This window comes from Rhizobium sp. NFACC06-2 (assembly GCF_900101425.1).
GTDB classification, from domain to species: domain Bacteria; phylum Pseudomonadota; class Alphaproteobacteria; order Rhizobiales; family Rhizobiaceae; genus Agrobacterium; species Agrobacterium leguminum.
Genome location: NZ_FMVA01000001.1, coordinates 111,065 through 167,071, shown reverse-complemented (window position 1 = coordinate 167,071; position 56,007 = coordinate 111,065). Strand labels below are relative to the sequence as shown.

54 protein-coding genes and 1 riboswitch (2 of these 55 only partly in view) are annotated in these 56,007 nt (G+C 60.8%); of the genes, 31 read left to right on the top strand and 23 right to left on the bottom strand.

Annotated features, from left to right (window positions below; genetic code table 11):
• Positions 1-253 carry the start of a protein-methionine-sulfoxide reductase catalytic subunit MsrP gene (gene msrP / locus F3H58_RS00900; RefSeq protein ID WP_149740922.1) on the bottom strand. Its footprint begins 689 nt before the window's first position, so 253 of the gene's 942 nt are visible here — the first part of the coding sequence; its start codon is at positions 251-253; its stop codon lies beyond the left edge, outside the window.
• Between the two features lie 311 nt (positions 254-564).
• Here msrP and ilvD point away from each other — a divergent pair, with 311 nt between their 5' ends.
• Positions 565-2,400 (top strand): dihydroxy-acid dehydratase, encoded by a 1,836-nt coding sequence (gene ilvD, locus F3H58_RS00895; protein WP_003521018.1) that lies wholly within the window; start codon positions 565-567, stop codon positions 2,398-2,400.
• Between the two features lie 60 nt (positions 2,401-2,460).
• Here the strand turns inward: ilvD and F3H58_RS00890 are convergent, their stop codons facing one another.
• Positions 2,461-2,943, bottom strand: coding sequence for a GNAT family N-acetyltransferase (locus tag F3H58_RS00890; RefSeq protein ID WP_149740921.1), 483 nt, complete (start codon positions 2,941-2,943; stop codon positions 2,461-2,463).
• A 229-nt stretch (positions 2,944-3,172) separates the two neighbouring features.
• On the opposite strand from F3H58_RS00890, the gene F3H58_RS00885 reads away from it, so the two are divergent.
• Positions 3,173-4,174, top strand: a complete 1,002-nt coding sequence (locus tag F3H58_RS00885; protein WP_149740920.1) for a serine hydrolase domain-containing protein — start codon at positions 3,173-3,175, stop codon at positions 4,172-4,174.
• A 5-nt stretch (positions 4,175-4,179) separates the two neighbouring features.
• On the opposite strand, the gene F3H58_RS00880 is transcribed toward F3H58_RS00885, so the two are convergent.
• Entirely contained in the window at positions 4,180-4,530 is a 351-nt protein-coding gene (locus F3H58_RS00880) for a lysozyme inhibitor LprI family protein (protein WP_137410631.1), read from the bottom strand.
• Between the two features lie 174 nt (positions 4,531-4,704).
• Here F3H58_RS00880 and F3H58_RS00875 point away from each other — a divergent pair, with 174 nt between their 5' ends.
• On the top strand, positions 4,705-6,111 hold the full coding sequence (locus F3H58_RS00875) for a DegQ family serine endoprotease (protein WP_149740919.1): 1,407 nt from the start codon (positions 4,705-4,707) through the stop codon (positions 6,109-6,111).
• The gene (locus tag F3H58_RS00870; protein ID WP_149740918.1) at positions 6,108-7,424 is read left to right on the top strand and encodes a replication-associated recombination protein A; all 1,317 of its coding nucleotides are present in this window, start codon (positions 6,108-6,110) and stop codon (positions 7,422-7,424) included. Before F3H58_RS00875 ends, F3H58_RS00870 begins: the two co-directional genes overlap by 4 nt.
• Before the next feature lie 113 nt (positions 7,425-7,537).
• Here the strand turns inward: F3H58_RS00870 and F3H58_RS00865 are convergent, their stop codons facing one another.
• Complete coding sequence (locus tag F3H58_RS00865; RefSeq protein WP_149740917.1) at positions 7,538-7,852, bottom strand: DUF1883 domain-containing protein; 315 nt, start codon at positions 7,850-7,852, stop codon at positions 7,538-7,540.
• Between the two features lie 242 nt (positions 7,853-8,094).
• Here F3H58_RS00865 and F3H58_RS00860 point away from each other — a divergent pair, with 242 nt between their 5' ends.
• The 5 genes from F3H58_RS00860 (at position 8,095) to F3H58_RS00835 (ending at position 14,533) form a co-directional block, all read left to right on the top strand.
• Positions 8,095-9,909: a methyl-accepting chemotaxis protein gene (locus tag F3H58_RS00860; RefSeq protein WP_149740916.1), complete on the top strand. Its 1,815-nt coding sequence runs from the start codon at positions 8,095-8,097 to the stop codon at positions 9,907-9,909.
• Between the two features lie 237 nt (positions 9,910-10,146).
• Complete coding sequence (locus F3H58_RS00855; RefSeq protein WP_149740915.1) at positions 10,147-11,445, top strand: extensin-like domain-containing protein; 1,299 nt, start codon at positions 10,147-10,149, stop codon at positions 11,443-11,445.
• Between the two features lie 477 nt (positions 11,446-11,922).
• Positions 11,923-12,744 carry a sulfite exporter TauE/SafE family protein gene (locus F3H58_RS00845; RefSeq protein ID WP_065655906.1) on the top strand — a complete coding sequence of 274 codons (822 nt, stop codon included), beginning with the start codon at positions 11,923-11,925 and terminating at the stop codon, positions 12,742-12,744.
• 104 nt (positions 12,745-12,848) lie between these two features.
• Positions 12,849-13,775: an ABC transporter ATP-binding protein gene (locus tag F3H58_RS00840; protein WP_078052751.1), complete on the top strand. Its 927-nt coding sequence runs from the start codon at positions 12,849-12,851 to the stop codon at positions 13,773-13,775.
• The gene (locus F3H58_RS00835; RefSeq protein ID WP_149740914.1) at positions 13,772-14,533 is read left to right on the top strand and encodes an ABC transporter permease; all 762 of its coding nucleotides are present in this window, start codon (positions 13,772-13,774) and stop codon (positions 14,531-14,533) included. The genes F3H58_RS00840 and F3H58_RS00835 overlap by 4 nt, the downstream gene beginning before the upstream one ends.
• 156 nt (positions 14,534-14,689) lie before the next feature.
• On the opposite strand, the gene F3H58_RS00830 is transcribed toward F3H58_RS00835, so the two are convergent.
• The 5 genes from F3H58_RS00830 to F3H58_RS00810 all read right to left on the bottom strand — a co-directional run bounded on the left by F3H58_RS00830 (position 14,690) and on the right by F3H58_RS00810 (position 19,836).
• On the bottom strand, positions 14,690-15,475 hold the full coding sequence (locus F3H58_RS00830) for an SDR family oxidoreductase (protein ID WP_149740913.1): 786 nt from the start codon (positions 15,473-15,475) through the stop codon (positions 14,690-14,692).
• Positions 15,476-15,499: 24 nt separating this feature from the next.
• Complete coding sequence (locus tag F3H58_RS00825; RefSeq protein WP_063947625.1) at positions 15,500-16,459, bottom strand: sugar-binding transcriptional regulator; 960 nt, start codon at positions 16,457-16,459, stop codon at positions 15,500-15,502.
• Between the two features lie 20 nt (positions 16,460-16,479).
• Positions 16,480-17,949, bottom strand: coding sequence for an FGGY family carbohydrate kinase (locus F3H58_RS00820; protein WP_149740912.1), 1,470 nt, complete (start codon positions 17,947-17,949; stop codon positions 16,480-16,482).
• Between the two features lie 121 nt (positions 17,950-18,070).
• Positions 18,071-19,027, bottom strand: a complete 957-nt coding sequence (locus tag F3H58_RS00815; RefSeq protein WP_149740911.1) for a transketolase family protein — start codon at positions 19,025-19,027, stop codon at positions 18,071-18,073.
• A complete protein-coding gene (locus F3H58_RS00810) occupies positions 19,027-19,836 on the bottom strand; it encodes a transketolase (protein ID WP_149740910.1) in 810 nt (269 codons plus the stop codon). Before F3H58_RS00810 ends, F3H58_RS00815 begins: the two co-directional genes overlap by 1 nt.
• 440 nt (positions 19,837-20,276) lie before the next feature.
• Between F3H58_RS00810 and F3H58_RS00800 the strand changes: the two genes are divergently transcribed.
• The 4 genes from F3H58_RS00800 (at position 20,277) to F3H58_RS00785 (ending at position 24,721) form a co-directional block, all read left to right on the top strand.
• Entirely contained in the window at positions 20,277-21,257 is a 981-nt protein-coding gene (locus F3H58_RS00800) for an ABC transporter permease (protein ID WP_149740909.1), read from the top strand.
• A gap of 134 nt (positions 21,258-21,391) precedes the next feature.
• Positions 21,392-22,321: a sugar ABC transporter substrate-binding protein gene (locus F3H58_RS00795; RefSeq protein ID WP_149740908.1), complete on the top strand. Its 930-nt coding sequence runs from the start codon at positions 21,392-21,394 to the stop codon at positions 22,319-22,321.
• A gap of 118 nt (positions 22,322-22,439) precedes the next feature.
• Positions 22,440-23,918, top strand: a complete 1,479-nt coding sequence (locus F3H58_RS00790; protein ID WP_149740907.1) for a sugar ABC transporter ATP-binding protein — start codon at positions 22,440-22,442, stop codon at positions 23,916-23,918.
• 14 nt (positions 23,919-23,932) lie between these two features.
• On the top strand, positions 23,933-24,721 hold the full coding sequence (locus tag F3H58_RS00785) for an SDR family oxidoreductase (protein WP_035262232.1): 789 nt from the start codon (positions 23,933-23,935) through the stop codon (positions 24,719-24,721).
• Between the two features lie 269 nt (positions 24,722-24,990).
• Here the strand turns inward: F3H58_RS00785 and ribB are convergent, their stop codons facing one another.
• The 4 genes from ribB to F3H58_RS00765 all read right to left on the bottom strand — a co-directional run bounded on the left by ribB (position 24,991) and on the right by F3H58_RS00765 (position 27,763).
• On the bottom strand, positions 24,991-25,632 hold the full coding sequence (gene ribB, locus F3H58_RS00780; RefSeq protein WP_149740906.1) for a 3,4-dihydroxy-2-butanone-4-phosphate synthase: 642 nt from the start codon (positions 25,630-25,632) through the stop codon (positions 24,991-24,993).
• 120 nt (positions 25,633-25,752) lie between these two features.
• Positions 25,753-25,903: riboswitch (FMN riboswitch) on the bottom strand.
• Between the two features lie 159 nt (positions 25,904-26,062).
• The gene (locus F3H58_RS00775; RefSeq protein ID WP_149740905.1) at positions 26,063-26,770 is read right to left on the bottom strand and encodes a TIGR02281 family clan AA aspartic protease; all 708 of its coding nucleotides are present in this window, start codon (positions 26,768-26,770) and stop codon (positions 26,063-26,065) included.
• Positions 26,767-26,958 (bottom strand): DUF1289 domain-containing protein, encoded by a 192-nt coding sequence (locus F3H58_RS00770; protein WP_149740904.1) that lies wholly within the window; start codon positions 26,956-26,958, stop codon positions 26,767-26,769. The genes F3H58_RS00775 and F3H58_RS00770 overlap by 4 nt, the downstream gene beginning before the upstream one ends.
• Before the next feature lie 19 nt (positions 26,959-26,977).
• Positions 26,978-27,763 carry an adenosylcobinamide-GDP ribazoletransferase gene (locus F3H58_RS00765; protein ID WP_149740903.1) on the bottom strand — a complete coding sequence of 262 codons (786 nt, stop codon included), beginning with the start codon at positions 27,761-27,763 and terminating at the stop codon, positions 26,978-26,980.
• A gap of 152 nt (positions 27,764-27,915) precedes the next feature.
• On the opposite strand from F3H58_RS00765, the gene cobT reads away from it, so the two are divergent.
• Both cobT and F3H58_RS00755 read left to right on the top strand, forming a co-directional pair.
• Positions 27,916-28,950 carry a nicotinate-nucleotide--dimethylbenzimidazole phosphoribosyltransferase gene (cobT, locus tag F3H58_RS00760; RefSeq protein ID WP_149740902.1) on the top strand — a complete coding sequence of 345 codons (1,035 nt, stop codon included), beginning with the start codon at positions 27,916-27,918 and terminating at the stop codon, positions 28,948-28,950.
• An 8-nt stretch (positions 28,951-28,958) separates the two neighbouring features.
• A complete protein-coding gene (locus F3H58_RS00755) occupies positions 28,959-29,363 on the top strand; it encodes a diacylglycerol kinase (protein ID WP_149740901.1) in 405 nt (134 codons plus the stop codon).
• A 62-nt stretch (positions 29,364-29,425) separates the two neighbouring features.
• Here F3H58_RS00755 and pdhS2 read toward each other — a convergent pair whose 3' ends face one another.
• Complete coding sequence (pdhS2, locus tag F3H58_RS00750) at positions 29,426-30,961, bottom strand: two-component system sensor histidine kinase PdhS2 (RefSeq protein WP_149740900.1); 1,536 nt, start codon at positions 30,959-30,961, stop codon at positions 29,426-29,428.
• A 108-nt stretch (positions 30,962-31,069) separates the two neighbouring features.
• Between pdhS2 and F3H58_RS00745 the strand changes: the two genes are divergently transcribed.
• The 4 genes from F3H58_RS00745 to F3H58_RS00730 all read left to right on the top strand — a co-directional run bounded on the left by F3H58_RS00745 (position 31,070) and on the right by F3H58_RS00730 (position 34,110).
• Positions 31,070-31,663, top strand: coding sequence for a thermonuclease family protein (locus tag F3H58_RS00745; RefSeq protein WP_149740899.1), 594 nt, complete (start codon positions 31,070-31,072; stop codon positions 31,661-31,663).
• Entirely contained in the window at positions 31,656-32,303 is a 648-nt protein-coding gene (locus F3H58_RS00740) for a uracil-DNA glycosylase family protein (RefSeq protein WP_188128726.1), read from the top strand. The genes F3H58_RS00745 and F3H58_RS00740 overlap by 8 nt, the downstream gene beginning before the upstream one ends.
• A 67-nt stretch (positions 32,304-32,370) precedes the next feature.
• Positions 32,371-32,859, top strand: coding sequence for an Lrp/AsnC family transcriptional regulator (locus tag F3H58_RS00735; protein ID WP_003507846.1), 489 nt, complete (start codon positions 32,371-32,373; stop codon positions 32,857-32,859).
• Positions 32,860-33,144: 285 nt separating this feature from the next.
• Positions 33,145-34,110: an aliphatic sulfonate ABC transporter substrate-binding protein gene (locus tag F3H58_RS00730; RefSeq protein WP_149740898.1), complete on the top strand. Its 966-nt coding sequence runs from the start codon at positions 33,145-33,147 to the stop codon at positions 34,108-34,110.
• A 147-nt stretch (positions 34,111-34,257) separates the two neighbouring features.
• On the opposite strand, the gene F3H58_RS00725 is transcribed toward F3H58_RS00730, so the two are convergent.
• The 5 genes from F3H58_RS00725 to F3H58_RS00705 all read right to left on the bottom strand — a co-directional run bounded on the left by F3H58_RS00725 (position 34,258) and on the right by F3H58_RS00705 (position 38,118).
• Positions 34,258-35,082, bottom strand: coding sequence for a class I SAM-dependent methyltransferase (locus F3H58_RS00725; RefSeq protein WP_065655920.1), 825 nt, complete (start codon positions 35,080-35,082; stop codon positions 34,258-34,260).
• An 84-nt stretch (positions 35,083-35,166) separates the two neighbouring features.
• Complete coding sequence (locus F3H58_RS00720; RefSeq protein WP_003522173.1) at positions 35,167-35,433, bottom strand: usg protein; 267 nt, start codon at positions 35,431-35,433, stop codon at positions 35,167-35,169.
• A gap of 168 nt (positions 35,434-35,601) precedes the next feature.
• Positions 35,602-36,432 carry an ABC transporter permease gene (locus F3H58_RS00715; protein ID WP_065655921.1) on the bottom strand — a complete coding sequence of 277 codons (831 nt, stop codon included), beginning with the start codon at positions 36,430-36,432 and terminating at the stop codon, positions 35,602-35,604.
• On the bottom strand, positions 36,429-37,232 hold the full coding sequence (locus F3H58_RS00710; protein WP_059760406.1) for an ABC transporter permease: 804 nt from the start codon (positions 37,230-37,232) through the stop codon (positions 36,429-36,431). Before F3H58_RS00710 ends, F3H58_RS00715 begins: the two co-directional genes overlap by 4 nt.
• 112 nt (positions 37,233-37,344) lie before the next feature.
• Positions 37,345-38,118: an ABC transporter substrate-binding protein gene (locus tag F3H58_RS00705; protein ID WP_149740897.1), complete on the bottom strand. Its 774-nt coding sequence runs from the start codon at positions 38,116-38,118 to the stop codon at positions 37,345-37,347.
• 329 nt (positions 38,119-38,447) lie between these two features.
• Here F3H58_RS00705 and F3H58_RS00695 point away from each other — a divergent pair, with 329 nt between their 5' ends.
• Positions 38,448-40,682 (top strand): OmpA family protein, encoded by a 2,235-nt coding sequence (locus tag F3H58_RS00695; protein ID WP_149740896.1) that lies wholly within the window; start codon positions 38,448-38,450, stop codon positions 40,680-40,682.
• A 286-nt stretch (positions 40,683-40,968) separates the two neighbouring features.
• Here the strand turns inward: F3H58_RS00695 and F3H58_RS00690 are convergent, their stop codons facing one another.
• Positions 40,969-41,892, bottom strand: a complete 924-nt coding sequence (locus tag F3H58_RS00690) for a pseudouridine-5'-phosphate glycosidase (protein WP_065655925.1) — start codon at positions 41,890-41,892, stop codon at positions 40,969-40,971.
• Positions 41,893-41,921: 29 nt separating this feature from the next.
• Complete coding sequence (locus F3H58_RS00685; RefSeq protein ID WP_149740895.1) at positions 41,922-42,863, bottom strand: carbohydrate kinase family protein; 942 nt, start codon at positions 42,861-42,863, stop codon at positions 41,922-41,924.
• A 246-nt stretch (positions 42,864-43,109) separates the two neighbouring features.
• Here F3H58_RS00685 and recA point away from each other — a divergent pair, with 246 nt between their 5' ends.
• Together recA and alaS are read left to right on the top strand one after the other, a co-directional pair.
• The gene (gene recA / locus F3H58_RS00680; protein WP_065655927.1) at positions 43,110-44,195 is read left to right on the top strand and encodes a recombinase RecA; all 1,086 of its coding nucleotides are present in this window, start codon (positions 43,110-43,112) and stop codon (positions 44,193-44,195) included.
• Positions 44,196-44,427: 232 nt separating this feature from the next.
• Positions 44,428-47,091, top strand: a complete 2,664-nt coding sequence (gene alaS / locus F3H58_RS00675; protein WP_149740894.1) for an alanine--tRNA ligase — start codon at positions 44,428-44,430, stop codon at positions 47,089-47,091.
• A gap of 97 nt (positions 47,092-47,188) precedes the next feature.
• Here alaS and F3H58_RS00670 read toward each other — a convergent pair whose 3' ends face one another.
• Positions 47,189-47,815, bottom strand: coding sequence for a glutathione S-transferase family protein (locus F3H58_RS00670; RefSeq protein ID WP_149740893.1), 627 nt, complete (start codon positions 47,813-47,815; stop codon positions 47,189-47,191).
• Positions 47,816-48,131: 316 nt separating this feature from the next.
• Positions 48,132-49,346 carry an NADP-dependent isocitrate dehydrogenase gene (locus tag F3H58_RS00665; protein WP_063948674.1) on the bottom strand — a complete coding sequence of 405 codons (1,215 nt, stop codon included), beginning with the start codon at positions 49,344-49,346 and terminating at the stop codon, positions 48,132-48,134.
• Positions 49,347-49,561: 215 nt separating this feature from the next.
• Here F3H58_RS00665 and F3H58_RS00660 point away from each other — a divergent pair, with 215 nt between their 5' ends.
• The 9 genes from F3H58_RS00660 to F3H58_RS00615 all read left to right on the top strand — a co-directional run.
• The gene (locus F3H58_RS00660) at positions 49,562-50,095 is read left to right on the top strand and encodes a hypothetical protein (protein WP_188128725.1); all 534 of its coding nucleotides are present in this window, start codon (positions 49,562-49,564) and stop codon (positions 50,093-50,095) included.
• A gap of 138 nt (positions 50,096-50,233) precedes the next feature.
• The gene (locus tag F3H58_RS00655) at positions 50,234-51,067 is read left to right on the top strand and encodes an RNA methyltransferase (protein WP_003520414.1); all 834 of its coding nucleotides are present in this window, start codon (positions 50,234-50,236) and stop codon (positions 51,065-51,067) included.
• Positions 51,051-51,872 carry a glutamate racemase gene (murI, locus tag F3H58_RS00650; RefSeq protein WP_080856500.1) on the top strand — a complete coding sequence of 274 codons (822 nt, stop codon included), beginning with the start codon at positions 51,051-51,053 and terminating at the stop codon, positions 51,870-51,872. Before F3H58_RS00655 ends, murI begins: the two co-directional genes overlap by 17 nt.
• 378 nt (positions 51,873-52,250) lie before the next feature.
• A complete protein-coding gene (locus F3H58_RS00640) occupies positions 52,251-52,490 on the top strand; it encodes a hypothetical protein (protein WP_065655931.1) in 240 nt (79 codons plus the stop codon).
• A gap of 97 nt (positions 52,491-52,587) precedes the next feature.
• Positions 52,588-52,884, top strand: coding sequence for a type II toxin-antitoxin system RelE/ParE family toxin (locus F3H58_RS00635; protein ID WP_149740892.1), 297 nt, complete (start codon positions 52,588-52,590; stop codon positions 52,882-52,884).
• Entirely contained in the window at positions 52,881-53,168 is a 288-nt protein-coding gene (locus F3H58_RS00630) for a HigA family addiction module antitoxin (protein WP_149740891.1), read from the top strand. Before F3H58_RS00635 ends, F3H58_RS00630 begins: the two co-directional genes overlap by 4 nt.
• A gap of 72 nt (positions 53,169-53,240) precedes the next feature.
• On the top strand, positions 53,241-53,876 hold the full coding sequence (locus F3H58_RS00625) for a LysE family translocator (protein WP_149740890.1): 636 nt from the start codon (positions 53,241-53,243) through the stop codon (positions 53,874-53,876).
• A gap of 37 nt (positions 53,877-53,913) precedes the next feature.
• Positions 53,914-54,807 carry an EamA family transporter gene (locus F3H58_RS00620; RefSeq protein ID WP_149740889.1) on the top strand — a complete coding sequence of 298 codons (894 nt, stop codon included), beginning with the start codon at positions 53,914-53,916 and terminating at the stop codon, positions 54,805-54,807.
• Positions 54,808-54,902: 95 nt separating this feature from the next.
• Positions 54,903-56,007 carry the 5' portion of a helicase HerA domain-containing protein gene (locus tag F3H58_RS00615; protein ID WP_149740888.1) on the top strand. Its footprint extends 440 nt past the window's final position, so 1,105 of the gene's 1,545 nt are visible here — the first part of the coding sequence; the start codon lies at positions 54,903-54,905; its stop codon lies off the right edge, out of view.

Here is a 56,007-nt window from a genome sequence, read left to right as displayed (position 1 = left end):
CCTTCGGGTCGGATTTTCCGACACCGAATTCGTAGAAATTATTATAGCTGGTGACAGCATCGAGCGGGGTGAGTTTCTCATCCAGCTTGTAGGCGCCGGGTTTTGCGGAAAGCGGCGCGGCAACAGCCTCGCGCCCGGCCAGCCCGATTGCCGCCAGCCCCGCCGCCGTGCCGAGGAAGCCACGTCTGGACAGGTAGATATTCTTCGGCGTGATTTCATTTGCCGAGATGAGGGGCGGACGATAGGCGGGCATTGGAACCTCCACAAAAGCCGGGTACATCGGCGATAAATCGATTATGATAGCCAATACGGCCGCTGCACAGATATGTTTCAGCGCTCTGCGGAAAAACAACGGTGGGGCGGCGGAAATCGCGCATTTGTGATGAAGGCGCGGCCCGATAGCACGATGAAGAGAAAGCGTACCGTACCGAACCGTACTGTTTTGCCTCAAGGTGACAGTGACAGAGCTTGCGGTTTGCGCTAGAAAAACCGCAAAATAGGGCAGGAGCTATTTTTACCGCGTTTGCGGAAATGCGCTCTTCGCCAGAGATCGAGGAAAACACCATGCCAGCCTATCGCTCCAGAACGACAACCCACGGCCGCAACATGGCGGGCGCGCGCGGCCTTTGGCGCGCCACCGGCATGAAGGACAGCGATTTCGGCAAGCCGATTATCGCGGTGGTCAACTCCTTCACGCAGTTCGTGCCGGGCCATGTGCATCTGAAGGATCTCGGCCAGCTCGTTGCCCGCGAAATCGAGGCGGCCGGCGGTGTCGCCAAGGAATTCAACACGATTGCGGTCGATGACGGTATCGCCATGGGCCATGACGGCATGCTCTATTCGCTGCCGTCGCGCGAGATCATCGCGGATTCGGTGGAATATATGGTCAATGCCCATTGCGCCGATGCGATGGTGTGCATTTCCAACTGCGACAAGATCACCCCCGGCATGCTGAATGCCGCGATGCGCCTCAACATCCCCGCCGTCTTCGTTTCCGGCGGTCCGATGGAGGCCGGCAAAGTCGTCCTGCATGGCAAGACGGTTGCGCTCGATCTGGTCGACGCCATGGTCGCGGCTGCAGACGACAAGATTTCGGACGAGGATGTGAAGGTTATCGAGCGTTCGGCCTGCCCGACCTGCGGTTCCTGTTCCGGCATGTTCACGGCCAATTCCATGAACTGTCTGACCGAAGCGCTGGGTCTGTCGCTGCCCGGCAACGGTTCGACGCTTGCCACCCATTCCGACCGCAAGCGGCTGTTCGTCGAGGCCGGCCACCTGATCGTCGATCTGGCGCGCCGTTATTATGAGCAGGAGGACGAAACCGTCCTGCCCCGCACCATCGCCAACAAGGCGGCATTCGAAAACGCCATGTCGCTGGATATCGCCATGGGCGGTTCCACCAACACGGTGCTGCATATTCTGGCGGCGGCGCATGAGGGCGGCGTCGATTTCGGCATGGAAGACATCGACCGTCTTTCCCGCAAGGTTCCCTGCCTTTCCAAGGTCGCGCCCGCCAAGCAGGACGTGCACATGGAAGACGTTCACCGCGCCGGCGGCATCATGCGTATTCTCGGCGAGCTGGAACGCGGTGGGCTCATCAATCGCGATACCTATACCGTGCATGAGGCGACGCTGGGCGACGCCATCGACCGCTGGGACATCACCCGCACCAACAGCGAGACGGTGCGCCAGTTCTTCAAGGCCGCCCCCGGCGGCGTGCCGACGCAGGTGGCCTTCAGCCAGTCCTCGCGCTGGGACGATCTGGATACGGACGGCGAAAACGGCGTTATCCGCTCGGTCGAGAAGCCTTTCTCCAAGGATGGCGGTCTGGCCGTGCTTTACGGCAACATCGCGCTTGACGGCTGCATCGTGAAGACGGCGGGTGTCGATGAATCCATCCTGAAATTCACCGGCCCGGCAGTGGTTTACGAAAGTCAGGATGCGGCGGTGAAGGGCATTCTCGGCAACGAGGTCAAGGCGGGCGACGTCGTCGTCATCCGTTACGAAGGGCCGAAGGGCGGGCCGGGCATGCAGGAAATGCTTTATCCGACCAGCTATCTGAAATCCAAGGGTCTCGGCAAAGCCTGCGCGTTGATCACCGACGGCCGTTTCTCCGGCGGTACTTCGGGCCTCTCCATCGGTCACGCCTCGCCGGAAGCGGCGCAGGGCGGCGCCATCGGCCTCGTGCGTCAGGGCGATCTCATCGAGATCGACATTCCGAACCGCACCATCAACCTGAAGGTCACGGATGCGGAGCTGGCCTCGCGCCGTGCCGAGCAGGAAGAACTGGGCTGGAAGCCAGAAGCGCCACGCAAGCGCAATGTCACGACGGCGCTGAAGGCCTATGCGGCCTTTGCCTCGAGCGCCGACAAGGGCGCGGTGCGGATTTTGCCGGAGTAATGTCTGGATTTGCGGGATGATAAAAGCCGCCGTTGATAAACGGCGGCTTTTTTGTGCCGATCACTCTTTTTCGAGCCGATAAGGTCGAAGCGGGACGATTTTTCCCCGTTGCCGGCAAAAGGCTTTTGCCCGGCCGGTCGCAACAAAGCGTAGCTTGTTCATCAGACGGTGCGACGCCCTGTTGTCGAACAGCGGATTGGCATGCAGGGTTCTGATGCCCATGTGCTGAAAGGCATAATCGATGACGAGGCGTCCGGCTTCTTCTCCATAGCCCTTTCCCCAGACACGGCGATCAAGCCAAAGGCCGAATTCGCCCGAAAGGCCGATGAGACCGACCAGCCTGCCATCATCCACAGCCCATACCGGCAGCCGACGCTCAGCAATGCGCCTGATCAGACGCCGTGCATCATCGGTTTCGAAAGGGTAGGCCGTGCGCAGCAGATTGCGCAAAATGAGCGGATCGTTCGTCAGCCGGGCGAGTGGCGAGGCGTCCGTCATTTTGAAAGGCCGCAGGACAAGGCGTGATGATTTCAGTTGCGGCATCGCTTCCCGTCTTTTGCATTAGCGGCGGGGCGATAGTCCTCAAGATCAGAAACTGATTCAAGCACTTTGCATCTCGATTCCGGAATTCACGCCAACACTCTGTTTTCATAGAGATTCCGCGAGACCGTCAAATTGGGGTGTGGAAATTCGGTGATTTAAGTAGGGTCACATTGGAGTGATTGGCGGCGTTTCCTCTTTTCATCGCCGTATGGCTTCCTAGCTCAGTGACATGAAAAGACGAACCGCACTTGCCCTTATCGCTTCCCTGCCTTTCGCCTCGCTTGCCCGCGCGCAAAGCACCGGCAATGGCATCCGTTTCGATCCGTTGCTGCGGGAGGCGGATGCGCTTTCCAGCCTCAAGGCGGTCATCGTCAGCATCGATGGCGACGAGGTCGCGAGCCGCGCCTATCACGGCGCGGGTTTGAACGGCTCCACCAATATCAAGTCGGCCTCGAAATCGATCATCTCGGCGCTTGTGGGCATGGCGATCGATCGAAAGATTCTCGAAGGCGCCGACCAGCCGATCGCGACCGTTCTGCGCGGCGATTTTCCGCAAAATCCCGATCCCCGGCTGGAACGGATCACCGTCGGCAACCTGCTGTCGATGCAATCCGGCCTGGAGCGCATGTCCGGCCCCAATTACGGCCGCTGGGTCGCCAGCCGCAACTGGGTGCGGATGGCGCTGGGTTCCGGTTTTGCCGGGGAACCGGGCGGCGGCATGCTCTATTCCACCGGCTCTACCCATCTGCTCTCGGCGATCCTGACAAAAGCATCCGGCCGTTCGACACTGTCGCTTGCGCGTGATTGGTTCCGACCGCTTGAAGGATTTTCCATCGGCGGCTGGGAGCGCGATCCGCAGGGCATCTATCTCGGCGGCAACCAGATGGCCATGACCGCGCGGTCTTTGCTGGCCTTCGGAGAGCTTTACCGCCTCGGTGGTGTGACACCTGGCGGCGAGCGGTTGATTTCTCAGGGCTGGATCGAGCAATCGTGGCGGCAGCGCACCAATTCCGTCTTTAATGGCGACGGTTACGGCTATTGCTGGTTCATCAAGGAGATGGCAGGCGAGACCGTCTATTACGCCTGGGGTTATGGCGGGCAGATGCTCTATATCGTACCCGCCAGACGGCTATCGGTCGTGATGACCTCTCGCGAGGACGCACCTTCCGCCCGAACCGGTTATCGTGACCAGTTACATGGCCTTATGGAAAACATCATCCGGGCGGTGTGAGGAGGTCAGAGCGGCCGGTTGATGCTCTGGAACGCCTCTCCGAGACGTTTCATCCGTTCCTCGTAAGCGCTGGTAAGGCAGGCAACGTCTGCTGCGCATTCCTGGCGTTTCTTCAGCCACTGGCTCTGCTCGTCGCGCAGCGTGTCGCGTGCGCCCATGGCCATCAGCTGGGTGAGGATGTCGAAGGTGGTGGCCATCTTTACATCCTGATCGTTCAGCATGCGGTTGTCGCAGATCGCCTTTTCATCCGCGGCCAGATCGGTCCTCGCGCAATCGAAGCTCGCCGCGCTGGCCAGCGAAGCGAAAGAGGGGGAGAGGAGGATGCCGCAGGCAAGGAGGATCGGTTTCAGATGCATGGGTCGTCTCTTTTTAAGGACAGTCAGGTGCCGGTGAAACCGAAAAGGGGCGCTGTTAGTTCCAATGTCGCCCACCGATCCATGCCTGGAAAAGGACGGCCATCATCTTGCCGCTCTTTGCTTTACAGGCTTTGGCGTTATAACTCCATCATACTGATGACGATGAGGAATCACATGCGAAGCGTGTTGAAGTATCTGTCCACCGGCTTTCTCGCCGCACTCATTCTCCTGCCCGTTGGTGCTACGGCGCAGGATAACAGGACCGTGCCGTCGAGCCACACGGAAATGCAGCTTTCCTTCGCGCCGCTGGTCAAGCGCACCGCGGGCGCGGTGGTGAATGTCTATGCCGAACGCGTCGTGCAGCGTCGTCTGTCGCCCTTTGCCGGTGATCCTTTCTTCGAACAGTTCTTCGGCCAGCAGATGCCGAACCGCACGGAAAAGCAGTCGTCGCTCGGCTCTGGCGTCATCGTGACCGCCGGCGGCCTCGTGGTGACCAACAATCACGTCATCGACGGTGCCGATGACATCAAGGTGGCGCTGGCGGATGGGCGTGAATTTTCCTCCAAGGTGCTGCTGAAGGATGACCGCGTCGACCTCGCCATTCTGCAGATCGATGCGAAGGAGCAGTTCCCGGTGCTGTCGCTCGGCAATTCCGATGCGATTGAAGTGGGTGATCTGGTGCTGGCCATCGGCAACCCCTTCGGTGTCGGCCAGACGGTGACGAGCGGCATCGTCTCGGGTCTGGCGCGCAACCAGGTGACGCAGGGCGATTTCGGCTTCTTCATCCAGACCGACGCTTCCATCAATCCCGGCAATTCCGGCGGCGCATTGATGAACATGGCGGGTGAGCTGATCGGCATCAATACGGCCATCTTCTCCAAGGGCGGCGGCTCGAACGGTATCGGTTTCGCCATTCCCGCCAATCTGGTCCGGGTTTTCGTGGCTGCCGCCGAGCGTGGCGATGCAAGCTTCGAGCGGCCCTATATCGGCGCGACCTTCGATCCGGTGACATCGGATGTCGCCGAGGCGCTAGGCCTGCATCGCGCCCGCGGCGCGCTGGTCGTCAGCGTCGTCAAGGGTGGGCCGGCCGAAAAGGCGGGTATCGAACCGGGTCAGGTGGTTACCGCCGTCAATGGTTTCGAGGTGGAACATCCGGATGCGCTGGGTTATCGCCTGACGACTGCCGGCATCGGCAAATCCGCCGAACTGACCGTCATGGACAAGGGAAAAGAGAAAAAGGTGACCATCGCGCTCGATACAGCGCCGGAAACCGCACCCCGCGATGAACGGCTGATCGAGGGTCGCAATCCCTTCGCCGGCGCGACGGTCGCCAATCTTTCGCCGAAGCTTGCCGATGAACTGCGCATGCCATCGCAGGTGACCGGTGTTGTCATTACCGATGTGAAGCGCGGTTCCCCGGCCTATCGTGTCGGTTTCCAGCCGAAGGACGTGATCCTGTCGCTGAACGGCGCGGATATCGGCACCACCGCAGCTGTCGAGAAGGCGCTGGACGATAATCCCGGCTTCTGGCGGGTGGAAATCCTGCGTGACGGGCAGCGCATCCGGCAGTTCCTGCGATGAGTGACGACCTCTTCGCCCCGCAAGTGCCTGTCGAGGTCGCCAACCGGCGGCCTCTTGCCGATCGCCTGCGTCCGAAGACGCTGGCGGAGGTGAGCGGGCAGCCGCATCTGACGGGCGAGGAGGGCGTGCTGCGCCGTATGATCGATAGCGGCTCACTGGGGTCGATGATCTTCTGGGGACCGCCCGGTACCGGCAAGACCACGGTTGCCCGCCTGCTTTCCGGCGAGGCGGGTTTGGCTTTCGAGCAGATCTCGGCGATCTTTTCCGGTGTCGCCGATCTCAAGAAGGTTTTCGAAGCGGCGCGCACACGGCGGATGAATGGCCGGCAGACGCTGCTTTTCGTAGACGAGATTCATCGCTTCAACCGCGCCCAGCAGGACAGCTTCCTGCCGGTGATGGAAGACGGCACCATTATTCTGGTAGGCGCCACCACCGAAAACCCGTCTTTCGAACTCAATGCCGCTCTGTTGTCGCGCGCGCGCGTCCTGACGTTCGGCTCCCATGACGAAGACAGTCTCAGCGAACTTCTGAAGCGCGCCGAGGAGGCGGAGGGCAAGCCCCTGCCGCTTACCGAGGATGCTCGGGCGAGTCTGATCCGCATGGCCGATGGCGATGGCCGCGCCGTGCTGACGCTTGCCGAAGAGGTTTGGCGCGCCGCGCGCAAGGACGAGATCTTCGATACCGAAGGGCTGACGCGCATCGTGCAGCGCCGTGCGCCCGTCTACGACAAGAGCCAGGACGGCCATTACAATCTCATTTCAGCGCTGCATAAGTCGGTGCGTGGTTCGGACCCCGATGCGGCACTTTATTACCTCGCCCGCATGTTCGATGCCGGCGAGGACCCGCTTTATCTCGGGCGGCGGCTGGTGCGCATGGCGGTGGAGGATATCGGCCTTGCCGATCCGCAGGCGCTCGCCGTCTGCAATGCCGCCAAGGATGCCTATGATTATCTCGGCTCACCCGAGGGTGAGCTGGCGCTGGCGCAGGCCTGCGTCTATCTCGCGACCGCGCCGAAATCGAACGCCGTTTATACCGCCTTCAAGTCGGCGATGCGGGCGGCCAAGGAAAACGGCTCGCTGGTGCCGCCGAAACATATTCTGAACGCGCCGACCAAGCTTATGAAGGGTGAGGGTTATGGCGACGGTTACCGTTACGACCATGACGAGCCGGATGCCTTTTCCGGGCAGGATTATTTCCCGGAGAAAATGGGGCGCACGACCTTTTACGATCCGCCTGATCGGGGGTTCGAAAGGGAAATCCGCAAGCGTCTGGACTGGTGGTCGAAGCTGCGTCGCGAGCGTGGGTCGCGCTAGGATTTTACGCGATTGCGCCGAAAACCGTATCGCGTCCGATCTTAAGAAAAAGATTCAGGCTGCTGGCAAAAAGAGTCGCGAAACCGCGACAACTCACTGTTTTTTAAGGAAGATCAGGATGCCTTGCGATGCTGTGCGGCCTGCGGCTGCGCGGGCAGCATCTTGACCGAGGATTCCGCCAGGCCGCTATGGCCTTCGGCATCGATCACCAGATGCCAGTGCAATGTCTCGGGAACGGCGATGCGGATCGGCGATTTTTTCGCGACGCCGCCGAGATATTTGAAATCGAGCAATTCGGTGAAACGCTGAAAATTGGCGCCCGTCATCAGCCGGACATTGTTGACGGCGGACAGGGATATTTCAAGGGTGGTGCCTGCCCGCAATTCCTTCAGGTCATAATGCGTATAGCGAAAATTCGGCCGGGCCATCGCGCGCCTCCCTGTAAAGTAATTTCGGTCAAAGAAGATAGGAGTCACACGGTTAACGGTGTCTTTAAATGCCGCCAGCTGGTTTGAAAATTCACGCGTGCTGTGCCTGTCCGGCATAAAAACGCCAAGGAATATGAGGATAGAAGAATACTACCGACGTATAATAGGTGTATTTAATAATAATAAAGTTTTTCCCTTTAACATCAGCTGGTCGAAGTGCATCAGCGACGTCGAGGGGGAACATGAAAAACGCAACGATATCTATGCGCCTTTATGCGCTGGTCGCATTGTTTCTGGCAATATTGGTCGCGGCGCTGACATTCAGCCTGTTTGAGGGCTACAGTGAAATGGAGCGCGAACGGAAATCCGGGCTCGCGGCCATGAACGAAACCGCTGTTGCCATTCTCGATCAATATTACCGGCTGGAGCAGGGCGGAAGCCTGTCGCGGGAGGCGGCACAACAGCAGGCCAAGACGACCATTGCGGCCATGCGCTATGGCAATGGCAGCGGCTATTTCTGGATCAACGACATGCATCCCAAAATGGTGATGCATCCGATCAAACCCGAAATGAACGGCACGGACCTTACCGCCAACAAGGACCCGAACGGTAAGGCGCTGTTCGTCGAGTTCGTGAATACGGTCAAGGCGGGCGGCAAGGGCTTTGTCGATTATTACTGGCCGAAGCCCGGCGCGCCGGAGCCGGTCGAGAAATTTTCCCATGTCGCCGGTTTCGCCCCCTGGGGCTGGATTGTCGGCACCGGTGTTTATGTTGACGATCTTGAAGCGGTGTTCTGGCGCGAGGTCTATTTTAATGGCGGTCTTTGCATCGCCGCCGGCCTTCTGGTTGTCGGCGTGGCCGCAGCCGTCGTGCGCAGCGTGACGCGGCCGATCGATCTCATCCGCCAGAGCATGCGGCGGATTGCCGACGGTGACGGCGCGGCGGATATACAGTTCGCCGACCGTCGCAATGAAATCGGCGCGATTGCCAAGACGCTGCTGGTACTGCGCGACAGCGTCAATGAGCGTAGCGCGCTGCAGGCCCGCGAGGCCGACCAGCAGCGGGCACTGGAGCAGGAGCGGCACGGTAACGAGATGGTTCTGCGCTCCGCTTCCGAGCGGCAGGCCCATGCCATGGAGCAACTGGGCGATGCGCTTGAGGCGCTTGCCAATGGCGATCTGACCGTTTCGCTTGCGGATATCGGCGCGGATTATGAAAAGCTGCGCATGGACTTCAACCGTGCCGTCGGTGCATTGCACGGCGCGATCGAGGCGATTGCCAGAACCGGCCATGTCGTCAATGACAGCGCCTCCGACATCAGCGGTGCGACCGGCAATCTTTCCCGCCGGACCGAACAGCAGGCGGCGGCGCTGGAGGAGACGGCGGCTGCTCTGGACGAGATCACCGCCACGGTGCGCACCGCTTCCGAGCGTGCCAACGAGGCACGGCAGATGGTGCAGGACACGAAAACCAGCGCCGGCCGCTCGGGCGAGATCGTGCGCAATGCCGTCGACGCCATGGGCCGTATCGAGGAGTCTTCGAAGCGCATCGGCCAGATCATCTCGGTCATCGACGAAATCGCCTTCCAGACCAATCTTCTGGCGTTGAATGCCGGTGTGGAGGCCGCGCGTGCGGGCGAGGCAGGGCGTGGCTTTGCCGTGGTGGCGCAGGAGGTTCGCGAACTGGCGCAACGCTCCGCCAATGCGGCCAAGGAAATCAAGACCCTCATCAACCGTTCGGCCGAAGAGGTTGGCGGCGGTGTCGCACTGGTACGCTCGACGGGCGATGCGCTGGAGGAGATCGTGGCGCTGGTCAATCGTGTCGATGGCCATGTCAACTCCATCGCTACGGCAGCGCGCGAGCAGGCGACCGGCCTGCAGGAGATCAACACCTCCGTCAACCACATGGACCAGATGACACAGCAGAACGCCGCCATGGTGGAAGAAACGACGGCGGCAAGCCAGACGCTCGCCGAGGAGAGCCGCCAGCTGCGCTCGCTGCTGTCGCGTTTCGAGCTTGGACATGGTGCCGGGCGCGAGGTTTCGCGGGCGGCTTGATTTCAGGTGTTTCAGGAAAGTTAAAGGGCGCGGCTTTGGCCGCGCCCTTTGTTATGCGCAAGACTTTGTCCGCCCTCGTCGTCATTGGACGCAATTGTCGCGGTCTTGTGTGGATGGGACTGCGCCAAACACATCATTCGTTATTTCCCGCAACCAATAAGGTTTCGTTTACCTCATTTCTTTAAAATTTATCCTGTATTGCCGCCAATAGCGGCCGCTGAAGGTACAGGTTCTCGTATGGCGTATGTTTCCCTTCCGCGTCGTCTTGTGACGTTGCTGATGATTTCCACGGTCATGGTGTCGTGTTCGGCGGAGGGCCTCGTGCCACCGGCGGAGGTGGATGGCACCACACGGGTCAGCGCCATCCGCTCCTCGCGGCAGCAGGGTTACAGCGCGCCGGCGGGTGCGGTGTATCAGGCCGAGCAGGCCGGGCAGGGTGCCGATTACCCGGCAGCCGTTTCACAGCCGATGCCGGAGCCTTACGCCTCGCAGGATCCCCTGCTGCAATCGCCGCAGGGCGGGCAGGGTTATTCAACGCTCGATTCCCAGCATCAGGCGCGCATGGCGGCCAGCGGCCATGGCAATATGCCGGCCCAGACAATGCAGGGCCAGACGTTGCAGGGGCAGACCATGCCCGCGCAGCAGATTACCAGCAACCAGATCGCCGAAGGCGAAGGCGGCGTGAACATGGATTCCATGCTGGGCGTGGAGCCGGTTCGCGGACTTGCCGAAGAACAGGATGCGGATATTGCCGAAGGCGCTTCGGCGCAGCCGGTGGTGGACGGTATCGGCACGGACAATCCCGTGGCCGTTCCTCCCACCCGCCAGCCGCAACGGGCCAGCCAATCGCGGCTCATCCCGCCGCCGCCGCTCGGCTCCTCCTCCCGTCGTCAGCCGGTGGAGGAAGTGGCGATGGTGATGCCGAACGATCCGATGGCGGGTGGCGGGCTGCAAAGCAACCGCTCGACGCCGCCCGGCGTCATGCCATCCTCCGAAGTTGCCTGCCGCTCCGAACTTCGCCGTCTCGGCGTAGCTTTCCGGGATGTAGCGCGCATTGCCGACGGTCCGACCTGCGGTATCGACTATCCGATCGAACTCAGCGGTCTCGCCAGCGGCGTCGCCATCCGCCCGGCGGTGAAGCTCAATTGCCAGGTCACGCTCGCCTTCGCCAAATGGGTGAAGTTCGAGCTCGTGCCATCCTCCCGCTTCCGTTATCTCTCCGGTGTTGGCCGCATCACGCCGATGGGCGGTTATTCCTGCCGCAAGATGAATTCACGCTCCAGCAATCCGTGGTCTGAACATGCACGCGGCAACGCCATCGATATCGGCACCATCACGCTGAAGAACGGCAAGGAAATCGACGTTCGCAAGAAGAGCTTCTTCGCCTTCCGCGAAAAAGCGCTGCTGAAGGCGGTGAGGTCCGACAGCTGCAAATATTTCTCCACCGTTCTCGGACCGGGCAGCGATCCCAATCACTGGAACCATTTTCACTTCGACCTGCGCACGCGTAAGTCAGGTTACAGGCATTGTGACTAGGGATTTGGATGTGGCGGGTATTATGGTGCACGACGATATTTTGTGCGGTGCTCCCCTCACTTGTTATGGTGCGTTATATCAAAAACCTCCGTCATTCCGGCCTTGAGCCGGAATCCAGTCAGCTCAAGTCCTTGAGCTGAAAAGAGTCTTTCCGCCGCGCAGACGCGCGTCGCCTGGATTCCGGCTCAAGGCCGGAATGACGGAGTTATGGATACAACCCATAATCCGACGCGTCACATTCCCACAAAAAAAGACCGGCCCGAAGGCCGGTGAAAAAGACAGCCTTATCGGGGGGATATTGGCGTCTTTGCAAGGGCATGCAATGGGAAACGATCCCATGGAGTGGTCCATCCGGCGCGGATGTGCGGCAAAAGACATCGCGCCGTACTGACCTGCGGCCAACATGGCTTGCCGCGCTCTTCTGATACGCTATGAGGGTCACATGTTTGTGACAACGGCCTTCGGGAGCCTGCCTTTATGCCCCCTGTTTCAGAGCTGATGGTCTTTGCTGCGGCGCTTGCGGCAGCGGGTGTGGTCGCCGGTCTTCTGGCGGGGCTGTTCGGCATTGGCGGCGGCGCGGTGCTGGTGCCCGTCTTCTATCAGGTCTTCGGGCTGCTGGATGTGCCGGAGGCGGTGCGCATGCATCTCTCGCTAGGCACATCGCTCGCCATTATCGTGCCCACCTCCATCCGCTCGTTCCTGACGCATCGTCAGAAAGGCGCGGTCGATATCGATCTGCTGAAGGGCTGGATCGTCGCCGTGCCGCTCGGCACCATCCTCGCATCCGTGGTTGCCGCTTATGCCTCGAGCGTTGCGCTGCGGCTGATCTTCGCCTTCATCGCGCTGGCGCTTGCCTTCCGGATGATCTTCAACCGGGCAAGCTGGCATCTCGGTTCCGACCTGCCGCAAAATCCGGGCCGTTTTCTGGTGGGCACCGGCATTGGGCTTTTTTCCGGCCTGATGGGCGTGGGTGGTGGGGTGATGAACAACACCTTCATGACGCTTTACGGACGGACCATCCATCAGGCGGTCGCCACGTCTTCCGGCGTCGGTGTGCTGATTTCGCTGCCGGGGCTCCTCGGATATATCTGGGCCGGCTGGGGCGATGCGGGCCTGCCGCCGTTTTCCACCGGCTTCATCAACTGGATCGCCGTGGTGCTCTTGATCCCCATTACGCTCGTGGTCGCGCCCTATGGCGCGCGGCTGGCGCATGCGCTCAGCAAGAAGCAGCTGGAGCGCGCCTTCGGACTGTTTCTGGTCTTCGTTGCGGCGCAGTTTTTCTATAGCGTTTACGGCTGATTTTCCTTAATCGCCGAACGCAGTGTTCAGCCCGTCGGACTGGCATTTGCGCCGTTCCCGGCCTATATGGCGTGCATCTTACTCGGTTTTTCGAAAGATTCGCCATGAATGCCATTGTTTCGATACGGAATCTGACAAAATCCTACGCAAACGGCTTTCAGGCGCTCAAAGGTGTCAGCCTCGATATCAAGGAGGGGGAAATCCTTGCTCTTCTCGGTCCGAACGGTGCTGGCAAGACGACATTGATCTCCATCGTCTGCGGCCTCGTCAATCCCGGTGAAGGTTCGGTGCTTGTCGGCGGGCACGATGTGGTGAAGGATTTTCGCCAGACCCGCGCCCTGATTGGCCTCGTGCCGCAGGAATTGACCACAGACCAGTTCGAGACGGTGTGGAACACCGTCAGCTTCTCCCGCGGCCTGCACGGGCAGAAGAAGAACCCGGAACTGATCGAGCGCATCCTGAAATCCCTGTCGCTGTGGAACAAGAAGGACAATATGCTGCGGGAGCTTTCCGGCGGCATGAAACGGCGTGTGCTGATCGCCAAGGCGCTCGCGCATGAGCCGAAAGTTCTGTTCCTTGACGAGCCGACGGCCGGCGTGGATGTGGCGTTGCGCCGCGACATGTGGAATGTGGTTTCAGAGCTGCGCGCCAAGGGCGTTACCATCATCCTCACCACGCATTACATCGAAGAGGCGGAAGAAATCGCCGACCGGGTAGGCGTCATCAATGGCGGCGAATTGCTGCTGGTGGAGGAAAAGACGGCGCTGATGAAGAAACTCGGCCGCAAGCAGCTTTTCCTGGAGCTTGCCCAGCCCGTCGAGCAATTGCCCGACAGTCTTGCGCCCTTCGGGCTGACGCTTTCCGATGACCGCTGCACCGTTACCTACGAAATCGAGGATAATGGCGAACAGAGCCGCATTGCCGACGTTCTGAGCGCCCTTTTCGCCGCCAACATCCATTTCAAGGATATTTCAACGCGGCAGAGTTCGCTTGAGGATATCTTCGTTTCGCTGGTGGGAGGCCAGAAATGAATTTCGAAGCCATCAAGGCCATCTATCTGTTCGAAATGGCGCGCACGCGCCGCACCCTGCTGCAGAGCGTGGTCTCCCCGGTCATTTCCACCTCGCTTTATTTCATCGTGTTCGGAACCGCGATCGGTTCGCGGATTCAGGAGGTTGGCGGTGTTTCCTACGGCGCGTTCATAACGCCCGGCCTCATCATGCTGACGCTTCTGACGCAATGTATCGGCAACGGTTCCTTCGGCATCTATTTCCCGAAATTCACCGGCACGGTCTATGAAATCCTCTCCGCTCCGGTGGCGATGACGGAAATTCTGGCCGGTTATGTCGGGGCGGCGGCGACCAAGGGGCTGATGATCGGCACGATCATCCTGATTACCGCCTCCTTCTTCGTGGATATCACCATCGCTCACCCGTTCATGATGATCCTGTTCTTCGTTCTCACGGCGGTGAGCTTCAGCCTGTTCGGCTTTATCATCGGCATCTGGGCGACGAATTTCGAGCAGCTGAACCTCATCCCCATGCTGGTGGTGCCGCCGCTGACCTTCCTTGGCGGCAGCTTCTATTCCATCGACATGCTGCCGCCCTTCTGGCAGACGGTCAGCCACTTCAATCCGGTGCTCTATCTCATCAGCGGTTTCCGCTGGAGTTTCTACGAGATCGCCGACGTCAATCCTGCCATCAGCCTTGGGATGATCACGCTGTTTCTGGCGCTGTGCCTCGGTGTTGTCGGCTGGATGTTCAAGACGGGGTATCGGCTGCGGAACTGATGGCTCAATCGTTAGAGATAGCGGAAAGCTTCCCCTCACACGCGACGTCATCCTCGGGCTTGTCCCGAGGATCTGCAACCGATTGATTTTATTGGACGTGATTAGATCCTCGGGACAAGCCCGAGGATGACGGAGGAGAGGCTTTAGCAAGCCCCTTTACGACATAATCAACCCACCATCGACGTTGATCGTCTGGCCGGTGATATAAGCCGCATCTTCGGAAGCCAGAAACGCCACCAGTGCGGCGACTTCGGCGGGCGTTCCGGCGCGGCGCATGGGGATGTTGCGCACCCATTCGGCCATCAGTTCGCCGGGCTTGTATTCACCCAGCATCTGGCCCCAGACGCGGTCGTTATAGTCCCACATTTCGGTGTGGATGATGCCTGGGCAAATGGCGTTGACGGTAATGCCTTCCGGCGCGAGTTCCTTGGCAAGGCTCTGCGTCAGCCCGATAACGCCGAACTTCGAGGCGGCATAATGCGGGGTGTAGATGAAGCCCTGCCGCGCCTGACCGGAGGCGGTATTGACGAGGCGACCTTTGGTGCCGCTTTCGCGGAAGCGGCGGATCGCCTCCTGGCAGCAGAGGAATGCGCCCTTGGTGTTGACGTCGAGATTGAAATCCCACTGTTCCTGCGTCAGTTCCTCGATCTTCGAAATGGTGATGACGCCGGCGTTCTGGACGGAGATGGAAAGCGGGCCGATCGCCTCTTCGGCGGCGCCATAGGCCTCGCGCACCGCTGCCGCATCTCGAACATCGAGGATCACGCCATGGGTGGCGGCCCCGGTTTCGTCAGCGAGTTTTTTCGCGGTGTCCTGCGTGTCTTTGTCGACAGAGGCGATGGCGACTTTCGCGCCTTCCTCGGCAAAACGGCGGGCGATGCCGTAACCGATGCCCTTGTTGCCTCCGGTCACGAATACGGATTGACCTTCAAAGCGCCTCATGTCTCCTCCTTTATGGGATTTTGGCTATGTTTCCTGGCCGACCAGTCGTTCGGCGGTGAATTTGTCGGTGACGAGCACGTCGATCACACCGGTTCTGAGCGCGCCGGCAATCGCCTCGGTCTTTTTCGAACCGCCGGCTAGCGCAATGACACGGTCGACATTGGAGAGGTTTTCCAGCGGCAGGCCAATGACCCGGTCGTCCAGCGGCGTTTTGACCGGCTTGCCGTCCTTGTCGAAGAAGCGCAGCGAGATGTCGCCCACCGCACCCGCCTGCGCGAGATCGGCCAGTTCCTTGGCGGAAAAGATGTTACCGGAGCGGGCGAGAAGCTCCGACGGCTCGACCGCACCGATGCCGACGACGGCGAGGGTGATCGACCCGAAGAGATCGATGGTCTCACGCACGAAGGGGTCGGCGAGCATCAAAAGCTTCGCCTCGCGGGATGTGGCGACGCCCGGGACCGGCAGCAGTTTCGGTTCGGCCTCTGTCAGCCGCGCCAGGCGCGTGGTGATCTGGGTCGCATGCGTCTGCACCGATGGGTCGCCCATGCCGCCCAGCGTCTGGACGATATAGCGCGCCTTGGCGCCTTTAAGCGGATGGATGTTTTCCACCATTTTGAAGATTGTCTGGCTCCAGCTGGAGACGCCGATGATCTCGTTCTGCGACAGCGTCACCTCGAGAAAATGCGCCGCTGCCTCGCCGATGCGGGCCATGATCGCGCCATCGCGATCCTCGCTGCAATCGACAACGATGGCCTCCGGCAGGTCGAAACGTTCCCGCAGCTGCGCTTCCAGATCGCTATAGGTGCCGGGCGGCGGAATGATGCTGGTGCGGACAATGCCTTCCGCCTCGGCGCGCTTCAACATGCGCGAGACGGTGGCTTGCGAAAGGTTGAGATGCTGGGCGATTTCCGCCTGGCGCTTGTGCTCGCTGAAATACATCTGCGCCACGCGGGAAATCATTCGAAGTTCGTTTAGCCTGCCCATAAGCCCTCCAGGGTGAATTTTTATTCACCATTACCCGAGGTTACAGGCAAGGTCGAGCGGGCAATCGCATCGCGCCAGATGCCAAGCCGCTGGCTGTTTTCGCTCGCGGACGGCGCGATGGTGTTGCCGTTGCTGTTCAGCGCCGCGATGGCATCGAGATCGCTCCAGACACCCAGGGCGAGGCCGGCGAGATAGGCAGCACCCAGCGCGGAGGCTTCCGGCGCATCGCGCTGGATGACGGGGTGTTGCAGCATGTCGGCGACACATTGCATCAGGAAACGGTTCTGGCTCGGGCCGCCATCCACGAACAGGCGTCCAAAGCCCGAAGGCGACTGCGCGCGCATGGCGGCGAAGACGTCATGGACTTGAAAGGCGATGGAATCGGTGACGGAGCGGGCCATCTGGGCGCGGGTAGTGCTGAAATTGATCTGGGAGAAAAGCGCACGCGCATTCGTATCCCAATAGGGTGCGCCAAGACCAACGAAGGCTGGCACGAAACCGGGGCCATCAGGCTCGGCGGTGGAGGCGAGCTCCACCAGCGCGGCGACATCCGGCAGGCCGAGAATCTCCGTCATCCAGGGCAGGGAGGCGGCCGAAACGAGAATATTGCCCTCGAAGGCGAAGGTCGGTTTGCCGCCGAGCCGCCATGCAACGGTGGTGGTGATGCCGCGTTCGGGCGCGATGAAATGCGGCAGGGTTGTCATGACCGAGGAGCCGGTGCCGAAGGTTACCTTGCCATCACCCGGATTGAAGGCGCCGTGGCCGAAGAGGGCTGCGTGGCTGTCGCCGATGGCGGCGAGGATCGGCGTGCCGTCCTTGATGCCGGGAACGCCTGATGTGACGCCAAAATCGCCGCTGCTGTCGCGCAGATCGGGCAGGGCGTTGATATCGATGCCGAAGAGCTCGCAAAGCTCTTCGCTCCAGACCTGCCGGTTGAGATCGAGTACCTGGCTTCGCGCGGCATTGGAGGCGTCGCAGGCATGGACCTTGCCGCCGGTCAGGCAATGGATGAGCCAACTATCGATGGTGCCGAGGCGAAGCTTGCGTCCCTTTGGCGCACGCTCAAGAAGCCAGCGCATTTTCGCGCCGGGAAACATTGGATCGATCGGTAGGCCAGTCAGCGCCATGACGTGCTCTGAGTGGCCCTTTTCGATGAGTTCGGCGCAGTCCTGCGCCGTTCGGCGGCATTGCCAGCTCAAGACTGGACCAAGCGGTTGGCCGGTCTCGCCATCCCATATGGTCACGGATTCGCGCTGGTTGGAAATTGAGATAGCCGCCACGTCGGTGGTAGAGGGTGCACCACCAAGGCAGGCAGAGATCGCTTCGCGGACAGATGCCCAGATGCGGTTCGGATCTTGCTCTACCCAGCCGGGCTGCGGATAGGTGATGCCGACCGGCGACGATCCGCGCGCAAGAAGCTCGCCGGTTTCCGAAACAAGAATGGCCTTGGAATTGGTCGTGCCTTGATCGATGGACAGAATAGCGCGCATCACTGTGTTCTCTCGTCTGCGGCGGTCATTTTCACACGATGTTCTTTCTTTAAGAAGCTGCGTGTGTACTAAAAGAAGTCGCCGCGCATCCGAAGACACGCGACGACTCTGGGAGGAGACTTTATTTTCTCTTGATCAGCGCTTCGGTCGCATCCGCAATGGCGGCCGGCGCCATGCCGAATTCATCCAGCAGCCATTCGGCCGAACCGGTATGGGCGAAGACGCCCGGAACGCCGAGGCGCTTCATCGGCACAGGCGCCTGTTCGACCACGACTTCGGCAATGGCGGAGCCGAGGCCGCCGAAGATCGAATGTTCCTCGGCCGTCAGGATCGCGCCGGTTTCCTTCGCTGCTGCGACGATGGCCGCCTCATCGATGGGACGCACGGTCGCCATGTTCAGCACACGCGCCTTGACGCCACGGCTGGCCAGAATGTCGGCGGCCTTGACGATTCGGTGGGTCAGCGTGCCGTTGGCGATCAGCGTCACATCGGAACCTTCACGCAACAGGTTGGCGCGGCCGAGTTCGAAGACATGGCCTTCCGGCAGCAGATCCGGCACGCCGACGCGTGACAGGCGCAGGAAGCAGGGGCCGGCATAGTCTGCCGCCCATTTGACGGCGGCCGCCGTTTCGATGCGGTCGCAGGGGGCGATGACCGGCAGGTTGGGCAGAACGCGGGTCCAGGCGAAATCCTCGATGGAATGATGTGTCGGACCGAGTTCGCCATAGGCCATGCCCGAGGAGATGCCGATCAGTTTCACATTGGCGTTGGAATAAGCAAGGTCGGCCTTGATCTGCTCCAGCGCGCGGCCGGTGAGGAAGCAGGATGCGCCGCAGACGAAGGGCAGCTGGCCGCCATTGGCAAGGCCGGCGCCAACGCCGACCATGTTCTGTTCGGCAATGCCGACATTGACGAGGCGCTCGGGGAATTTCGACTTGAAGCCGCCGAGTTTCGAGGAGCCGACCGAATCGTTGCAGACGGCAACGACCTTGTCACTGCCGGCGGCCAGCGCCTCCAGCGTTTCAGCGAAGGCGTCGCGGCAATCATAAAGCTTGGCGGCGGTTACGGGCGCGTTCATTACAATGCCTCCGAAAGTTCTTTGACGGCAATTTCGTACTGTTCCCTGCTCGGAACCTTATGGTGCCAGTCGACGCGGTCCTGCATGAAGGAAATGCCGTGACCCTTGTTGGTGTGGGCGACGATGCAATGCGGGCGGTCGCCGCGATGCTCCAGCGCCGGCACGACTTCCGCCATGGCATTGCCGTTGATTTCGCTGACTTCCCAGCCGAAAGCCTCCAGCTTCGGGCGAAGCGGCGCGACATCATTGGTTTCCGAAAGCGCCGCACCCTGCTGGAAGCGATTGTGGTCGACGATCAGCGTCAGGTTGTTCAGACCGAATTGTGCGGCGGACATGATGGCTTCCCAGTTAGAGCCTTCCTGCATCTCGCCGTCGCCGGTCATCACATAGGTGTGGTAGTCCGCGCCGGAAAGCTTGGCCGCCTTGGCCATGCCGACGGCGACGGGCAATCCATGGCCGAGCGGGCCGGTATTGGTTTCGACGCCAGGCACCTTGTTACAGTTCGGGTGGCCGTTGAGGCGCGAATTCGGCTGCAGAAAGGTCGAGATTTCCTCTTCGGGGATGAAGCCGCGCTTGGCGAGCGTCACATAAAGCGCGCAGGCCGTATGGCCCTTGGAAAGCACGAAACGGTCGCGGGCAGGGTTTTTCGGATCATCCGGCCAGATGCGCAGGACGCGGAAATAAAGGGCCGTCATGATGTCGATAGCAGACATTTCGCCGCCGACATGGCCCGCACCCGCTTCGAAAACAGCCTGTACGTCGCGAAGGCGAATCTGGCGCGCAATGCGCTCTAGCTCCTGGGACTGCATGGAATCCTCTTCAAAACATGTGTGTGAATATTTATACAGCTATTTATATAATTGCAAAGATGGCGTTTCTGTCAAGCCGGAATTGTGAATTGCCCTGTTTAGATGCGCGTGAGCGAGCATGGCGATGGTGCAACATCCCAAGCGGCAGATACCCACGCAGCCCTCATTCCTGTGCTTGTCACAGGAATCCGGTCAGCCCAAGTCCTTGGGCTAAAAGGGCTCTTCCCGCCGCGCAGACGCGCGTCGACTGGATTCCTGTGACAAGCACAGGAATGAGGAGAGAGGCGGCAGGCTGGAAGCCTCCTGTCCTTGTTCACGGCAGGCCTCGCCATTAACGCCCTATTGACAACCTTCTCGAAACTGGCTTATGCATGTTTCACCGATGATGAATAATTATTCTAATCGGTTTAAAAAATGCAAGACAGTCACCGGGAGGAGCCATGTCCGCGATTGAACGCAATGAGGGGGTCACGCACACCAGGAGCCCGCTTACCTGGTTGAGCGGAGCGACGGGACCTCTTTTGGGCCTGCTGCTGCTCTGCGTGTTTCTGACCTTCGCCAGCGAGAATTTCCTGTCGCTGCGCAATGGGCTCAACATTCTCGACCAGATCACCGTTCTCGGCATCATGGCCGTCGGCATGACCTTCGTGATCCTCCTTGGCGGCATCGATCTGTCTGTCGGCTCGGTTTTGGCGCTGTCGATGATGATCATGGGCTGGACGGCCAATGTGGCGGGCATGCCGATGGGCATGGCCATCGTGCTGGCGCTGATCGCGTCCGCCGCCTGCGGCCTCGTGGTCGGCATTCTCGTCACCGCCTTCCGTGTGCCGGCCTTCATCGCCACGCTGGCCATGATGTCGGTGGCGCGCGGTCTCGCCAATATGATCACCGATGGACAGCAGATTGTCGGTTTCCCTGACTGGTTCATGATGCTGGCAATCGACCGCCATTTCGGCGTGCTGACAGCGACCGTGCTTCTGATGCTCGTCGTCGTTCTGGTTTCCTGGCTGTTCCTGCGCTTCCGTTCGGAAGGCCGGACGGTCTATGCGGTCGGCGGTAACCCGGAAGTGGCGCGTCTTGCCGGCATCAATGTGCCGCTGGTGACGATCTGCGTTTATGTCGCCTGTGCGGTTCTTGCCGGTCTCGCCGGCATCGTTCTTGCGGCACGTCTCGACTCGGTGCAGCCCTCCAGCGGCTTCGGTTACGAGCTGGATACGATTGCGGCCGTCGTCATCGGCGGAACCTCGCTTTCGGGCGGTGCAGGCGGCATCGGCGGAACGCTGATCGGCGTGCTGATCATCGGCGTGCTGCGCAACGGCCTCAACCTGCTCAACGTCTCTCCCTTTTTGCAGCAGGTCATCATCGGTGTCGTCATCGTGCTGGCCGTTGGCGCTGAAACCTTGCGCCGCCGCAGAAGCTGAATTTGCCTGCGGACGGTGCTGAGCCGTCCGCGCAATAAACGACCCTCCTTATTGGGGAGGCGTGAAATAAACGGCCGGAGGGGAGGAGGTTCGATCTGCCCGAAGGTCAACAATCAACAAATGGAGGAATAATCATGAAATTTTCACGCATTCTGCTCACATCCGCCGCCCTTCTCGCCCTGTCGCTCGGCCAGGCTAATGCCGCCGAAGTCAAGAAGATCGGCCTTGCCGTCGCCAATCTGCAGGCGAACTTCTTCAACCAGATCAAGCAGGCCGTTGAGGCCGAAGCCAAGACACGCGGCATTGCAGTCGTCACCGTCGATGCCAAGGGCGACGGTCCGACGCAGGTGAACCAGATCCAGGACCTGCTGACCCAGAACATCGACGCGCTGATCTATATTCCGGCCGGTGCCGCCGCCGCGACCGTTCCGGTAAAGCTTGCCAAGGCCGCCGGCGTTCCCGTCATCAACATCGACCGCAATGCCGATGGCGCGCCGGGCGATACCTTCCTCGCCACCGATTCCGTCGCTTCCGCCAAGTCGGTATGCGATTACATCATCAAGCAGGCCGGTGGTTCGGGCAAGATGGTCATCATCCACGGCCAGAAGGGCACGACGCCGGAAGTGGACCGCACCAAGGGCTGCATGGAATCGGTGAAGGCCAATTCCGGCGTGAAGATCGTTGCCGAACAGTGGTCCAACATGTGGAGCCAGGATGAAGGCTTCCAGATCATGCAGAACATGCTGCAGGCCAATCCGGATGTCTCCATCGTCTTTGCACAGGCCGACGGTCTGGCGCTTGGCGCGGCGCAGGCGATCAAGGTCGCTAATCCCTCGCAGAAGATCGTGGTTGGCGGTTTCGATGGCGATACGGCGGCGCTTGAGGCGCTGAAGAACGGCGTTTTCGACGTGACCGCGACGCAGCAGACCCAGAAGATGGGCCGCATGGCTGTCGAAATGGCCGTCAAGATCGTCGGCGGCGAAAAGGTTCCGGCTGTGCAGCTTTCCGATGCGACGCTGACCACCAAGGAAAATGTCGAAGGCTTCATCGCCAACCATCCCTGATGCATCCGCCCCGCGCGTCCGATGGGATGCGCGGGGCATTCATTGGTTTGTTTTTATGCAATTTGGACACAAGGCTGTGGCGGATCTCCGCCGCGATCATGTCCTGGGAGGTCCCGTCATGCGCGAGCCGGTTCTTTCGCTCCGTGGCATCAGCAAACGTTACGGTCCGCTCGAGGTCCTGAAAAACGTCGATCTCGACGTTTATCCCGGCGAAGTGGTGGCCCTGCTGGGTGAAAACGGCGCGGGCAAATCCACGCTGTCAGGCATCATCGCCGGTTCGCGCGAGCCGTCCGAAGGCACGATGACATGGCTTGGGCAGCCCTATGCACCGTCTTCGCCGCGAGAGGCGATCGACAAGGGCATCGTCCTCATCCATCAGGAATTGAAGCTCCTGCCGGAGCTTTCCATCGCCGAAAACGTGTTCATTGGCCGCTGGCCGATGAAGAACGGCGTCGTTGACCGCGCCGAGATGGTGCGCAGAGCCCAGCAGCAATTGGCGCGCCTCAACCTTCACATTCCCGCGACCCGCAAGGTGGCCGGCCTTTCGACCGCCAACCAGCAGCTGATCGAAATCGCCAAGGCGCTGGCGCTGGACGCCAAACTTCTGATCCTTGACGAGCCAACGGCGGCACTTGGCGGCGCGGAAACGCAGGCGCTGTTCGAGCAGGTGCGCAAGCTGCGCGCCGAGGGCGTGGGCATCATCTATATTTCCCACCGCATGGAAGAGATCAAACAGATCACCGACCGCATCGTCGTGTTGCGCGATGGCGAGCGGGTGCATGAATTTGCCGATAGCGCGACGCCGGTGCGTACCATCGTCGAAAGCATGGTCGGCCGCTCGCTGGAGCGCCTGTTCCCGGCGTTGCCGGAACCGCAGGACAAGGTGGTGCTGGAGGTCAAGGGGCTGACCGGCGCGACCAATGCCTTCCGCGACATCAGCTTCGGCGTTCGCGCCGGTGAAATTCTCGGTATTGCCGGTCTGATCGGGGCGGGACGGACCGAGCTGGTGCGGGCCATTTCCGGCGCTGATCCGACGAGTGCGGGTGAGGTGCTGCTGGATGGCAAGGTGCTGACGCTGAAAAGCCCGGCGGACGCCATCGCCAAGGGCATCGTCATGGTGCCGGAAGACCGCAAATTGCAGGGGCTGGTGGTGGAGCACGAGATCGGCGAAAACCTGATCTATGCCAATCTCGACCGCGTCGGCACCGGCTGGATCACGCCGCGTATCAAGCGCGCCTTTACCAAGGAGGCCATCGCCAAGTTTGGCGTGAAGGGCCGCAGCGAACAGCCGGCATCGGATCTTTCCGGCGGCAACCAGCAGAAGGTGGTCATTGCCAAATGGCTTGCCCGCAATCCCCGCGTGGTGGTGCTGGACGAACCGACGCGCGGCATCGATGTCGGCGCGCGCGCGGGCATTTACGATATTATCGTCGGTCTGGCTAAGGACGGCGTGGCCGTCATCGTCGTCAGCTCCGATCTCGAGGAGGTGCTGGGCGTTTCGAACCGCATCCTCGTGCTTGCGCAGGGAAAACAGGCCGGCATCCTCAACCGCGACGAAGCAAACGACGTCTCGGTCATGGAACTGGCGACCATCTGAAGAAGGAAACAGAGATGTCCACCATCACCCTCAACGCGCCGAAACTGTTCGATCTTTCCGGCCAGGTGGCGCTCGTCACCGGCGCCGGTTCCGGCATCGGCCAGCGGATCGCCATGGGGCTCGCCCAATCCGGCGCCAATGTCGCGCTGCTTGATCGCCGCACCGATGACGGCCTGGCGCAGACGGCGGATTTCATCGCCAAGGCCGGGCGCAAGTCGATCCAGATTGCCGCTGATGTGACCAGCAAAGAGGCGCTGACCGATGCGGTTGCCCGCACCGAGGCCGAACTTGGCGCGCTGTCGCTCGCCGTCAATGCGGCCGGCATCGCCAATGCCAATCCGGCCGAGGAGATGGAGGAAAGCCAGTTCCAGACGATGATGGACATCAACCTGAAGGGCGTTTTCCTCTCCTGCCAGGCGGAAGCCAATGCCATGCTGAAGAACGGGCGCGGCGCAATCGTCAACATCGCCTCCATGTCCGGCGTCATCGTCAATCGCGGGCTGATGCAGTGCCACTACAATGCCTCGAAGGCAGGCGTCATCCACATGTCGAAATCCATGGCGATGGAGTGGGTGGGGCGCGGCATCCGCGTCAACACCATCTCGCCGGGTTACACGGCGACACCGATGAATACGCGGCCGGAAATGGTCCATCAGACCAAGCTTTTCGAAGAGCAGACGCCGATGCAGCGTATGGCGGGTGTGGACGAAATGGTCGGCCCGGCGATCTTCCTGCTCTCCGATGCGGCGAGTTTCGTGACGGGCGTGGACTTGCTGGTGGATGGCGGTTTCTGCTGCTGGTAGTGTTTTCGACGCGGTAGCGCTGAGGTGGATGATAGGGCGCGCCAGACCTATGGGTGAGGTTGACGCGGCTTTTTCCTCCGTCACCCCGGACTTGATCCGGGGTCCAGTGCGATCAAGTCTTTGATCGCAAAAGACTCTTCTCACGGCGCAGACGCGCCGTGGCTGGATGCCGGATCAAGTCCGGCATGACGGAAGAGGACCAGACGGCTTCACAAGCATCATGCCCGGCTTGCGCCGGGCGTTTTTGTATTCACACCACGAGCAGCAGCTCACGCAACCTGCTTCTGCACCACGTCCTCGACAACCTCGCCCTTGAGGTAAGCAACGAGATCCTTGATCGTCACGACCAGCAGGCCGTGACGTTCGGCGAAGACTTCGAGCTGGGGCAGGCGGGCCATGGTGCCGTCGTCATTGGCGACTTCGCAGATGGTGCCGCAGGGATATTTGCCGGCGAGGCGGCAGAGGTCCACAGCTGCTTCGGTGTGGCCGGTGCGGCCGAGAACGCCCTGCGGGTTGGCGCGCAGCGGGAAGATGTGGCCGGGGCGGGCGAAATCTTTCGGGCGCGATTCTTCCGATACCAGCGCACGCACGGTCTTTGCGCGGTCGGCCGCGGAAATGCCGGTGGTGGTGCCCGGAATATAGTCCACCGAGACGGTGAAGGCCGTCTTGAGGGATTCGGTATTGCGCGACACCATCAGTGGAATATCGAGCGCATCGAGACGCTCGCCCGGCATAGCGACGCAGATCAGCCCGCGTGCATGGTTCATCATGAAAGCGATCTGCTGTGGGGTGATGCTGTCGGAGGCGGCGATGATATCGCCTTCATTTTCGCGGTCTTCGTCGTCAACCACAATCACCATCTCACCACGGGAAATGGCTTCGATGGCGTCTTCAATTTTAGCAATGGTCATTTTCTTTCAAGCCTTTCAAGGGTTATGCCGTTTTGCGGCATTTTCGCGCTTCGAGAAGCGCCAAATATCCCTTGGGCGAACAATGCAATGCGAAGCCCGCTCACGCGCGCGCGTCCTATGCCTTGTCCTCTTCCATCCGGACTATACCGTCGGCTCCGGCCTCTCACCGGATCTGCTGACCTTCCGGCTTTGGAGACCGGAAGCGCTCGCGGGCTCCGGGAAAAATCCCGATACCGCCGGTGGGGAATTGCACCCCGCCCTGAGAACGAAACCAACATAAATTATCAAATGGGAAGGAATCAAGGGGCAATGGCCTGCGGTTGCGCTTGTGCGCGAAAAGAATGTCCCGATTGCGGTCGCAACGGGGTATTTCCTTTCCGGGGCCGACAGCTCGTAAGAACCCGGAAAGTGAATCGCAACAGGCTGAGGTTTACCGGTCACGTAACCGCAATTCATCGGTCTGCATCTGCAGCGAACCGAGCGTCGACAGGAAGCTCATGCCGAGCAGGCTCTGGCCCAATTGGCCATCCTGCGCGACGAGGGCGGGGATATTGCGTCGCATGATCGGGCCAATACTGATTTCTGACAGGGTGACGGGGGCTGCCGCCGTGCGGCCATTCGCGGTCATCACCGGCACGGTATAGCGGAGATTTGCGGTGTCGATGCCGATTGCGGCCGCATCCGCATTGGCGAGCACCACGGAACTTGCACCGGTATCGACGAGCATGTGGATCGTCTTGCCTTCGACGCCGACATTTGCCTCGAAATGGCCGCTCATCGATTTATGCAGGACGATTTCCTGTTCGCCGCCAGCTGTCGCCACCACCACGGCGCGGCCGGGCATCAGGCCGCCGAGCAACCGGTTGCCGAAGGATCGCAGGTCGTAGCGATAGAGATAGAGCGAGACGAGGCCGAGAATGATGACGAGCCAGACGGCGAGCTGGCGGATGACGGTGCTGAAACTGCCGCGTCTTCCCGCCAGAATGCCGGCCGATAATAGACCGGCAATGGGCAGAAGATAAAGCACGTGGGCGAATTGATCATTGTCGATGCCGAGCGTTCGGCCGCCGTCGTGATTGATGAGAAGCAGGCCAAGGCCGACGGCCAGCAGGAGGAGAACGATGGTCAGCCTGTTCATGCGGTATGCGTCTCCTTGGCGGTCTCGGGCAGGTTTGCCAGTCTTTGCGGCAGCGACCGCATGATTTCGCGGCGCTTCTCGTCGCTATAGCCTGCCCAGCCGCCGATTTCATCCAGCGTCCGCCCACAGCCGATGCAGAGGCTCATGGTTTCATCGAGGCGGCAGATATGGATGCAGGGTGTTTCCATGATGATTTATATCAGGCCGTCACGCCGCAAGGGCAAGGGCGATGAGGGTAACGATCTCCGTGATCTGCTGGCAGGCGCCGATCGTGTCGCCGGTATGGCCGCCGATCGTCCTGTCGCAGAGCCTGCCGAAAAGCACCGCTGCCAGAAAGGCTGCCGCCAGCACGAGGGCAATCGACAGGAGCGGCAGGGCGTGCAGCGTGAAGAGTGTGAAAAGCAGCAACCCGATCACCAGCGCGATGTTGCGCTCGCTTGTGCCCGGCTGACCGGCGCCGGCGGCGATGCCGGAGGTTTTGGCGGCAGGCAGGGACTGCCAGTGCCACACCATCAGGGCGCGGCTGAGGACAAGCGCGGCGATCAGGGCGGCGGCGGCGGTCTTTGCCGGCAGCGTCTCAATGAGCGAGGCGAGCGCGGTGGCGCGAAGCGCAAAGGAAAGGATCATGGCAATCGTGCCATAGCTGCCGATGCGGCTGTCCTTCATGATCTCGAGCATGCGGGCCTTCTCCTTGCCGCTGCCGAAACCGTCGGCCATGTCGGCGAGGCCGTCTTCGTGCAGCGCGCCCGTGATGAGCGCCGTCATGCCGATGACGAGCCAGCCTGTGAGCTGCGGAGAGGCGTCGAAGGCTGCGAAAACCACAACAAGGAAAGCGGCGGGCAGGGCGATCAGCAGGCCGGCGGCGGGAAAGGCGCGGGCGGTGCGGCGCATCGACACGCCCTCGGCATCATCGAAAAACCGCGAGGGAACGGGCAGGCGGCTCAGAAAGGCGAGGGAATGCATGACATCTGTTATAAAATCCCCGGCCTTCATGCTCTCTCCGTTGCAGTCGCTGCATTTCCGGTTGTTCCGCGGCGCGTCCGCGATTATGAGAGGCGCAACAAAGACCGATTTGCCGGAAAAAACAAGTTCCGGACGCATGAGCCGGTGCGACAGCCAACCCGACGACGAGAAAGACAGATATCATGAGCATGAGCGGATTGCCCTTCGACGATTTCCGCGCGCTGCTGCGCGAGCTTCCCGGCCCGGAGACGCACGCGCTTGTGGCGGCCAAGGAGCGCAATGTGCAGCTGACCAAGCCTGCCGGTTCGCTCGGACGTCTCGAAGAAATCGCCATGTGGCTGGCTGCCTGGTCCGGCCGTTCTCCGGCCGTCACCCGCCCGCTGGTGGCGATCTTCGCCGGCAATCATGGCGTTACCCGGCACGGCGTTACGCCCTATCCGACATCCGTGACCCAGCAGATGGTGGAAAATTTCGCGGCAGGCGGTGCGGCGATCAACCAGATCTGCGTTGCAAACGATCTTGGCCTGAAGATTTTCGATCTGGCGCTCGATTACCCGACCGGCGACATAACCTGCGAGCCGGCGCTTTCCGAGCGCGACTGCGCCGCCACCATGGCCTTCGGCATGGAAGCGATTGCCGGTGGCACCGATCTTCTCTGTGTCGGCGAAATGGGCATCGGCAACACCACCATTGCGGCGGCGATCAATCTCGCGCTTTATGGCGGCACGGCGGAAGAATGGACCGGTCCGGGCACCGGCTCGGAAGGCGAAGTCATGGCCCGCAAGATCGCGGCGGTGAAGGCAGCGGTGGAGTTCCACAAGGATCATCTGTCCGATCCGCTGGAGATCATGCGCCGTCTCGGCGGACGCGAGATCGCAGCGATTGCCGGCGCCATCCTTGCTGCGCGCGTGCAGCGCATTCCCGTGCTGATCGACGGTTATGTGGCGACGGCCGCTGCCGCTCTCCTTAAGGCTGCCAATCCTTCGGCGCTCGACCATTGCCTGATCGGCCATGTCTCGGGTGAGCCCGGGCATCTGGCCGCCATCGAAAAGCTCGGCAAGACGCCGCTTCTGGCGCTTGGCATGCGGCTCGGCGAAGGCACGGGGGCAGCGCTTGCCGCCGGCATCGTCAAGGCCGCCGCCGCCTGCCATTCCGGCATGGCGACATTCGAAGCGGCGGGTGTGGACACCCGCATCAGCTCCCGCACCGACCATTGAGGCCGAAGATGGACGTGACGCCGCAAAAGAAGCAACCGGAACCTGCCTTTCGCAAGGAAAAAGGCTGGCGGCATCTTTTTGCCGCCGCGCGGTATTCCGTGCAGGGGCTTGGCCGGCTGTGGCAGGAAGCGGCGTTCCGGCATGAGGTTCTCGCCTTCGGCGTCGGGCTTGCCCTGCTTCTGGTCGTCGGCGCACCCTTTGCCCATCTTCTCGTCTTTACGGTGCTGATGCTGCTTCTGTTTTCGGTGGAAGCGGTGAATACCGCCATCGAAGAGTTGGTGGATCGCATTTCGCCGGAAATCTCCTCGGTCGGGCGGCACGCCAAGGACCTCGGCTCTTTCGCCGTCTTCTGCCTGTTGATGGCGAACGGATTTTTCGTGCTGTATTCGCTGGTAACGACGCTGTTCTTCTGAAGTTCTAAGCCTCAAGGCATTTCAGGACGGAAAACCCGGGGGCCACTTTTCCTGGAAATGCCTCAAGCGAAGGACCGCCGGCGCGGCTGGATGGCGTGGGTTTCTTCCACGGCCGGCAGGCTTTGCAGCACGCGTTTGGCCGGCAGGATGGCGATGCCTTCGGTGCCCTCGCGCAGTTTCGATTTCAGGATGAACTGGCCGTCATGCTTGGCGAGAATGGCCTGAACGATGGGCAGGCCAAGGCCGGTTCCCTGTTCGGCGCTCTTGATCGCGATCGATCCCTGACCGAAGGCGGACAGCACCACGGGAATTTCATCTTCGGGAATGCCGGGGCCGTTATCCCTGATCGAGACATATTGGCCGCCGCCCGCCGTCCAGCCGGCTTTCACGAGGATTTCACCGCCCTGCGGCGTGAATTTCACGGCGTTGGACAGCAGGTTGAGGATGACCTGACGGATGGATTTCTCATCGGCCCAGACCTGCGGCAGGCTGTTTTCGAACTGCTGGGAAATTTTGATGTTCTTGGCGCGGGCGCGAAGCTGGATCATGCCGATGCAATCCTCGGCGATTTCCAGCATCGAGATCGCTTCTTCGTTGAGGTCATAGCGGCCTGCCTCGATGCGCGACAGGTCGAGGATTTCGTTGATGAGGTCGAGCAGATGCTGGCCGGAGCGATGGATATCGCCGGAATATTCCTTGTAGAGCGGATTGTTGAGCGGGCCGAGCACTTCCGAGGACATGACCTCGGAGAAACCGAGAATGGCGTTGAGCGGCGTTCTGAGCTCGTGCGACATGGAGGCGAGAAAGCGCGATTTGGCCAGATTGGCTTCTTCCGCGCGCCGCCGCGCCTCGTCCGAAACCGAGTTTGCGACTTCGAGTTCTGCGATCAGGTCGTCCTTTTCCGTTTGCGAGGAGAGGAGCTTGATGCTGGTCTGGTAAAGCCGGCTGGTAATGCGATGACAGAAGAGGATCGCCATGCCGAACATCAGCGCCAAGCCGACATCGAAGGGATTGCGTGAAATGGCCGAGGTTATGCTGAGAGCCGCGAGCACCGGCAAAAAGGTCATGAAGGTCGCCCGCCGCAGCATGAAATTGGCCATGGCGGTGAGCGAAAGCGCGATCAGCAGCGTCGAGCCCTTGAAGAAAAGCACGAGCGTCGGGTCGTTGCGCACCGGTTCGGCCAGCGCAAACATCGCCCAGGCGCAGCCGATGAGGATCTGCATGCCGAGGAAAAGACTTTTCCAGTGCTGAAGATTGTCGGCGGTGATTTCCTGTTTTGCCGCCCGCTTGGCCAAGAGCAGAGAAAAGGCGTGGAAGCTCAGTGCAATCAGCGACCAGATGATCAGGCTGATGTCGCGGGTGATATAAAGGCCGATGATGGAGGCGAGCAGGATGAAAAGCGGCATGATCATCGCGCCCTGCAGGGTTTCGGCGATGTGCATGGTCAGCATTTCGCGTTCATAGGCGTCGCTTGCGCCGGCCCCCTGCTGCAGGCGTTCACGCGTCGTCTTCACCGTGTCGAAGACCGCCTTGTTGCGGTGCTTTTTCGACCGGTCGACGATGATCTTGTCGGTGGACGTGCTGACGCTTTTACTCATTGTTACAACGCAGGGTGACATGAACCCTTGCAGACTACGCGCAAAATCTTAAGAAGATGCTGCCGTGAAAGGATTTGTTTGCCATTTCTGACAAGGGTTTGTTGTTACATGAGACGAAATGGAGGCAGGGGCAGGCGGTTTTCGGCGTTTCGCGATGGCGGGCTTTTTCTCGCCACGGTTTTTCTCGGCATTCTGATCGCGGCCAAGCTCGACCAGATCAACAGCGAAACGCATAGCGGCCGCTTCTTCGTGATCGATGGCGATACGCTGTCGAAGGGTGAGGAACGTTTCCGGCTGCTTGGCATCGACGCGCCGGAGCTTGCGCAGACATGCCTGCGCGGCAGCGAAAGCTGGCCGTGCGGCGAAGAAGCGCGCCGTGTCCTGCAAAGGCTGGCCGGTGCTGAGGATTTTTCCTGTTCCGGCAGTTCGAGAGACCGTTACGGGCGGCTGCTTGTTTATTGTTCCGCCGGCGGCAGGGATATCTCGTCGGAAATGGTGTCGGCGGGTTTTGCCGTCGCATCCGGTTATTTCCAGTTCTCCAGCGAGCAGGCGGCGGCGCGCAGGCAGGCACGCGGCATCTGGGTGGGAGAATTCGAGAAACCGTCGCAATGGCGGCGGGAACACCGTGCCGCGGATCTGGAAACGCCGGCGGCGGGTTTCCTCACCATTGTCCGTCATCTTCTGGGGTGGGATCATGGTTGAACCAGTGCCGGTGCGTGATGACGGGCTTGACGTATTGCGCGGCGAAATCGCCCGCTGTCGTCTCTGTCGCGACAAGCCGCTCAGGGGAATGGCCGATCGCCTGCCGCACGAACCCCGGCCGGTGGTCGTCATGTCGACCAAGGCGCGCATCCTGATTGCCGGGCAGGCGCCGGGGCTTCGCGTGCATGAAACAGGGCTGCCGTTCAACGATGCCTCGGGCGACAGGCTGCGGGAATGGCTGAACGTCGACCGGCAGACATTCTACGATCCGGATCGTTTCGCCATCGTGCCCATGGGCTTCTGTTTCCCCGGTTATGACGATAAGGGCAGCGACCTGCCGCCCCGGCGCGAATGCGCACCGCAATGGCGTGAGCGGGTAATAATGGCGATGCCGCAGGTGGAGCTGATCCTCGCCATCGGCCAATATGCACAGGCTTTTCATCTGGGTGAAAGGCGGCGCAAGACCATGACGGCAACGGTGCAGGACTGGCGCGGCTTTCTCCATGCCAATTCCGGCCCCGGCATTTTTCCTCTGCCGCATCCTAGCTGGCGCAATACCGGCTGGCTGAAAAAGAACCCATGGTTCACCGAGGAACTGCTGCCGGTTCTGCGACAACATGTGGAAATGCGGCTTTATTGAAACAATTTTCTGTTTTTCTGCAAAAATTAGTGTATTGAAAGGAAATTAATTCAGGAGGATAGACGCATTGGATCGCCTAGACCGTAAGATTTTGCGCATTCTGCAAGAGGATTCCACGCTGGCCGTTGCCGATCTGGCGAAAAAGGTCGGCCTTTCCACGACGCCCTGTTGGCGGCGTATCCAGAAGATGGAGGAAGACGGCGTTATTCGCCGGCGCGTGGCGCTGCTCGATCCGGTCAAGGTCAACACCAAGGTCACGGTTTTCGTCTCCATCCGCACCGCCTCCCATTCCATCGAATGGCTGAAGCGTTTCTCCGAAGTGGTTTCCGAGTTTCCGGAAGTCGTCGAATTTTACCGTATGAGCGGTGACGTCGATTACCTGCTGCGCGTCGTCGTGCCCGATATCGCGGCCTATGACGCCTTCTACAAGCGCATGATCGCCAAGATCGAAATTCGCGACGTGTCCTCCGCCTTCGCGATGGAGCAGATCAAATATACGACCGAGCTGCCGCTCGATTACATGCTGCTGGACAATCCGAAATCCGGCGAGGAGTAATCCGCCGCCGGTCAGTTTTTCGACCAATGCCCTTTCCGGTTGTCGGGGAGGGCATTTTCATTTGCGGGTCGTTTTTCCCGTCGAGCTGACCCGCCAAGGCTGATCCAGCCGGAAGGTCCATCCCGGTAGCCCCCGCCGGGGCACGACAATTCTATTCCGCCCATCGTGGCAAATTCGCACATTCAATTCTCCCGGAGCTGTCTGCGCGCAAACTGCGATTTTGATAAAATCGCTCGAATATCTACGCTTTTACTGTCGAAGGATGGAATAGCGAGGGATATCCATATGCTTACACGACGCGGAACATTGGGACTGATTGCAGGTGCGACCGGGGCGGTGTTTCTGCCGCATATCCGGCGGGCGAGTGCCGCAACCACGACGTTGCGGATTGGCTGGCAGAAGAATGGCGTGATAGCGCTCGCGAAAAGCCAGGGCGCGCTCGAGGCGTTGCTGAAGGATCGCGGCATCGAGGTCAAATGGTCGGAATTCTCCTCCGGGCCGCCGCTTCTCGAAGCGCTGGGTGCCGGCGCGCTGGATATCGGCCCAACCGGCGATGTGCCGCCGCTTTTCGCGCAGGCCGCGGGCGGCAATCTGCGTTATGTGGGCACTTACAAAGCGGCGGCCGGTGGATCGGCCATCCTTGTGCAGAAGGATTCGCCGCTGAAGACGCTGGAAGACCTGAAAGGCAGGAAGGTCGCCTTCAAGCGGGGCTCCAGCGCGCATAATGTCACCGTCAAGGCGTTGCGAAAGGCAGGGTTGACGTTGAACGACATTACGCCGGTCGATCTTGCCCCGCCGGATGCGGCCGCCGCCTTCCGCAGCGGCAGCATCGATGCCTGGTCGATCTGGGATCCTTATTTTGCCGTGGCGGAAAAAGAGCCTACGACACGAGTTCTTTCGACCGCCGAAGGCATCGTCGATCCGTGGAGTTATTTCCTCGCCAATGGCGATTTCGTGGAGGCCAATCCCGATCTCGTGCCGTTGATCCTCAAGGAGCTGGCGAATGTGGGTGCGAAAGCGCAGACCAATATCGATGCAACGGCAAAGTCGCTGGCGTCGATCACCGGCGTTCCCGAGGATGTCACCAGGGTTTCGCTGACGCGGCCGGGCGCCGATCTCGGGCGGGTTTCACTGGTTCCGGATGAGGCCATCGCCTATCAGCAGGCGCTTGCGGATGAGTTCTACGATCTGAAGATCGTGCCGAAGAAACTCAACGTGGCGGATATCGTCTGGCGACCGAAGGCGAGCTGAGCGGGTCGGAAAAGGTGAGTCTCTTCAACCCGCTGGCGGGTGTTGTTGAGAGGTTGATTCAGCAATGTTCCTTAGACGTAGGGCGAGCATGTCCCGCTTGTTTCTTCTCCCCGGCGGGGAGAAGAAATCTGCCGCAATGTTAGGGCATCAGCCCTTTAGCTTGGCGATCACCAGATGGCCGGGTGTCGGATTGCCGTCCTGCATGCGCACGTTGATGTCGGTCACCTCGAGAACCTCGAAACCGGTCGCGGCCAGTCTTTCGCGGACATAGGTTTCCGCATGGGCGAAACGCTGGTGCGGGCCGACCATATAGGGGCGTCCGGCCAGGGTTTCTTCGGGCAGTGTTTCCGACGAGAAGATCAGCAAGCCGCCGGCATTGAGGTTTTCGGCGGCGCCGAAAAACAGCGGCTCCAGCGCGCCGAGATAGGGCAGCACATCGGTGGCGGTGATGATGTCGAAAGGCTCGTCGTCGTTATCCTCGAGAAAATCCTCGGCTTCGGCGACGTAGAGCGTCTCGTAGAGGTCCTTCTCATGGGCGATTTCGACCATGTTTTCGGAAATATCGATGCCGGTGATATCGTCGGCCATGTCGCGCAGCGCTTCGCCGGTGAGGCCGGTGCCGCAGCCGAGATCGAGCAGGCGCTTGAAGGGGCCGAGGTTCAGCGTCTGCAGCCGCTGGCGCACCATCATCGGCACGGCGTAACCGAGCTGTTCGACAAGAATATCCTCGAAAGCTTCGGCATGCTGGTCGAACAGGGTTTCGACATAGGCGTCGGGCGCCTTCGGCGGGGTTTCGCCCCGGCCCATGGCGGCGATGCGAACGGCCGCTCCGCCGTGATCGTCCGGATCGATGGCCAGAACCTCTTCATAGGCCTTCACCGCCGCGTCCACATCGCCGGCTTTTTCAAGCGCGAGCGCGCGGTTATAGGCCTCGGCAAGCGCCTCTTCGTCGATTTTCTGGTTCTTGGTCATCGTGCCTTATCCGTCAGCATCTTCAGTTGAGGTTTGCTGTAAGCCGCATCGGGGACGGGCGCAATGCTTATGTGGCGCGATGGCTCAGTGGATGATGAACTCCCCCTTGAGCGCGCGCCATTCCTGCGCCGAGATTACCTGCCGGTGCACGTAGCGGACGGAATGCAGCGGTCCGTCGAGCTTTTCCTTCCAGAATTTGAGGAAGCCATGCATCTCAGGGAAGTCCGGGGCAAGATCATAGTCCTGCCAGACATAGGTCTGGAGAACCAGCGGATGATCCGGCAGGCGATAAAATATCTGGGCGGTGGTGAGGCCGTAGCCTCTCAGCATCATTTCCATGTCCTTGTTCATGACGGCGGTTCCCGTTTCCATGATTGCCGATCACAGCGTTACCGCTGTATCGAATATGGGAACACGTCATGGTTAATCCAAGCTTGCCAAAGACATGGGTTGTCACAAAATATTTATATTTTTCAAAATGTTGGCAGTCTTCATTGATGAGTGCTGCCAACGTTGCGACTAGCGCTTGAGATGCCGCGTCAGGCGGGCTTCCAGCCATGCCCAGACATGCCGCAGCGTCTCGACGATCGTCAGGTAGAAGATCGCGGCCCAGAGATAGGCCTGATAATCGAAGGTACGGGAAAAGGCGTAACGGGTCTGGCCCATCAGGTCGAAGACGGTGACGATGGAGACCACCGCTGAGCCCTTGATCATCAGGATGATTTCGTTGCCATAGGGACGCAGCGCCACGATCAGCGCCTGCGGCAGGATGATCTTGCGGAAAGTGACGAGTTTCGACAGGCCGAGCGAGGCGGCGCCCTCATGCTGGCCACGCGGCACGCTGCGGATCGCGCCGCGCAGGATTTCGGCCTGATAGGCGGCGGTGTTGAGGGTGAGCGACAACAGGCCGCAATACCAGGCCTCGCGGAAGAACCACCACAGGCCGACAGTTTCCAGTCCCTGGCGGAAACTGCCGAGGCCATAATAGATCAGGAAAAGCTGCGCCAAAAGCGGCGTGCTGCGAAAGACGTAAACATAGGCATAGGCCAGCGCGCCAATGATGCGGTTTTCCGACATGCGGCCGAAGGCGATCGGCACGGAAAGAATGGCGCCGAGAATGATCGAACTGCCGACGAGGGTGATGGTGGTGATGAGACCGTCGATATAGCGCGGCCCGTAACGCTGGAATTTGTCCCAGTCCCAGCCCTCGATCATGGCGAAGATCAGCCCTGCGGCGAGCAGCAGCCAGAGCGTGATGACGGCGATGCCGACGATGCGCGAAATATTGAGCGGCTTTTCCGCGACGGCCGGGGCGGGGCGGGGTGGAATGAGTTCCTGAATATGGCTCATCGGCTCACCTCCGACTTGCGCGACCAGCGATCGATGAAGCCGATGCCGATGGACGAAAGCAGCGCGAGGATGAGGTAGAGCAGGCAGGCGATGCTGTAGAAGAAGAAGGCTTCCTTGCTGACGCGGGCGGCGATGCCGGTCTGGCGAACGATATCGGCAAGGCCGATGATCGAGACGTAGGACGTGTCTTTCAGCAGGATGACCCAGAGATTGGTCATGCCGGGAAGGGCGATCCTGACCAGTTGCGGAATGATGATGAGCACCATGGTGCGGCCCCGCGAAAGCCCCAGTGCCGCACCCGCCTCATATTGCCCTTTCGGTATGGCCTTGAAGGCGGAGAGCAGCACTTCGGACGCATAGGACGAAAACACCACGGACAGCGCCACCATGCCCGCCACGAAGGCGTTGATCTCGACCGGACCGGTGATGCCGACATAACCCGCCACCGATTGCAGCAGCATCTGGATGCCGTAATAGACGATGAAGAGCGTCAGCAGTTCCGGCAGGCCGCGGAAGATGGTGGTGTAGATACCGGTGGCCAGCCGCAGCGATTTTTCTTCCGATTGCGCGGCGAGCGCGATGAGGAAACCGATCAGCAGCCCGACGGGCAGGGTGGCGAGCGCCAGCGAGATGGTGACCTTGACGCCGAAGGCGATTTCATCGCCCCAGCCCGCATCGCCGCAGGCGACCAGGGTGCCGTTTCCGAAAAGCGAGAAGAGACCGACCGGCCCGCAAAAGGGATCGAGAAGTGTCGAGACATAGGTCCAGAACGCACCTATGGCGGAAAATGCTCCGCTCATGCCAATTTTCCCCTGCGGTCTTAAGCCGCCGTGATTGTTATCGTGACGTTTTCAAACAAAAATGGCGGAAGGGCAAGCCTTCCGCCACGAGATTTCAACAGATCGGACGGGCTTACTCGCCGTAAACGTCGAAATCGAAGTATTTTTTGTTGATCTCCTGATACTTGCCGCTGGCGCGGATACCGGCGATGGCGGCCGTAAACTTGTCAGCCAGCGCCGTGTCGCCCTTGCGCACAGCAATGCCTGCGCCATTGCCGTTGATCTCGGGATCGACCTTGAGCGGCGTCAGGATCTTGCAGCAGGCGCCCGCATCCGTCTTCAGCCATTCCGACAGCACGACGATATCGTCGATGACGGCGTCGATACGGCCATTGGCGATGTCGAGCTTATATTCGTCGGCGGTCGGATACATCTTCACGTCGGCATCGGGGAAATGCTTTTCGGCATAATTGGAGTGGGTGGTGGAACCCTGCGCGCCGAGCGACTTGCCCTTCAGATCGTCGACGGACTTGATCGGCGAATCCTTCGGCACGGCGATGGCCGGCGGGGTGTTGTAATATTTCTTGGAGAAGTCGACCTTCTCCAGACGCTCCGGCGTGATCGACATGGACGCGATGATTGCGTCGAACTTCTTGGCCTGAAGGGCGGGGATGATGCCGTCCCAGTCATTGGTGACGAAGGTGCATTCGGCCTTCATTTGTTCGCACAGCGCCTTGGCGATGTCGATGTCGAAGCCGGTCAGCGTGCCGTCGGCTTCGAGATTGTTGAAGGGCGGATAGGCGCCTTCGGTGCCGATGACGATCTTGTCCTGCGCGAGGGCAGCACCTGAAAACAGCGAGATGGCGGCAATCGATACGGCTGCGAGCAGACGGGTGGAAATAGGCATTTCGATCCTCTCTTTTGGTCGTTCATCCGCGGTCTGTTGTTGTTTTCAGTGCGGACGCCATGGGCGCAGGGCGCAGCGGATGATACCGCCTGTAGCGCGGATGCGATTATTCATCCGGTTGGTCAAAAAATGCAACTGCAATATTAGTGACCGCGATTGTGCCGCAGAGCTTCCACGAAAACGCCTTGATCTGTTCATTTCCGGTACAGAAGGCTTTGTCCATCATGGGAACCGAAGTGTGTGCGAGGCGTTGACCAGCGCCTGCACGCGCAGCCGGAATCAAGATGTCGCAAGACTGGCGACCAATAATGGCAGATGAGGAAACACCGATGCTGAAGAAGAACACATTGCTGACGGGGGTGGTTTTCCCCCTCATGTCGCTGGCGATTGCGGTGGAGCCGGCCGCGGCCGGTTTTGCCGGTGCTGCGCGGGCGCAGACGCCCGTGTCGCAGGCGCTTCCCGGCGATGCTGCGACCGGTCAGGTGATTCTGGCACAGGCGCAGCCGGAAGAACCGAACCCGGAAGAGGAACTGCGCAAGCGTCGCAAGCAGGCCGAAGAGGAGCAGCCGCAGGCCGAGCCGCAACGAAAGGAGCGTGCGCCGGAGCCGCAGCGCGAACCGGAGCCCAAGCGCGAAGCCGCGCCTGCCGAACCGCGCCCTGAGCCCCAACGGGAGCCGCAGCCCGAACCCCAGCGGGAACCGCAGCAGCGTGAGGCCCGCCCGGAGCCCGCGCCGGCCGAGCAGCCGCAGGAGCGTCCCCGCAAGCCCGAACGCGCGCAGGAGCCGCAGCGCGAGGCCGCACCCGAAGCCGCACCTGCCGAAGAGCAGCCGAAGGAACGTCCGCGCAAGCCGGAACGGGCCGAGCAGCCCGCAGGTGAGGGCGAGCAGCGTCCCGAGCGTCCCCGCAAGGAGCGCGCGAAGGAACCGGCTGCCGAACAGCAGCCCGCAGCACGCCCTGAAAATGCCGGCGAGCCGGCCAAGCCCCGCGAACCGGCACCCGCCAAAAAGCCGCCGGTAGAGGAAAAGGCCCCGGAACAGAAAGCCGAGCCGGCCGAAAAAGCCGTTCCGGAGAAAAAACCGGCCGCCCCCGAGCCTGCCGCGAAGGAAGCACCGGTTCCGACCGAAGCGCCGACGCCCGCGCGTCCGCCGGCACCTGAAGCCCAGCCCAACCCCGCACCGGGCCGTCAGCCTTCGGAACAGCCGCCGGTAGAGGGTCAGGGCAGGACCGAACCCGCAGCCCCGCTGCCAGGCGCGCCGACGCCGCCGCCGAGCGGCACGACAACCGGACAGGCGCCGGCCGGTGAACCCGTTCCCAATCAGGTTGCTGTTCCGCAGACGGAAGCGCCGCCGATGACGAAGGAAGAGCTGGACAAGGCCAAGGCAATCGCCAAGGACCCGTCCAAGACCGCCGATACCGTCATTCTGCCGGTCGACAAGGGCGCCGCCGTTCTCGACAGTGACAAGGAAGTGGAACGTTCCGGCAACCGCCAGACCCGCGAGGAGCGCCGTCGCGAACGCGAGCAGGCCGGTGACGTGAAGGTTCCGACCTCCGACGCCGAGGCGCAGCGCGCCGGCGCCGCCGAAGGCAAGGCCCCGCCGCCGCCCGTCAAGATGGAAGCCATCACCTCGCAGCAGGGCGAGCGTGTCGACCGTCGCCCGCAATATGAGCGGCCGGAAGGCGTGCGCGAATGGCAGCCGCGCGAAGGCCGTCCGCGTGACCGTGACCGCGATGCGCCGATCATCCTGCAATTCGGCGACCGCGTCGTGGTGCGCGGCGACGACAACCAGCGCTTCATCCGCGATGGCGGCGAGCCCTATTACGAGCGTCTGCCCGGCGGCCGTGTCCGCGAAACCGTGGAGCGCCGTGACGGAACGCAGGTGGTGACGATCCGCAATCGTTATGGCGACGTGATCCAGCGCTCGCGCATCGACGATCGCGGCCGCGAATATGTGCTGTTCTATGCACCGGAGCTGATGGAAGATCCCGACCGCGACTACGTCTATCGCGATCCGGGCCTCGACCTGCCGCCGATGCGCCTGCGCATTCCCGTGACGGACTACATCATCGACACCTCGAGCGATCCGGACCGCGATTATTATCGCTTCCTGGAACAGCCGCCGGTCGAGCCGGTGGAGCGTGTCTATTCGCTGGATGAAGTGCGTTATTCGGCCCGTATCCGCGACAAGGTGCGCCGTATCGACCTCGATACTATCACCTTCGCCACCGGTAGCGCCGAAATCCCGATGACGCAGGCCCGTTCGCTGCGCAAGGTGGCGGATGCGATCAACAAGGCGCTGGACAAGAACCCGGGTGAAACCTTCCTGATCGAGGGCCATACCGACGCCGTCGGTTCGGATGAAAGCAACCTCGTTCTTTCCGACGAGCGCGCCGCTTCCGTCGCCAATGTCTTGACCGATGTTTACGGCATTCCGCCGGAAAACCTCGCGACGCAAGGTTATGGTGAGCGTTACCTGAAGGTCCAGACGCTCGGCCCGGAACAGCAGAACCGCCGCGTCACCATCCGCCGCGTGACGCCGCTGGTGAAGCCGGTCGCCCAGAACTGATCGGGTTCGACAGGAAAAACAAAGGCCCGGAAGCGCAAGCTCTCCGGGCCTTTTTGTTGCTTACGATGTCCCCAGCGCCGAGGCGTTTGGCAAAGCTTGATCATCCGCAATCCGTCACCCCGGACTAGATCCGGGGTCCAGCGTGATCAAGTCCTTGATCACGAAAGACTCTTTCACGGGGCAGACGCGCCGTGGCTGGATGCCGGATATAGTCCGGCATGACGGAGGAGAGGTTTTCGAACCCTGCCGTCACCCGCAAACTTGAGGATGGTCCCAACCCCGGCGGTTAGTTCAGCGCCACCGCGATTTCCGCCGCAAGCTGCGCATTGTTGCGCACCAGCGCGATATTGGTTTCCAGGCTGCGTCCATCCGTCAGGCGGAAGATGTCGCCGAGCAGGTAGGGGGTGACTTCCTTGCCGGTGATGTCGTCGCGCTCGGCGTGGGAGATGGCGCGGTTGATGTAGATTTCCATCTCCTCGCGCGGAATTTCATCCTCTTCCGGCACGGGATTGGCCACCAGCATGCCGCCATCGATACCCAGCTGTTCGCGGGTTGTCTGGAAATTGGCGATTGCCGCCGGGCTGTTGAGCGAGAGCGGGCTCGGCAGGCCGGAGGAGCGCGACCAGAAAGCCGGGAATTCTTCCGAGCCGAAAGTGACGACCGGCACGCCGTTGGTTTCGAGAACCTCGAGCGTCTTCGGAATATCGAGAATGGCCTTGGCGCCGGCGCAGACGACGATCACGCCGGTCTTCGCAAGCTCGGTCAGATCGGCGGAGATGTCGAAGGTCTCTTCCGCGCCCTTGTGCACGCCGCCGATGCCGCCGGTGGCGAAAACGCGGATGCCGGCGCGGGCGGCAGCGATCATGGTGGCGGCCACCGTGGTGGCGCCGGTGCGGCGTTCGGCGATAGCAAAGGCGATATCGGCGCGCGAGACCTTCATGGCGTCAGTGGTCTGGGCCAGCGCCTCGAGCTGGTCCTTCTCAAGGCCGATATGCAGGGTGCCGTGAATGACCGCGATGGTGGCCGGAACCGCACCCTGATCGCGGATGATCTGTTCGACGCTTTCCGCCATCTCGATATTGCCGGGGTAAGGCATGCCGTGGGTGATGATGGTCGATTCAAGCGCCACGATCGGCGCACCGCGCTGCTTGGCGGCGGCGACTTCCTGAGAATAGACGATGGGCAGGAGCGGGGAGATAGGGCGGGTCATTTCATCTGTTCCAGTTTTTAAAAGCGGGTTCATGCCAGCATTTCAGCATGGGGAACAAGCCCCAACATGGCTTCGACACTGTCTTTTGATAGTTCGTGGGAGGTGGCGAAGGGCGATTGCACGGTGATGGCCGCTGCCGCCGCGCCTTGCCTCAACGCTTCCGCAATCGTCTTTCCCTCGGCGATGGCGGCGAGATAACCCGACGCCATGGCGTCGCCCGCGCCGGTCACGTCCTTCACCTCGCGGATGAGGGGCGGATGAAGGATCGCCGTCTCCGTCCTGCTGAAGGCCACCACCTCGCCTGCGCCGCGGGTGACGACGCCGCCGGAAAGCCCGGCCTTGCGCAGGATGTCGGGCCAGTCGCGGACATTGGCCGCCGTATCGCCGGTCAGCGCGCGGGCTTCCGCCTCGTTCATGAAGAGAATGTCGATATCGCCGAGCGCCGCTTTCAGCTTCACCGCCTTGGCGGGGGATATGGCGATGGCCGCCAGCGGCTTTTCGCAGGCGCGGGCGACGAGGCCGAGCGCCGTAAGCGTATCTTCCGGCAGATTGGCGTCGCAGAGCAGGATGTCGCTCGCCGTGATCGCCTCGCGCACGGCGCGTATCTTGAGGCGGCGCGGGGTGAAGAGCTTATAAAGGTCCATATCGGCAAGCGCGATGACCAGATTGCCGTCGCGCTCCAGAATGGCGGTGTAGCTCGGCGTGCGGCGGTCGAGGAAGGTGAAGGGCGTGTCTTCCACGCCCGCCTGCCTCGCGGCCTCCGCCACCGCCTCACCGGTCGCGTCGCCGCCGCGCGGGGCGATGATGCGGACCTGAAAACCGAGGCGGGAAAGATTGCGCGCGGCATTGAAACCGCCGCCGCCGGCCTCTTCCATCCAGGAGCCTGGGTTGCTGGCGCCGGGCGCCGTTTCAGTCTCGATCATGCCGCGCCTGTCGATGTGCGCGCCGCCCAGAACGAGTATTTTCTTCACGCTTGCGTTTCCCTCTTTGGCGGATGGAAAGACCGGACGATTCGGCCTAAACTGACGTCTTCCTGATCTCGCCTCCGGTTGACGGCAAGGGGCCGCGCACAGAAAAACGAAAGCAGAACAAACGACTTATCACTATTTGTTTTCAATATGCTGGCTTAGCCTTGTGAAACGAGAACAAATAGAGTACATACCGTTCCCATACTGCTACATTGCCTGTGCGGCTTCAATAACCTAAAGGTGGTTCGGATGGCACAAAATTCTTTGCGTCTCGTAGAGGATAAATCGGTGGATAAAAGCAAGGCACTGGAAGCGGCGCTCTCCCAGATCGAACGGTCGTTCGGCAAGGGATCGATCATGAAGCTCGGTTCCAATGAAAACGTGGTTGAAGTGGAGACCGTTTCGACGGGTTCGCTCAGCCTGGATATCGCGCTCGGCATCGGCGGTCTGCCGAAGGGGCGCATCATTGAAATTTATGGCCCGGAAAGCTCCGGTAAGACGACGCTGGCATTGCAGACCATTGCCGAAGCCCAGAAGAAGGGCGGCATCTGCGCCTTCGTGGACGCCGAACATGCGCTCGATCCGGTCTATGCCCGCAAGCTCGGTGTGGATTTGCAGGGCCTTTTGATCTCGCAGCCCGACACGGGCGAACAGGCGCTGGAAATTACCGATACGCTGGTGCGTTCCGGCGCGGTTGATGTGCTGGTCGTCGACTCCGTTGCGGCGCTGACGCCGCGGGCGGAAATCGAAGGCGAAATGGGCGACAGCCTGCCGGGTCTTCAGGCGCGTTTGATGAGCCAGGCGCTGCGCAAGCTGACCGCGTCGATCTCCAAGTCCAAGTGCATGGTGATCTTCATCAACCAGATCCGCATGAAGATCGGTGTCATGTTCGGTTCGCCGGAAACGACGACGGGCGGTAACGCTCTGAAGTTCTATGCGTCCGTTCGTCTCGACATTCGCCGCATCGGCTCCGTCAAGGAGCGCGAAGAGGTTGTCGGCAACCAGACGCGTGTGAAGGTCGTCAAGAACAAGATGGCGCCGCCCTTCAAGCAGGTGGAATTCGACATCATGTATGGCGAAGGCGTTTCCAAGACCGGCGAGCTTGTCGATCTCGGCGTGAAGGCTGGCATCGTCGAAAAGTCCGGTGCATGGTTCTCCTATAACAGCCAGCGTCTGGGGCAGGGGCGTGAAAACGCCAAGATGTTCCTGCGGGACAATCCAGAAACGGCCAATGAGATCGAACTGGCGCTGCGCCAGAATGCCGGCCTGATCGCCGACCGTTTCCTGCAGAATGGCGGCCCGGAAGCCGGTGACAGCGACGGTGACGACGGCTGATTTGGGTAAAGCTGCGGGGTGTTTTCCGCCCAGCTGCTGCGCTCGAGATAAATTGGCATAACAAAAAGGCCGTGCGATTTGCCTCGCATGGCCCTTTTTGTTTGTCGGCGCGCCTTCGCGGGCCTCCATGGCTGGACAGGGCCGGGTGCGGACGATAAAAGCCAGTGATTTTGCAATATAGCCATCCTTCGGGGTGGAAGTGATGGACTCCAGCTGTGAGCGGTGTGTGGGCATGAGCGGTGTGAATGAAATTCGGTCGACCTTTCTCGACTACTTCAAGAAGAACGGACACGAGATCGTGCCCTCCAGCCCGCTGGTGCCGCGCAACGATCCGACACTGATGTTCACCAATGCCGGCATGGTGCAGTTCAAGAACGTCTTCACCGGTCTTGAAAGCCGTCCCTACTCCACGGCCGCCTCGGCGCAGAAATGCGTGCGCGCCGGCGGCAAGCATAACGATCTCGACAATGTCGGTTATACCGCCCGTCACCACACGTTTTTCGAAATGCTCGGCAATTTCTCCTTCGGCGATTATTTCAAGGAAGAGGCGATCACCCATGCCTGGAACCTGATCACCAAGGAATTCGGCATCGACCGCAACCGTCTGCTGGTCACCGTCTACCACACCGACGACGAGGCCTTTAACCTTTGGAAGAAGATCGCCGGTTTCTCCGACGACCGCATCATCCGCATTCCGACCAGCGACAATTTCTGGGCGATGGGCGATACCGGCCCCTGCGGTCCCTGTTCGGAAATCTTCTACGATCATGGCGATCATATCTGGGGCGGCCCGCCCGGCTCGCCGGAAGAAGATGGCGACCGTTTCATCGAAATCTGGAACCTCGTCTTCATGCAATATGAGCAGCTGACGAAGGAAGAGCGCATCGACCTGCCGCGCCCGTCGATCGACACCGGCATGGGCCTTGAGCGTATTTCGGCGCTGCTGCAGGGCAAGCATGACAATTACGATACGGACCTGTTCCGCGCGCTGATTGCCGCTTCCGTGGAAGCGACCGGCGTTCCGGCCGAAGGCGAAAAACGCGCCAGCCACCGCGTCATCGCTGACCATCTGCGTTCGTCCGCCTTCCTGATCGCCGATGGCGTTCTGCCGTCGAACGAAGGTCGCGGCTATGTTCTGCGCCGCATCATGCGCCGCGCCATGCGCCACGCCGAGCTTCTCGGCGCGCGCGAGCCGCTGATCTACAAGCTTTTGCCGGCGCTGGTGCAGCAGATGGGCCGCGCCTATCCGGAACTGGTGCGTGCCGAGGCGCTGATTTCCGAGACGCTGAAGCTTGAGGAAACCCGTTTCCGCAAGACGCTAGAACGCGGCCTGTCGCTGCTCTCCGACGCCACTTCGACGCTGCACAAGGGCGACATGCTGGATGGCGAGACCGCCTTCAAGCTTTACGACACCTATGGTTTCCCGCTGGACCTGACGCAGGATGCGTTGCGCGCCCGCGAAATCGGCGTCGATATTTCCGGCTTCACCGATGCGATGGAGCGCCAGAAGGCCGAAGCCCGCTCGCACTGGGCCGGTTCCGGCGACAAGGCGACCGAGACCGTCTGGTTCGAGCTCAAGGAAAAGCTCGGTGCTAGCGAATTCCTCGGTTACGACACCGAAACCGCCGAAGGCGTCATCCAGGCAATCGTCAAGGACGGCAAGTCGGTGGATAGTGCGGCCGATGGCGAGACGGTGCAGGTCGTCGTCAACCAGACGCCGTTTTATGGCGAATCCGGCGGCCAGATGGGTGATACCGGCGTGATCTCCGGCGACAATGGCGCCTTTGCCGTTTCCGATACCCAGAAGAAGGGCGAAGGCCTCTTTGTGCATTTGGGCACGGTCTCCAAGGGCGGTCTGAAAGTTGGCGATGCCGTTCAGCTGACGGTCGATCATGACCGCCGCTCGCGCCTGCGCGCCAACCATTCCGCCACCCACCTGCTGCACGAGGCGTTGCGCGAAGTGCTCGGCACACACGTTGCCCAGAAGGGTTCGCTGGTTGCGCCCGAGCGCCTGCGTTTCGACGTTTCGCATCCGAAGCCGATGTCGGCCGAGGAGCTGAAGGTCGTTGAAGAAATGGCGAACGAAATCGTGCTGCAGAACTCGCCGGTCGTGACCCGCCTGATGAGCGTCGACGACGCCATTGCCGAGGGCGCCATGGCGCTGTTCGGTGAAAAATACGGTGACGAAGTTCGCGTTGTCTCCATGGGCACCGGCCTGCATGGCGCAAAAGCCAACCGTCCCTATTCCGTCGAGCTTTGCGGCGGCACGCATGTGGCGGCCACCGGCCAGATCGGCCTCATTCGCATTCTCGGCGAAAGCGCCGTCGGTGCCGGTGTGCGTCGTCTCGAAGCCGTAACCGGGCAGGGCGCGCTTGCCTATCTGGCCGAACAGGATGAGCGGGTGAAGGCGCTTGCTTCTTCGCTGAAGGTGCAGCCGGGCGATGTGCTGTCGCGTGTCGAAGGTCTGCTCGATGAGCGCAAGAAGCTGGAGCGCGAGCTTGCCGATGCCCGCCGGAAGCTTGCCATGGGCGGCGGTTCGGTGGATGCCGGCGCAAGCGACGTCAAGCAGGTCGCGGGCGTCAACTTCCTGGCGAAATCCATGTCTGGCATCGATGCCAAGGATCTCAAGGGTCTTGCCGATGAGGCCAAGGCCAATCTCGGCTCGGGCGTCGTGCTGCTGATCGCCGTTTCCGAAGACGGCAAGGCAAGCGCTGTCGCTGCCGTGACCGAAGATCTGACGGCCCGTTTCAGCGCTGTCGATATCGTCCGCACCGCTTCCGCCGCACTTGGCGGCAAGGGCGGCGGCGGCCGACCGGATATGGCGCAGGCGGGTGGTCCCGATGGCGCAAAGGCGCAGGATGCCATCGAGGCGGTGGCAGCGGCCCTGGCGGCCTAGCCAGTGGAAATTGAAAAGGGCGGGGTTTTACCCCGCCCTTTTGCTTTCGGTTCAAGCCTTCCGGTGCACGAACGGTTGGTGCAGGTCTTCCCGTCTTTCAGCCCGCCGCCTGCAAATCCTTTGCCGCTTCCTCATCTAGTTGTGCTGCCCGCTTGAAGGCCGGGCGGTCGGTGAGGTGGGCCATGTAATCGAGAAAGGCCGGGCGTTTTTCGATGGTGCCGAAATGCAGGCCCCAGCCGATATGGGCGCCGACATAGACATCCGCCGCCGTGAAGAGATCGCCGGCGATGAAGCGGTTTTCGCTGACGGCCCGCTCAAGTGTATTCATCACATCCGCATAGCTGCCGCAGCCGGCCATGCGCAGCTTCTCCTTGGGCACTTCGAAACCCATCGCCTTCATGCTCGCCGCCATTTCCAGCGGGCCTGCGGCAAAGAACATCCAGCGATAATAAAGCCCGCGCGCCTTGGGTGTGGGCGCAAGGTTCGCGCCGGGAAAGGCATCGGCGAGATAGGCGCAGATCGCCGCCGCCTCGGTAACGATGGTATCGCCGTGTTTGATGGCGGGCACCTTCGCCATCGGATTTATCAGCCGGTAGGCGGGCGATTTCATCGAGGTCTCGAAGCCCAGTATTTCCGTTCGGTAAGGAACGCCCACTTCCTCAAGCATCCATCGCGCGATGCGTCCGCGTGACATGGGGTTGGTGTAGAAGATCAATTCACTCATGCTTTTGCCTCCCCAAGCAAAATCGTTGAAGCATCATGGAAAACCGATGCGGATTTCGCGCCTGCGCTTCGTATTTTTAAAGTTCGCAACATCCTTCGCGTGTTCCCTAAGATCGCGCCGATGCTCCGATGAACGTTTGACTGTGCCGGGCAAGTTATGTGCAAATAGATGCTGTTTAAGCTTTGTCTTATTGTTGTACTGGCCGCAGCACGCGGAATCGAAGTCTGCGCCTAGTACAACGGCTAATCAAGATACTGTGAACAAAAAAGAAAACCCGGCGCTGAGGCCGGGTTTTGAAGTCACTGGGAAGGCCGGCTTAAGCCGCCATTGCCTTCTTGAGGTTTTCGTCGATCTTGTCGAGGAAGGCGGTGGTGGAGAGCCAGGGCTGGTCCGGTCCGATGAGGAGCGCCAGATCCTTGGTCATGTAGCCGCTTTCGACGGTGTCGACGCAGACGGTTTCGAGCGTTGCCGCGAACTTTGCCAGTTCCGCATTGTCGTCCAGCTTGGCGCGGTGGGCGAGGCCACGGGTCCAGGCGAAGATCGAAGCGATCGAGTTGGTCGAGGTTTCCTGACCCTTCTGATGCTGGCGGTAGTGGCGTGTCACCGTGCCGTGTGCCGCTTCGGCTTCAACCGTGCGGCCATCGGGAGACAGCAGAACCGAGGTCATCAGGCCGAGCGAGCCGAAGCCCTGAGCAACCGTGTCGGACTGCACGTCGCCGTCGTAGTTCTTGCAGGCCCAGATGTAGCCGCCGGACCACTTCAGAGCGGAAGCGACCATGTCGTCGATCAGGCGGTGCTCGTAGGTGATGCCGATTTCGTCGAACTGCGCCTTGAATTCGGTCTGGTAGACTTCTTCGAAGATATCCTTGAAGCGGCCGTCATAGGCCTTGAGGATGGTGTTCTTCGTGGAGAGGTAAACCGGCCACTTGCGCATCAGGCCATAGTTCATGGAGGCGCGGGCGAATTCGCGGATGGATTCGTCGAGGTTGTACATGGCAAGCGCCACGCCGGCGCTCGGGGCGTCGAAGACGTCCTTTTCGATGACCTGGCCGTCTTCACCGACGAACTTGATGGTCAGCTTGCCCTTGCCGGGGAACTTGAAATCGGTTGCCTTGTACTGGTCGCCGAAAGCGTGACGGCCGACGACGATCGGCTTGGTCCAGCCGGGAACGAGGCGCGGAACGTTCTTGCAGATGATCGGCTCGCGGAAGATGACGCCGCCCAGAATGTTGCGGATGGTGCCGTTCGGGCTCTTCCACATCTGCTTCAGGCCGAATTCCTCGACGCGCTGCTCATCCGGGGTGATGGTCGCGCACTTGATGCCGACGCCATGCTTCTTGATGGCGTGCGCTGCATCGACCGTGACCTGGTCGTTGGTGGCGTCGCGGTTTTCAACCGAGAGGTCGTAATATTCGATGTCGAGATCGAGGTATGGCAGGATCAGCTTGTCCTTGATGAGCTGCCAGATGATACGGGTCATTTCGTCGCCGTCGAGATCGACGACCGGATTGGCTACCTTGATCTTTGCCATGAATTCCTCACCTTCGAAGCTGTGGCGCCGGATGGCGCCGGTATCCGGAAAAATATCCGGTGCGGCTATAGCATCGCGCGCGCCTGAGGCAAAGCCATGGGGGGCGCTTTTTTGGCGCAGCGCAATAACGCTTTGCGCATTGCCAAACCACAATGCCGGAATACAGTCAGGCGAATCGCTTCGCCCGCCTGTCGGGCCTATCCCGGGATCACATCATGCGGAATATTCTGCTTCTGACTGCCGCCGTCCTCTTTTCGCATAGCGCGCTCGCCGCCGGGCCTGCCGATCCCGTCCAGAAGGTGATGGATATCACCGTCAAGAACTGGTCGGGCGAGGCGGAAAACTGGAAATACGTTTTCGACGAGGACATGCTGACCAGCCTCTTCAGCAAGGATTTCGTCGCGCAATATCGCGAAGCCTCCAAGAAGCCGGCTTACGAGGCCGAAAGCGGCGAGACCGGCGATCCCTTTGGTTACGATGTCGTGACGAACTCGCAGGATGGCTGCCCGCTGGCCGATGTTTCCGTGACGCCGGGCGCGGTGAAGGACGGCGTGACGGATGTGACGGCGAAATTCAAGCTCTGGGCCTGCATGGACGAGGCGGAGATGAAGGCGACGGTTGACGAAGTGCATTTCGATGTCATCGAGGAAGACGGCCGCCCGGTCATCAGCGATATTCACCGGGTTGGCGATGAGGGCAGGGATTCGCTGCGCGAAGAGATGGCGACGATCATCAAGGGAGAGCAATAAGGGGCGTCTTGCCAGCGGGGTAGAGCCAGGCTTTCTCCGCGCCGGCTTTGATTTTGGCGCCGATCTGTGCCAGTGAAGCGCGCTTTAGCGCGTCGGGCTGAAAATCGATGCGACGCTTCAACACACGGACAAAAGACGATGGCAGGCACAAACAGCGATCTCGAACTTGTGGCGGAAGGCCCGGCGATCATTCTCGTCGAACCGCAGCTTGGCGAAAATATCGGCATGGTGGCGCGGGCCATGGCCAATTTCGGCCTGGCCGAATTGCGTCTGGTCAATCCGCGTGACGGCTGGCCGAGCGAGAAGGCGCGCGCCGCAGCCTCCAAGGCCGATCATGTCATTGACGCCACGAAGGTATTCGAGACGCTGGAAGAGGCGATCAAGGACCTGAACTTCGTTTATGCCACGACCGCGCGTGAGCGTTACGGTTTCAAGCCGGTGCGTGCGCCCGTCACCGCCGCCGATACGCTCAGGGCAAAATTCAAGGCTGGCGAAAAGACCGGTATCCTCTTCGGGCGCGAGCGCTGGGGGCTGACCAATGAGGAAGTGGCGCTGGCCGACGAGATCGTGACATTTCCGGTCAATCCCGCTTTTGCCTCGCTCAATATCGCGCAGGCCGTGCTTTTGATGTCCTATGAATGGATGAAATCCGGCATGGACGATCTGGGAGAGACGCTTTTCCAGTCCGTCGAACAGCGCCCTTCGACTAAGGAACAGGTTTTCGGCCTGTTCGAACATATCGAGGAAGCGCTGGACGCGCGGGGTTATTTTCATCCCGCTGAAAAAAAGCCGAAAATGGTCGACAATCTGCGCGCCGTGCTGTCGCGGCGCGGGTTTTCCGAGCAGGAAATCAGTGTTTTCCGTGGCGTGATCAATTCGCTCGACCGCTTTCCCCGGCAATGGCCGAAGCAGGCGGGAAGGGCAGCGGGGCCGTCGGCCGAGGGAGCAGGGGAGAATGCTGAAGACGAGTGAGGCGGCGGCCGATGTGCTGAAACCGGTGCTGGTGTTCGATTCCGGCATTGGCGGGCTGACCGTGCTGCGCGAGGCGCGGGTGCTGATGCCCGAGCGCGGCTTCATCTATGTGGCCGACGATGCGGGTTTTCCCTATGGCGGCTGGGAGGAGGAAGCGCTGAAGGCGCGCATTCTCTCGCTCTTCGACAAGCTGCTGGACGACTATAGCCCGGAAGTCTGCATCATCGCCTGCAACACCGCCTTCACGCTCGCTGGCGCAGATCTTCGCGCCCGCTTTCCGCAGATGACCTTCGTTGGCACTGTGCCCGCCATCAAGCCGGCAGCGGAGCGCACCCGCTCGGGCCTCGTTTCCGTGCTGGCGACACCGGGCACCGTTAAGCGCGCCTATACGCGCGATCTCATCCAGTCCTTCGCCAGCCAATGTCATGTCCGCCTCGTCGGCTCTGAAAACCTGGCGCGCATGGCGGAAAGCTGGATCAGGGGCGAGCCGGTTTCGGATGAGGCGGTGCTTGCCGAAATCGAACCCTGCTTCATCGACAGCGAGGGAAAACGCACGGATATCGTCGTTCTTGCCTGCACCCATTACCCCTTCATGGCCAATCTGTTTCGCAGGCTGGCGCCATGGCCGGTGGATTGGCTCGACCCCGCCGAGGCGATTGCGCGGCGCGCGCGCCACCTCGTGCCGCTGCCGCAGGATGCGGAGCATCCGGATGGTTTCGATTTTGCCGTCTTCACCTCCGGCAAGCCGGATTTCGCCACCCGGCGGCTGATGCAGGGTTTCGGTCTCAGCGTTTCGGCGGCCTGAGCGCCTGTTGTATTTTTGCATCTGTTTTATTCGTCTTTTGCAATTCGAGATTGCGACCACTTGTCGCGCCGGATTTCTTGTGTAAGATGCATCTTGTCTGTAACCGCTATAAATGGAGGCGTGGAATGACCAATGACATCAATATGCGCCTTAACGGCATGTCAGGCCTTTCCGGCATGTTTATCGGCGGTTATGTGATGCGAGGCATCTCCCTCCGATAAGGCTTATGGCCTGATTTCCTTGCCGTTTGGCATTTTCACTTCGTCCGACATGTGACTTGCGCGTTTGCGTGGCATGAGTGCTGCGCTCACCGTTTCGGCATGTCGTTTTCCATCGATAAAGGACCTGGCCGCTTTGCCGCGCCGGGATGGATTTCCCATGCAGAAAAATCAACCATTGGTAGCATATGCGCTGCCGGATGCGGTCGATCGCTTGTTCGTCACATTCGGTGTCTGGAAAACCCTGAAGGCGGTTCTCATTGCCGCAGTGGTGCCGCGCGCACCGCCGACCGATCCTGCCGATCTGCCAGAGCGCCTGCTGGTCGATATCGGCCTTGACCCGTCGCGGGTGAAGCGGCGGCGGGATTGGGAGGTCCCTCACTGGGCGCCCCGGTTTTGATTGGCAAAGGCCTCTCCGGCAAAGAAATGTCGGGGAGGCCGCCGCATCTCTGCCGTTACGTATTGTATAGCGATGCGATACAGGATACGCTGTTCCCATGATCGTCAGTTTCCGGCACAAAGGACTGGAAGCTTTTTATCGTTCCGGGACGACGAAGGGTATTCAGCCTGCCCATGCCGCCAAGCTTGGCCGAATACTAACCATGCTTGAGGTTGCGGCAGGCGTTCCTGATCTTAATCTTCCTGGTCTCAAACTTCATCCGTTAAAGGGTGACATGAGGGGCCGCTGGTCCATATGGCTGAATGGAAACTGGCGCGTGACGTTTCGATTTCTGGATAGCGACGTCGAACTTGTCGACTATCAGGACTATCACCGAAGGGAATTGTTCCAATGATGAAATTTCCTGTTCATCCCGGTGAGTTGTTACGGGAGGAGGTTATTGCCGCACTTCGGCTTTCCGTAACAGACGCTGCTGAAAGGCTTGGAATGTCGCGCGTAGCGCTTTCGCGGGTCTTGAACGGACGGGCAGGGGTCAGCCCAGACCTTGCCTTACGGTTGGAGCGGGCAGGGGTCAGCACCGCGCGGGCATGGCTTGCCACGCAGTCGAATTACGATCTTGCACAGGCGATGAAACGTGAGCAGCCGCCCGTTCGTCCGTTGGATGACAGGGCGGCATAATCTTCGAAGATTTGGCTTGATACCTTCCGGTTTTGGTGGCTTGCTCCTAAAAATCAGATAGGGAGATTCACCATGCCGCTGGAGAACTGGCTGGCCTTCGTGGCCGCATCCGCCATCATGCTCGCCATTCCGGGACCAACGATCCTGCTGGTGATTTCTTATGCGCTCGGCCATGGCCGCAAGGCCAGCACGGCGACGGTGACGGGTGTGGCGCTTGGTGATTTTACCGCGATGACGGCCTCGATGCTGGGGCTAGGCGCGCTGCTTGCTACATCGGCGGCGCTTTTCACCGGGCTTAAATGGATCGGTGCGGCTTATCTCATCTATCTCGGCATCAAGCTGTGGCGTTCGCCGGTTGGTGACGCGGCGGAAAACACGGGCGTGACGGGACGCGAAAGGCCGCTCAAAATCTTCCTGCACGCCTATATCGTCACGGCGTTGAACCCCAAGAGCATCGTGTTCTTCGTGGCCTTCCTGCCGCAGTTTCTGGTGCCGACATTGCCCTTCTGGCCGCAGGTGCTGATTTTCGAAGCGACCTTCCTGGTGCTTGCCACCGTGAATGCGGCGCTTTATGGACTTCTGGCAAGTGCCGCCCGTAATACGATCCGCAAGCCGAAGGTTCAGCGCATCGTCAACCGCACGGGCGGCGGTCTCCTTGTTGGCGCCGGTCTCATTGCCTTTGGCTGGAAGAGGGCGGTCGCGCCGTAAGGCACATCTCGATCGCCTGAAATTCGGACATAACAAAATGGCATTGCCGCATATTTTCCTCGCCCTGATCACCGTGTTTTTGTGGGGCTTCAACTTCGTCGTCATCAAGATTGGCGTCATGGATATGCCGCCTTTGTTCCTGACGGGTGTGCGTTATCTCTTTGCGGCGGTGCCCCTGGTGTTCTTCCTGCCGAAACCCAATGTACCGTGGCGACACATGATCGTTTACGGCATGGCCATGGGCTTCGTGCAATTCGGCCTGCTTTACCCCGCCATCAAGCTCGGCCTGCCGGCGGGGCTCGCTTCGCTGGTCATGCAGTCGCAGGCCTTCTTCACGCTGGCGCTTGCCGTAGTGTTCCTCGGTGAACGGCCGTTGCTCTCGCAGGTCTTCGGCGCGATCATCGCTTTTGGCGGGCTGGCGGTCATCGGTGTGGAGCGGATGACGGCGGCAGCGCTGGTGCCGCTCCTGATGGGCGTCGGTTCCGCGATTGCCTGGGCCTGCGGAAACATCGTCAATCGCCGCATCGGTCAGGTCAATGCTGTCTCCTTCGTTGCCTGGACCAGCCTTGTGCCCGTTCTGCCGCTGATCCTGCTGTCGCTTGTGGTGGAGGGACCTCAAGCGATTGCCGCAGGGGTGGTGAATGCCACGCCGACCATGGCGTTCGTGGTGATCTACATGGCCTATGGCGCGACCATAGTCGGCGCTGGTATCTGGAGTTATCTGCTGCTGCGGTATCCGGCTGGAACAGTCGCGCCGTTTTCGCTGCTGGTGCCTGTGGTCGGGTTCATCAGTGCCTATTTCGCCTTTGACGAACACATAACCGTTTTCGAAATCATCGGTGCAGCACTGGTCATTCTTGGGCTGGCGCTCAACGTCTTCGGTCGTCGCATCGGCATTTCACGCTTCTGGGTCAGGTCTCCGCAGGGCTGAGCGTGAATTGCCTGTGCATTATCGGCACGGATGAGACGCAAGAGCCGATTTTTTGGTAAAGAGCATCTTCGGCCGAGCCTCAGGGAATCGGCCGGATGATATCCAGCACGAGGAATGGAACATTGCAGGTCGGCATCGACATGGGAACCCTATCGGGCGGGCAGCAGGCCAAGCTCGATATTGAAGAATTGCTTGCGACGCGCCTGCTGGTGCAGGGCAATTCCGGTTCCGGCAAGTCGCATCTTCTGCGGCGGCTGCTGGAGCAATCGGCGCCATGGGTGCAGCAGGTCATCATCGATCCCGAGGGTGATTTCGTCACGCTTTCCGACAAGTTCGGTCATGTGGTGGTGGATGGCGAGCGCACGGAAGCCGAACTCGCCGGCATCGCTAACCGCATTCGCCAGCACCGCGTCTCCTGCGTGCTGACGCTGGAAGGTCTCGATATCGAGCAGCAGATGCGGGCGGCCGCCGCTTTCCTCAATGGCCTGTTCGATGCCGATCGCGAATTCTGGTATCCCGTGCTTGTCGTGGTGGACGAAGCGCAGATGTTTGCGCCCTCCGTTGCTGGTGAAGTCACGGAAGATGCCCGCAAGGCCTCGCTTGGCGCGATGACCAATCTGATGTGCCGTGGCCGTAAACGTGGTCTCGCCGGCGTCATCGCCACGCAGCGATTGGCCAAGCTTGCCAAGAACGTGGCCGCGGAAGCCTCGAACTTCCTGATGGGCCGCACTTTCCTGGATATCGACATGGCCCGCGCCGCTGATCTCCTCGGCATGGACCGGCGGCAGGCGGAAATGTTCCGCGATCTTCAGCGCGGCAATTTTGTGGCGCTCGGCCCGGCGCTGTCGCGCCGTCCGCTGCCAATCGTCATCGGGGCGGTGGAAACCTCGGCGCGCTCCTCTTCACCGAAGCTGATGCCGCTACCGGATGCCCCGCAGGATGTCGAAGACCTTATCTTCACGCCTGATCCGGAAGAGTTCACGCGCGCTGCCGTGCGCCGCACGCCGCCCGCGCCCCGTCCGACCACGGATATTCTGGCAGAGCTCTCCCGTTCCACACCCGCCGCCGTCGGTCCAACACCTGAGCAATCGCCGCGCGCAGGCCAGCCGGAAATGTCGCCGGAGGAGCGCGAGGAAAAGATTTCGGCGGTTCTCGTCGAAATTCTCGACGACCCGCAATCGGCCTATCGCACGGACGCGG

Bases quoted from the DNA above. Each gene is read 5' to 3' on its own strand.
- ilvD (WP_003521018.1), top strand. From the start codon at position 565: ATGCCAGCCTATCGCTCCAGAACGACAACCCACGGCCGCAACATGGCG.
- F3H58_RS00890 (WP_149740921.1), bottom strand. From the start codon at position 2,943: ATGCCGCAACTGAAATCATCACGCCTTGTCCTGCGGCCTTTCAAAATG.
- F3H58_RS00885 (WP_149740920.1), top strand. From the start codon at position 3,173: ATGAAAAGACGAACCGCACTTGCCCTTATCGCTTCCCTGCCTTTCGCC.
- F3H58_RS00880 (WP_137410631.1), bottom strand. From the start codon at position 4,530: ATGCATCTGAAACCGATCCTCCTTGCCTGCGGCATCCTCCTCTCCCCC.
- F3H58_RS00875 (WP_149740919.1), top strand. From the start codon at position 4,705: ATGCGAAGCGTGTTGAAGTATCTGTCCACCGGCTTTCTCGCCGCACTC.
- F3H58_RS00870 (WP_149740918.1), top strand. From the start codon at position 6,108: ATGAGTGACGACCTCTTCGCCCCGCAAGTGCCTGTCGAGGTCGCCAAC.
- F3H58_RS00865 (WP_149740917.1), bottom strand. From the start codon at position 7,852: ATGGCCCGGCCGAATTTTCGCTATACGCATTATGACCTGAAGGAATTG.
- F3H58_RS00860 (WP_149740916.1), top strand. From the start codon at position 8,095: ATGAAAAACGCAACGATATCTATGCGCCTTTATGCGCTGGTCGCATTG.
- F3H58_RS00855 (WP_149740915.1), top strand. From the start codon at position 10,147: ATGGCGTATGTTTCCCTTCCGCGTCGTCTTGTGACGTTGCTGATGATT.
- F3H58_RS00845 (WP_065655906.1), top strand. From the start codon at position 11,923: ATGCCCCCTGTTTCAGAGCTGATGGTCTTTGCTGCGGCGCTTGCGGCA.
- F3H58_RS00840 (WP_078052751.1), top strand. From the start codon at position 12,849: ATGAATGCCATTGTTTCGATACGGAATCTGACAAAATCCTACGCAAAC.
- F3H58_RS00835 (WP_149740914.1), top strand. From the start codon at position 13,772: ATGAATTTCGAAGCCATCAAGGCCATCTATCTGTTCGAAATGGCGCGC.
- F3H58_RS00830 (WP_149740913.1), bottom strand. From the start codon at position 15,475: ATGAGGCGCTTTGAAGGTCAATCCGTATTCGTGACCGGAGGCAACAAG.
- F3H58_RS00825 (WP_063947625.1), bottom strand. From the start codon at position 16,459: ATGGGCAGGCTAAACGAACTTCGAATGATTTCCCGCGTGGCGCAGATG.
- F3H58_RS00820 (WP_149740912.1), bottom strand. From the start codon at position 17,949: ATGCGCGCTATTCTGTCCATCGATCAAGGCACGACCAATTCCAAGGCC.
- F3H58_RS00815 (WP_149740911.1), bottom strand. From the start codon at position 19,027: ATGAACGCGCCCGTAACCGCCGCCAAGCTTTATGATTGCCGCGACGCC.
- F3H58_RS00810 (WP_149740910.1), bottom strand. From the start codon at position 19,836: ATGCAGTCCCAGGAGCTAGAGCGCATTGCGCGCCAGATTCGCCTTCGC.
- F3H58_RS00800 (WP_149740909.1), top strand. From the start codon at position 20,277: ATGTCCGCGATTGAACGCAATGAGGGGGTCACGCACACCAGGAGCCCG.
- F3H58_RS00795 (WP_149740908.1), top strand. From the start codon at position 21,392: ATGAAATTTTCACGCATTCTGCTCACATCCGCCGCCCTTCTCGCCCTG.
- F3H58_RS00790 (WP_149740907.1), top strand. From the start codon at position 22,440: ATGCGCGAGCCGGTTCTTTCGCTCCGTGGCATCAGCAAACGTTACGGT.
- F3H58_RS00785 (WP_035262232.1), top strand. From the start codon at position 23,933: ATGTCCACCATCACCCTCAACGCGCCGAAACTGTTCGATCTTTCCGGC.
- ribB (WP_149740906.1), bottom strand. From the start codon at position 25,632: ATGACCATTGCTAAAATTGAAGACGCCATCGAAGCCATTTCCCGTGGT.
- F3H58_RS00775 (WP_149740905.1), bottom strand. From the start codon at position 26,770: ATGAACAGGCTGACCATCGTTCTCCTCCTGCTGGCCGTCGGCCTTGGC.
- F3H58_RS00770 (WP_149740904.1), bottom strand. From the start codon at position 26,958: ATGGAAACACCCTGCATCCATATCTGCCGCCTCGATGAAACCATGAGC.
- F3H58_RS00765 (WP_149740903.1), bottom strand. From the start codon at position 27,763: ATGAAGGCCGGGGATTTTATAACAGATGTCATGCATTCCCTCGCCTTT.
- cobT (WP_149740902.1), top strand. From the start codon at position 27,916: ATGAGCATGAGCGGATTGCCCTTCGACGATTTCCGCGCGCTGCTGCGC.
- F3H58_RS00755 (WP_149740901.1), top strand. From the start codon at position 28,959: ATGGACGTGACGCCGCAAAAGAAGCAACCGGAACCTGCCTTTCGCAAG.
- pdhS2 (WP_149740900.1), bottom strand. From the start codon at position 30,961: ATGAGTAAAAGCGTCAGCACGTCCACCGACAAGATCATCGTCGACCGG.
- F3H58_RS00745 (WP_149740899.1), top strand. From the start codon at position 31,070: ATGAGACGAAATGGAGGCAGGGGCAGGCGGTTTTCGGCGTTTCGCGAT.
- F3H58_RS00740 (WP_188128726.1), top strand. From the start codon at position 31,656: ATGGTTGAACCAGTGCCGGTGCGTGATGACGGGCTTGACGTATTGCGC.
- F3H58_RS00730 (WP_149740898.1), top strand. From the start codon at position 33,145: ATGCTTACACGACGCGGAACATTGGGACTGATTGCAGGTGCGACCGGG.
- F3H58_RS00725 (WP_065655920.1), bottom strand. From the start codon at position 35,082: ATGACCAAGAACCAGAAAATCGACGAAGAGGCGCTTGCCGAGGCCTAT.
- F3H58_RS00720 (WP_003522173.1), bottom strand. From the start codon at position 35,433: ATGAACAAGGACATGGAAATGATGCTGAGAGGCTACGGCCTCACCACC.
- F3H58_RS00715 (WP_065655921.1), bottom strand. From the start codon at position 36,432: ATGAGCCATATTCAGGAACTCATTCCACCCCGCCCCGCCCCGGCCGTC.
- F3H58_RS00710 (WP_059760406.1), bottom strand. From the start codon at position 37,232: ATGAGCGGAGCATTTTCCGCCATAGGTGCGTTCTGGACCTATGTCTCG.
- F3H58_RS00705 (WP_149740897.1), bottom strand. From the start codon at position 38,118: ATGCCTATTTCCACCCGTCTGCTCGCAGCCGTATCGATTGCCGCCATC.
- F3H58_RS00695 (WP_149740896.1), top strand. From the start codon at position 38,448: ATGCTGAAGAAGAACACATTGCTGACGGGGGTGGTTTTCCCCCTCATG.
- F3H58_RS00690 (WP_065655925.1), bottom strand. From the start codon at position 41,892: ATGACCCGCCCTATCTCCCCGCTCCTGCCCATCGTCTATTCTCAGGAA.
- recA (WP_065655927.1), top strand. From the start codon at position 43,110: ATGGCACAAAATTCTTTGCGTCTCGTAGAGGATAAATCGGTGGATAAA.
- alaS (WP_149740894.1), top strand. From the start codon at position 44,428: ATGAGCGGTGTGAATGAAATTCGGTCGACCTTTCTCGACTACTTCAAG.
- F3H58_RS00670 (WP_149740893.1), bottom strand. From the start codon at position 47,815: ATGAGTGAATTGATCTTCTACACCAACCCCATGTCACGCGGACGCATC.
- F3H58_RS00665 (WP_063948674.1), bottom strand. From the start codon at position 49,346: ATGGCAAAGATCAAGGTAGCCAATCCGGTCGTCGATCTCGACGGCGAC.
- F3H58_RS00660 (WP_188128725.1), top strand. From the start codon at position 49,562: ATGCGGAATATTCTGCTTCTGACTGCCGCCGTCCTCTTTTCGCATAGC.
- F3H58_RS00655 (WP_003520414.1), top strand. From the start codon at position 50,234: ATGGCAGGCACAAACAGCGATCTCGAACTTGTGGCGGAAGGCCCGGCG.
- murI (WP_080856500.1), top strand. From the start codon at position 51,051: ATGCTGAAGACGAGTGAGGCGGCGGCCGATGTGCTGAAACCGGTGCTG.
- F3H58_RS00640 (WP_065655931.1), top strand. From the start codon at position 52,251: ATGCAGAAAAATCAACCATTGGTAGCATATGCGCTGCCGGATGCGGTC.
- F3H58_RS00635 (WP_149740892.1), top strand. From the start codon at position 52,588: ATGATCGTCAGTTTCCGGCACAAAGGACTGGAAGCTTTTTATCGTTCC.
- F3H58_RS00630 (WP_149740891.1), top strand. From the start codon at position 52,881: ATGATGAAATTTCCTGTTCATCCCGGTGAGTTGTTACGGGAGGAGGTT.
- F3H58_RS00625 (WP_149740890.1), top strand. From the start codon at position 53,241: ATGCCGCTGGAGAACTGGCTGGCCTTCGTGGCCGCATCCGCCATCATG.
- F3H58_RS00620 (WP_149740889.1), top strand. From the start codon at position 53,914: ATGGCATTGCCGCATATTTTCCTCGCCCTGATCACCGTGTTTTTGTGG.